Annotated in this window: 53 protein-coding genes and 10 pseudogenes (2 of these 63 running past the window's edge); 27 read left to right on the plus strand and 36 right to left on the minus strand. The window is 48.8% G+C overall.

The window, feature by feature from the left end; all coding sequences use genetic code 11:
• Positions 1 to 222, minus strand: partial view of a hypothetical protein gene (locus KB892_RS28425; RefSeq protein WP_004213078.1) — the 5' portion only. It extends 69 nt beyond the left edge of the window; the window shows 222 of its 291 coding nt (coding positions 1–222); it begins with the start codon at positions 220 to 222; the stop codon falls past the left edge of the window.
• A 351-nt stretch (positions 223 to 573) separates the two neighbouring features.
• Between KB892_RS28425 and KB892_RS28430 the strand changes: the two genes are divergently transcribed.
• A complete protein-coding gene (locus KB892_RS28430; protein ID WP_004213077.1) occupies positions 574 to 780 on the plus strand; it encodes a hypothetical protein in 207 nt (68 codons plus the stop codon).
• On the opposite strand, the gene KB892_RS28435 is transcribed toward KB892_RS28430, so the two are convergent.
• Together KB892_RS28435 and KB892_RS28440 are read right to left on the minus strand one after the other, a co-directional pair.
• A complete protein-coding gene (locus KB892_RS28435; RefSeq protein ID WP_004213076.1) occupies positions 770 to 1,063 on the minus strand; it encodes a hypothetical protein in 294 nt (97 codons plus the stop codon). The genes KB892_RS28430 and KB892_RS28435 overlap by 11 nt on opposite strands.
• A gap of 15 nt (positions 1,064 to 1,078) precedes the next feature.
• Positions 1,079 to 2,212 (minus strand): DUF3800 domain-containing protein, encoded by a 1,134-nt coding sequence (locus tag KB892_RS28440; RefSeq protein ID WP_004213075.1) that lies wholly within the window; start codon positions 2,210 to 2,212, stop codon positions 1,079 to 1,081.
• Positions 2,213 to 2,819: 607 nt separating this feature from the next.
• Here KB892_RS28440 and vapB point away from each other — a divergent pair.
• Positions 2,820 to 3,050: a type II toxin-antitoxin system VapB family antitoxin gene (vapB, locus tag KB892_RS28445; protein WP_004213073.1), complete on the plus strand. Its 231-nt coding sequence runs from the start codon at positions 2,820 to 2,822 to the stop codon at positions 3,048 to 3,050.
• The gene (locus KB892_RS28450; RefSeq protein WP_004213072.1) at positions 3,047 to 3,490 is read left to right on the plus strand and encodes a type II toxin-antitoxin system VapC family toxin; all 444 of its coding nucleotides are present in this window, start codon (positions 3,047 to 3,049) and stop codon (positions 3,488 to 3,490) included. Before vapB ends, KB892_RS28450 begins: the two co-directional genes overlap by 4 nt.
• Positions 3,491 to 3,503: 13 nt before the next feature.
• Here the strand turns inward: KB892_RS28450 and KB892_RS31580 are convergent.
• Both KB892_RS31580 and KB892_RS28460 read right to left on the minus strand, forming a co-directional pair.
• Positions 3,504 to 3,920, minus strand: a pseudogene (locus tag KB892_RS31580) (restriction endonuclease); the annotation flags it as partial.
• Positions 3,910 to 4,217: pseudogene (locus KB892_RS28460) on the minus strand (transposase); the annotation flags it as partial. The pseudogenes KB892_RS31580 and KB892_RS28460, both read right to left, overlap by 11 nt.
• Positions 4,218 to 4,639: 422 nt before the next feature.
• On the opposite strand from KB892_RS28460, the pseudogene rmpA2 reads away from it, so the two are divergent.
• Positions 4,640 to 5,274, plus strand: a pseudogene (gene rmpA2 / locus KB892_RS28465) (mucoid phenotype regulator RmpA2).
• A 436-nt stretch (positions 5,275 to 5,710) separates the two neighbouring features.
• Here rmpA2 and KB892_RS28470 read toward each other — a convergent pair.
• The 12 genes and pseudogenes from KB892_RS28470 to iucA form a co-directional block, all read right to left on the minus strand.
• Positions 5,711 to 6,195: pseudogene (locus tag KB892_RS28470) on the minus strand (GAF domain-containing protein); the annotation flags it as partial.
• Positions 6,196 to 6,285: 90 nt separating this feature from the next.
• Positions 6,286 to 7,206, minus strand: a complete 921-nt coding sequence (locus KB892_RS28475) for a YdgH/BhsA/McbA family protein (RefSeq protein WP_004213934.1) — start codon at positions 7,204 to 7,206, stop codon at positions 6,286 to 6,288.
• A 48-nt stretch (positions 7,207 to 7,254) separates the two neighbouring features.
• Positions 7,255 to 7,746 (minus strand): DM13 domain-containing protein, encoded by a 492-nt coding sequence (locus KB892_RS28480; protein WP_011251327.1) that lies wholly within the window; start codon positions 7,744 to 7,746, stop codon positions 7,255 to 7,257.
• A 62-nt stretch (positions 7,747 to 7,808) separates the two neighbouring features.
• On the minus strand, positions 7,809 to 8,084 hold the full coding sequence (locus tag KB892_RS28485) for a carboxymuconolactone decarboxylase family protein (RefSeq protein WP_004213932.1): 276 nt from the start codon (positions 8,082 to 8,084) through the stop codon (positions 7,809 to 7,811).
• A gap of 83 nt (positions 8,085 to 8,167) precedes the next feature.
• Positions 8,168 to 8,596 carry a DUF417 family protein gene (locus KB892_RS28490; protein ID WP_004902152.1) on the minus strand — a complete coding sequence of 143 codons (429 nt, stop codon included), beginning with the start codon at positions 8,594 to 8,596 and terminating at the stop codon, positions 8,168 to 8,170.
• Positions 8,597 to 8,633: 37 nt separating this feature from the next.
• A complete protein-coding gene (locus KB892_RS28495; protein WP_004213927.1) occupies positions 8,634 to 9,194 on the minus strand; it encodes a TetR/AcrR family transcriptional regulator in 561 nt (186 codons plus the stop codon).
• A 41-nt stretch (positions 9,195 to 9,235) separates the two neighbouring features.
• On the minus strand, positions 9,236 to 9,496 hold the full coding sequence (locus tag KB892_RS28500; protein ID WP_004213925.1) for a YdgH/BhsA/McbA-like domain containing protein: 261 nt from the start codon (positions 9,494 to 9,496) through the stop codon (positions 9,236 to 9,238).
• A gap of 666 nt (positions 9,497 to 10,162) precedes the next feature.
• Positions 10,163 to 12,364: a ferric aerobactin receptor IutA gene (gene iutA, locus KB892_RS28505; RefSeq protein WP_004213924.1), complete on the minus strand. Its 2,202-nt coding sequence runs from the start codon at positions 12,362 to 12,364 to the stop codon at positions 10,163 to 10,165.
• A 25-nt stretch (positions 12,365 to 12,389) separates the two neighbouring features.
• Positions 12,390 to 13,723, minus strand: a pseudogene (gene iucD / locus KB892_RS28510) (NADPH-dependent L-lysine N(6)-monooxygenase).
• Positions 13,724 to 13,726: 3 nt separating this feature from the next.
• Positions 13,727 to 15,460 carry an NIS family aerobactin synthetase IucC gene (iucC, locus tag KB892_RS28515; RefSeq protein WP_004213922.1) on the minus strand — a complete coding sequence of 578 codons (1,734 nt, stop codon included), beginning with the start codon at positions 15,458 to 15,460 and terminating at the stop codon, positions 13,727 to 13,729.
• Positions 15,460 to 16,407, minus strand: coding sequence for a N(6)-hydroxylysine O-acetyltransferase IucB (gene iucB, locus KB892_RS28520; RefSeq protein ID WP_004213921.1), 948 nt, complete (start codon positions 16,405 to 16,407; stop codon positions 15,460 to 15,462). Before iucB ends, iucC begins: the two co-directional genes overlap by 1 nt.
• Positions 16,408 to 18,132, minus strand: a complete 1,725-nt coding sequence (iucA, locus tag KB892_RS28525; RefSeq protein ID WP_004213920.1) for an aerobactin synthase IucA — start codon at positions 18,130 to 18,132, stop codon at positions 16,408 to 16,410.
• Between the two features lie 156 nt (positions 18,133 to 18,288).
• Here iucA and KB892_RS28530 point away from each other — a divergent pair, with 156 nt between their 5' ends.
• From KB892_RS28530 to KB892_RS28555, 6 genes and pseudogenes are all read left to right on the plus strand, one after another.
• Positions 18,289 to 19,488, plus strand: a complete 1,200-nt coding sequence (locus tag KB892_RS28530) for an MFS transporter (protein ID WP_088476450.1) — start codon at positions 18,289 to 18,291, stop codon at positions 19,486 to 19,488.
• 52 nt (positions 19,489 to 19,540) lie between these two features.
• Positions 19,541 to 19,780, plus strand: coding sequence for a hypothetical protein (locus tag KB892_RS28535; protein WP_004145299.1), 240 nt, complete (start codon positions 19,541 to 19,543; stop codon positions 19,778 to 19,780).
• A gap of 435 nt (positions 19,781 to 20,215) precedes the next feature.
• On the plus strand, positions 20,216 to 20,380 hold the full coding sequence (locus tag KB892_RS28540) for a hypothetical protein (protein ID WP_223174999.1): 165 nt from the start codon (positions 20,216 to 20,218) through the stop codon (positions 20,378 to 20,380).
• Positions 20,381 to 20,515: 135 nt separating this feature from the next.
• Positions 20,516 to 21,009, plus strand: a pseudogene (locus KB892_RS28545) (IS630 family transposase); the annotation flags it as partial.
• A 231-nt stretch (positions 21,010 to 21,240) separates the two neighbouring features.
• A complete protein-coding gene (gene def, locus KB892_RS28550; RefSeq protein ID WP_004145290.1) occupies positions 21,241 to 21,750 on the plus strand; it encodes a peptide deformylase in 510 nt (169 codons plus the stop codon).
• A gap of 49 nt (positions 21,751 to 21,799) precedes the next feature.
• Positions 21,800 to 21,949 (plus strand): annotated as a pseudogene (locus KB892_RS28555) (iron dicitrate transport regulator FecR); the annotation flags it as partial.
• Between the two features lie 350 nt (positions 21,950 to 22,299).
• Here KB892_RS28555 and KB892_RS28560 read toward each other — a convergent pair.
• Positions 22,300 to 22,617, minus strand: a complete 318-nt coding sequence (locus KB892_RS28560; RefSeq protein WP_004213915.1) for a c-type lysozyme inhibitor — start codon at positions 22,615 to 22,617, stop codon at positions 22,300 to 22,302.
• 236 nt (positions 22,618 to 22,853) lie between these two features.
• Complete coding sequence (locus KB892_RS28565) at positions 22,854 to 23,240, minus strand: helix-turn-helix domain-containing protein (protein WP_004902159.1); 387 nt, start codon at positions 23,238 to 23,240, stop codon at positions 22,854 to 22,856.
• Between the two features lie 97 nt (positions 23,241 to 23,337).
• Between KB892_RS28565 and KB892_RS28570 the strand changes: the two genes are divergently transcribed.
• The 5 genes from KB892_RS28570 (at position 23,338) to KB892_RS28590 (ending at position 27,575) form a co-directional block, all read left to right on the plus strand.
• Positions 23,338 to 24,537: a CobW family GTP-binding protein gene (locus tag KB892_RS28570; RefSeq protein WP_101992397.1), complete on the plus strand. Its 1,200-nt coding sequence runs from the start codon at positions 23,338 to 23,340 to the stop codon at positions 24,535 to 24,537.
• A 70-nt stretch (positions 24,538 to 24,607) separates the two neighbouring features.
• Positions 24,608 to 25,030: an RNA polymerase-binding protein DksA gene (gene dksA, locus KB892_RS28575; RefSeq protein WP_004214547.1), complete on the plus strand. Its 423-nt coding sequence runs from the start codon at positions 24,608 to 24,610 to the stop codon at positions 25,028 to 25,030.
• Between the two features lie 63 nt (positions 25,031 to 25,093).
• Positions 25,094 to 26,029, plus strand: coding sequence for a GTP cyclohydrolase FolE2 (gene folE2, locus KB892_RS28580; RefSeq protein WP_011251270.1), 936 nt, complete (start codon positions 25,094 to 25,096; stop codon positions 26,027 to 26,029).
• Positions 26,019 to 26,579: an LbetaH domain-containing protein gene (locus KB892_RS28585; protein ID WP_004214543.1), complete on the plus strand. Its 561-nt coding sequence runs from the start codon at positions 26,019 to 26,021 to the stop codon at positions 26,577 to 26,579. The genes folE2 and KB892_RS28585 overlap by 11 nt, the downstream gene beginning before the upstream one ends.
• A gap of 129 nt (positions 26,580 to 26,708) precedes the next feature.
• The gene (locus KB892_RS28590; protein ID WP_011251271.1) at positions 26,709 to 27,575 is read left to right on the plus strand and encodes a tunnelling fold family protein; all 867 of its coding nucleotides are present in this window, start codon (positions 26,709 to 26,711) and stop codon (positions 27,573 to 27,575) included.
• Between the two features lie 16 nt (positions 27,576 to 27,591).
• Here the strand turns inward: KB892_RS28590 and KB892_RS28595 are convergent, their stop codons facing one another.
• Positions 27,592 to 28,416: a DUF1460 domain-containing protein gene (locus KB892_RS28595; RefSeq protein ID WP_004214540.1), complete on the minus strand. Its 825-nt coding sequence runs from the start codon at positions 28,414 to 28,416 to the stop codon at positions 27,592 to 27,594.
• 429 nt (positions 28,417 to 28,845) lie between these two features.
• Between KB892_RS28595 and KB892_RS28600 the strand changes: the two genes are divergently transcribed.
• The 5 genes and pseudogenes from KB892_RS28600 to KB892_RS28620 form a co-directional block, all read left to right on the plus strand.
• Complete coding sequence (locus KB892_RS28600) at positions 28,846 to 29,847, plus strand: threonine--tRNA ligase (protein ID WP_011251272.1); 1,002 nt, start codon at positions 28,846 to 28,848, stop codon at positions 29,845 to 29,847.
• Positions 29,840 to 30,691 carry a M14 family metallopeptidase gene (locus KB892_RS28605; protein WP_004214538.1) on the plus strand — a complete coding sequence of 284 codons (852 nt, stop codon included), beginning with the start codon at positions 29,840 to 29,842 and terminating at the stop codon, positions 30,689 to 30,691. Before KB892_RS28600 ends, KB892_RS28605 begins: the two co-directional genes overlap by 8 nt.
• Positions 30,688 to 32,034, plus strand: a complete 1,347-nt coding sequence (locus KB892_RS28610; protein WP_011154555.1) for a dihydroorotase — start codon at positions 30,688 to 30,690, stop codon at positions 32,032 to 32,034. Before KB892_RS28605 ends, KB892_RS28610 begins: the two co-directional genes overlap by 4 nt.
• 63 nt (positions 32,035 to 32,097) lie before the next feature.
• Positions 32,098 to 33,120: a porphobilinogen synthase gene (hemB, locus tag KB892_RS28615; RefSeq protein ID WP_101992398.1), complete on the plus strand. Its 1,023-nt coding sequence runs from the start codon at positions 32,098 to 32,100 to the stop codon at positions 33,118 to 33,120.
• A gap of 174 nt (positions 33,121 to 33,294) precedes the next feature.
• Positions 33,295 to 33,690 (plus strand): annotated as a pseudogene (locus KB892_RS28620) (transposase); the annotation flags it as partial.
• On the opposite strand, the pseudogene KB892_RS28625 reads toward KB892_RS28620, so the two are convergent.
• Positions 33,686 to 34,913, minus strand: a pseudogene (locus KB892_RS28625) (IS3 family transposase). The pseudogenes KB892_RS28620 and KB892_RS28625 sit on opposite strands and share 5 nt — an antisense overlap.
• 438 nt (positions 34,914 to 35,351) lie before the next feature.
• On the opposite strand from KB892_RS28625, the gene KB892_RS28630 reads away from it, so the two are divergent.
• Positions 35,352 to 35,984 (plus strand): DUF6904 family protein, encoded by a 633-nt coding sequence (locus KB892_RS28630; RefSeq protein WP_001567369.1) that lies wholly within the window; start codon positions 35,352 to 35,354, stop codon positions 35,982 to 35,984.
• A gap of 28 nt (positions 35,985 to 36,012) precedes the next feature.
• Here the strand turns inward: KB892_RS28630 and KB892_RS28635 are convergent.
• Both KB892_RS28635 and ltrA read right to left on the minus strand, forming a co-directional pair.
• Positions 36,013 to 36,633 (minus strand): annotated as a pseudogene (locus KB892_RS28635) (ISNCY-like element ISKpn21 family transposase); the annotation flags it as partial.
• A 116-nt stretch (positions 36,634 to 36,749) separates the two neighbouring features.
• Positions 36,750 to 38,237: a group II intron reverse transcriptase/maturase gene (gene ltrA / locus KB892_RS28640; RefSeq protein ID WP_023332914.1), complete on the minus strand. Its 1,488-nt coding sequence runs from the start codon at positions 38,235 to 38,237 to the stop codon at positions 36,750 to 36,752.
• 435 nt (positions 38,238 to 38,672) lie between these two features.
• Between ltrA and KB892_RS28645 the strand changes: the two genes are divergently transcribed.
• Genes KB892_RS28645 through KB892_RS28660 form a run of 4 tightly spaced genes read left to right on the plus strand, consistent with a single transcriptional unit; the run spans position 38,673 to position 40,621 of the window.
• Positions 38,673 to 38,987 (plus strand): hypothetical protein, encoded by a 315-nt coding sequence (locus tag KB892_RS28645; RefSeq protein ID WP_004196316.1) that lies wholly within the window; start codon positions 38,673 to 38,675, stop codon positions 38,985 to 38,987.
• Between the two features lie 8 nt (positions 38,988 to 38,995).
• Entirely contained in the window at positions 38,996 to 39,505 is a 510-nt protein-coding gene (locus tag KB892_RS28650) for a hypothetical protein (RefSeq protein ID WP_004181938.1), read from the plus strand.
• Positions 39,495 to 39,935 (plus strand): hypothetical protein, encoded by a 441-nt coding sequence (locus KB892_RS28655; RefSeq protein ID WP_074404002.1) that lies wholly within the window; start codon positions 39,495 to 39,497, stop codon positions 39,933 to 39,935. The genes KB892_RS28650 and KB892_RS28655 overlap by 11 nt, the downstream gene beginning before the upstream one ends.
• Positions 39,936 to 39,964: 29 nt before the next feature.
• The gene (locus tag KB892_RS28660; protein WP_101992399.1) at positions 39,965 to 40,621 is read left to right on the plus strand and encodes a hypothetical protein; all 657 of its coding nucleotides are present in this window, start codon (positions 39,965 to 39,967) and stop codon (positions 40,619 to 40,621) included.
• Positions 40,622 to 40,894: 273 nt separating this feature from the next.
• Here KB892_RS28660 and KB892_RS28665 read toward each other — a convergent pair whose 3' ends face one another.
• From KB892_RS28665 to KB892_RS28695, 7 genes are all read right to left on the minus strand, one after another.
• Positions 40,895 to 41,497, minus strand: coding sequence for an HAD domain-containing protein (locus KB892_RS28665; protein WP_004181934.1), 603 nt, complete (start codon positions 41,495 to 41,497; stop codon positions 40,895 to 40,897).
• A 2-nt stretch (positions 41,498 to 41,499) separates the two neighbouring features.
• Positions 41,500 to 42,015 carry a hypothetical protein gene (locus KB892_RS28670; protein WP_004196349.1) on the minus strand — a complete coding sequence of 172 codons (516 nt, stop codon included), beginning with the start codon at positions 42,013 to 42,015 and terminating at the stop codon, positions 41,500 to 41,502.
• Between the two features lie 604 nt (positions 42,016 to 42,619).
• Positions 42,620 to 43,090 (minus strand): hypothetical protein, encoded by a 471-nt coding sequence (locus KB892_RS31270; RefSeq protein WP_224146629.1) that lies wholly within the window; start codon positions 43,088 to 43,090, stop codon positions 42,620 to 42,622.
• Between the two features lie 229 nt (positions 43,091 to 43,319).
• Positions 43,320 to 44,276 carry a DsbA family protein gene (locus KB892_RS28680; protein WP_004196319.1) on the minus strand — a complete coding sequence of 319 codons (957 nt, stop codon included), beginning with the start codon at positions 44,274 to 44,276 and terminating at the stop codon, positions 43,320 to 43,322.
• A 59-nt stretch (positions 44,277 to 44,335) separates the two neighbouring features.
• Positions 44,336 to 44,677 (minus strand): hypothetical protein, encoded by a 342-nt coding sequence (locus KB892_RS28685; RefSeq protein WP_004181929.1) that lies wholly within the window; start codon positions 44,675 to 44,677, stop codon positions 44,336 to 44,338.
• Positions 44,678 to 44,690: 13 nt separating this feature from the next.
• Entirely contained in the window at positions 44,691 to 45,002 is a 312-nt protein-coding gene (locus tag KB892_RS28690) for a hypothetical protein (RefSeq protein WP_004181928.1), read from the minus strand.
• A 16-nt stretch (positions 45,003 to 45,018) separates the two neighbouring features.
• Positions 45,019 to 45,747 (minus strand): thioredoxin fold domain-containing protein, encoded by a 729-nt coding sequence (locus tag KB892_RS28695; RefSeq protein ID WP_004181926.1) that lies wholly within the window; start codon positions 45,745 to 45,747, stop codon positions 45,019 to 45,021.
• A gap of 133 nt (positions 45,748 to 45,880) precedes the next feature.
• Here KB892_RS28695 and KB892_RS28700 point away from each other — a divergent pair, with 133 nt between their 5' ends.
• Positions 45,881 to 46,495 (plus strand): lytic transglycosylase domain-containing protein, encoded by a 615-nt coding sequence (locus KB892_RS28700; RefSeq protein WP_004026303.1) that lies wholly within the window; start codon positions 45,881 to 45,883, stop codon positions 46,493 to 46,495.
• 267 nt (positions 46,496 to 46,762) lie between these two features.
• Here KB892_RS28700 and KB892_RS28705 read toward each other — a convergent pair whose 3' ends face one another.
• The 4 genes from KB892_RS28705 to KB892_RS28720 all read right to left on the minus strand — a co-directional run bounded on the left by KB892_RS28705 (position 46,763) and on the right by KB892_RS28720 (position 51,288).
• Positions 46,763 to 48,046, minus strand: coding sequence for a DEAD/DEAH box helicase (locus KB892_RS28705; RefSeq protein ID WP_223819051.1), 1,284 nt, complete (start codon positions 48,044 to 48,046; stop codon positions 46,763 to 46,765).
• A gap of 60 nt (positions 48,047 to 48,106) precedes the next feature.
• A protein-coding gene (locus tag KB892_RS28710; RefSeq protein ID WP_085929673.1) for an IS3-like element ISEc52 family transposase occupies positions 48,107 to 49,275 on the minus strand; the annotation gives its coding sequence in 2 pieces (ribosomal slippage) (positions 48,107 to 49,026 and positions 49,026 to 49,275; 1,170 coding nt in all).
• A 56-nt stretch (positions 49,276 to 49,331) separates the two neighbouring features.
• Entirely contained in the window at positions 49,332 to 50,909 is a 1,578-nt protein-coding gene (locus KB892_RS28715; RefSeq protein WP_224146627.1) for an AAA domain-containing protein, read from the minus strand.
• A 22-nt stretch (positions 50,910 to 50,931) separates the two neighbouring features.
• The gene (locus tag KB892_RS28720) at positions 50,932 to 51,288 is read right to left on the minus strand and encodes a hypothetical protein (protein WP_004196338.1); all 357 of its coding nucleotides are present in this window, start codon (positions 51,286 to 51,288) and stop codon (positions 50,932 to 50,934) included.
• 888 nt (positions 51,289 to 52,176) lie between these two features.
• Between KB892_RS28720 and KB892_RS28725 the strand changes: the two genes are divergently transcribed.
• Positions 52,177 to 52,482, plus strand: coding sequence for a hypothetical protein (locus KB892_RS28725; RefSeq protein ID WP_004181922.1), 306 nt, complete (start codon positions 52,177 to 52,179; stop codon positions 52,480 to 52,482).
• 50 nt (positions 52,483 to 52,532) lie between these two features.
• Here KB892_RS28725 and KB892_RS28730 read toward each other — a convergent pair whose 3' ends face one another.
• Together KB892_RS28730 and KB892_RS28735 are read right to left on the minus strand one after the other, a co-directional pair.
• Complete coding sequence (locus tag KB892_RS28730) at positions 52,533 to 56,501, minus strand: conjugal transfer protein TraG N-terminal domain-containing protein (RefSeq protein WP_004196345.1); 3,969 nt, start codon at positions 56,499 to 56,501, stop codon at positions 52,533 to 52,535.
• Position 56,502: 1 nt separating this feature from the next.
• Positions 56,503 to 57,671 carry the 3' portion of a conjugal transfer protein TraH gene (locus KB892_RS28735; protein ID WP_004026310.1) on the minus strand. It continues 241 nt past the right edge of the window, so only the last 1,169 of its 1,410 coding nucleotides appear in the window; the start codon falls outside the window, past its right edge; its stop codon occupies positions 56,503 to 56,505.

The raw sequence follows: 57,671 nt of genomic DNA on the forward strand, positions 1-57,671 counted from the left end.
CTCTTTCATGGCCTCGATCATGGGACTAATCATCGGATTAGCGGCATACCGTGAGGCTCGCTCCTCCAACATGCTGTACGCTTCCTGAATCGCAGTTTCAATGCTGACAGGATCGTTTGCATCAAAACTTACCGGATAACTACCGTTAAGGGTTTCAGCCGCTTCCTCAACTTCTTTCAATTGTTTCTGCAATTTATCTATACCTGTAATTTTTACGCCCAAATTAGCCTCCGCAGCAGTGAAGTTCCTCAGCCAGTTATAGATAACATTTTGAAAAAGGGAAGGAGTGGAGACAACTCAAAATTCATACGATTTTACTGAGATCCGGAACTACCTTTTTTCGGATCTGAGGAACGAAACAGAGACATTGCGAACAAAATAAGAAATAAAGTGAAAAATTATTGCAAAAACGGCATTAATGCGTAATCAACAAAGGTTCTGTCTTATTCAATACATAACGGCAATAAAAGGCGAAAAACGAATTTATTTTCACTTTTTGCGGAAAAGCGGCCTTTAAGTCCACTCGTCAACAGTAAATACCTGCACATCAACCCGGACATAAAGGAGAACACTATGTCTACATTTATCGCAGCAGTATTTACTGTCATCCTCACCCTCATCGCCATCGGTAAGTTCATCTGGGCCGTTGTCGTAGCGTACCGGAGCCTCACCTGGTTCTTAACCCACTTTGACGAGCTTCCCTATATCTGGACATGCAGCTGGCGATATTACCGCCGGTATATTTTCCGCCGTATCTACCGTCGCGTCTTCAGTCGCTGATTTCGTTATCCAGCGGCATGCCCAGCCCGGCCAGCCAGCACAGACAGCACCAGGTGGTGAACACCATCTGTGTCTGACCGGATTTCCATTTGCGGATAGTTCGTGGGTCCACCGCCAGCCGGTGGGCCAGCTCCAGGTCAGTCAGGGGGATCAGCCCCCGGACCACGGAAATGTCACTGACCGAGGGCGTCTGCCAGTACTTCGTGCTGACTAGGGTATAACCGTTGAAGGCGTGGGTTTTGATCAGCGAGTGGATCAGCGTCAGGTGCTCCTGATTTTCCATCGTGCTACCCGCCGGTCAGATGCTAGTGAAACCGGGAACCCGGTGCTGCAGACGGCGGGCTTCTTCCCGGGCCTGAAGTTCACGCCCTTTTTGCAACATGTCCGCCGTTGGCTCCGGCAGGGTCTCCATGAACGCTTTAAACTGTTTGCCGATCGCGTCCAGTGACACGCTGGAGGTGATAGAGGTATGCCGGTTGGTATAAACCAGGCGTGTCAGCGGCCGGGTTAGTTCTTTACCTTCCATAAAGCGTTTGAAGATCCACAGATAGAGATCAACCAGTTCCAGTCCGGCGCTCTGCGTACCAGACTGGAAGACCAGCGGTTGCTCTGGCATGTTTTTCATGTCCATCACCGGCAGACCTGGCCCCAGCTCCCATGGCTGAGCGCGAATCTGACGATAAAATACGCTCAACTCCCGCTGGGTGGTGTTGAACTGCGATTGCTGATCAACAATGATGCGGGCCTTGCGGTTGGGAGCGCCTAGCCGGTGGCAGATCCCATGAAGCACGGACTGAAAGCCAATCATGTTTGGCATGATCTGCAGTTTTTCTTTATTGGTTTTGCAGTTGTAGCTGAGTTCATCAAAGTGGGCCATTGCCCACGACAGCGCATCAGTCACAATTTCAATGAAACGGGGATCGCCCAGCATCCCGACACGTGAAAGCAGTACGCTGCAGACTTCCCCCAACAACGCCGCCGACCGGCCATCGTGGGCTTCCAGACGGGCGCGCCAGGCTTTTTCCGCTAGCTCATCATCAAACAGCCGGGCCAGATTTATCAGCAGGGGATAGCGAAGCGGGGTCCAGTAGGCCGTCCAGGGCACCACCGGATTCATCCCCTGGTCAAACACCTGATCGAAGAAGGAAATGATGGCGTGATCGCGTTTGACCACCTGCCAGATATCAAAGCGGATACGGTGCTTTTTCTGCAGAACCAGTAACGTATCGATGACGTTATCCAGGCGGTGCATACCCAGTTCGGCGGCGTGCAGTCGCACCACCCCCATTTTTTTACGCAGCGCAGCGAGGGCAGGCTCCGCGACAGTATCGAGATCATCGGGTGAGGACAGCACGCCGTAGGACAGTATCGGCTGAGTGCTGTCAAAAAGGTTCGGTCCGGTATGGCCGGTTTCATCAACATAAAAGTGCATCAGGACATCCTGTATCAGTGGCTCCGGTATGACGCCGGACGAGGGATAAAACTATATAGAGGCCTGCAGGTCGCTCAATTAAAGACTGTCAGCCCGGTGCCAGGTTTAATAGATCGCGCAAATCAGGTACTGTCCGGCATTATTGTAAATCACCATATCACCGGTCGGCAGCTGCCTGATGCCATTATCAGGCAACCTCTCACTTCCGAAAACATTAAATTTCGCCCGATTCAAGGCACGAAAACCCACTATTTATCTGATTTTAATTGGTTATTTAATTCCTTCATGCCATTTTCCCCACTTCCATTTTCTCGCCCAGGGTGACTTTTTCTGAAGGCGTTTACCCGCTGACCGGCCGTCAGTTCCTGTTATCTCACTGAATCGCAGGTTCAAACAGCCACCTCCAGCTGTGGTATTTTTCGGATCTGCGGTGGAGAAATGAGAAAACAGGATATGCACAGCATATCCATATTCCGCGCATCTGCATAGGGCAGACATACGCATATGCCAGTCATCTGCATATGCGACACCTATACAAACCAATCTGGCAGGCATATACTGCACATATGCACTCACACATCATGCATGATCAGTTGGAGGAACATCCATGCGCACAGTTTCGATATTTAAAAACGGCAATAACCGCGCCATCCGTCTGCCCCGGGACCTGGATTTTGACGGCGTCAGCGAGCTGGAGATCGTCCGGGAAGGGGACAGCATCATTCTGCGTCCCGTCCGGCCGACCTGGGGCTCGTTCGCGCAGCTGGACAGGGCCGCTCCGGACTTTATGGCGGAGCGTGAGGATGTGGTCAGCGATGAAGGACGCTTTGAGCCATGAAGAAAACCTGGATGCTCGACACTAACATCTGCTCGTTCATCATGCGCGAGCAGCCGGCAGCGGTGCTGAAGCGCCTGGAACAGGCGGTGCTGCGCGGTGATCGCATCGTGGTCTCGGCCGTGACGTATGCCGAGATGCGCTTCGGCGCCACCGGCCCGAAGGCCTCGCCGCGCCATATTCAGCTGGTCGACGCGTTCTGCGCGCGCCTCGATGCCATCCTGCCCTGGGACCGGGCCGCGGTGGACGCCACGACGGACATCCGGGTGGCGCTGCGCCTCGCCGGGACGCCGATCGGCCCGAACGACACGGCCATTGCTGGGCACGCTATCGCGGCCGGCGCCGTCCTAGTGACGAACAATGTGAGAGAGTTTGAGCGGGTGCCGGGTCTGGTGCTGGAAGACTGGGTGAAGAAAGCCGCTCTCTGCAGGGTAATTTCTTGAATTACCATGCAGGTTATTTCGGCGTGCCGCTTATTATGCCCTTAAGAGTGTAAAGCCTGTCGAACTGGGCATAAGGTTCCCCTGTTTCCGCTGCGTGTCGGAGTTTTGCGTCCAGAAGGTCGGGCAGAGCGATACCATGACTGAGTGAATGGTAAAGATCATAACCGCTGACACAGATCACCCGTTTTCCTTTCCCGAAGGCCGTCAGACCTTCATCAGTAAACCCCATCCATCTGATGAACACGCCCCGGGCCCACTTTGCCTTGGTGCTGAGTTTTCCTTCGAATACGTGCAAATCTGCCGCTGGCGTTCTGTTCTGATGCCACTTAGCTTCCAACAGGTAAAAGTCATCATTCAGCCGGAAGCTGCCGTCAATCTGCTCGCCCGGGTTACGGAATGACGAGCGGGGGGAAAGCTTAAAGATACTGAAATTCAGGCGCTTCGCGAAGTATGTCGCGGCCTTTTGGAGGATGGCCAGTTCCTCAGCCTGCTCCGCCAGTTGTCGTTTAAGGCGGACATTTTCAGCGGCCAGTTCGCTTTCGCGCTCTGACGAACTCATTTGTTGCTGCTGTTTACTGCGCCAGGCATAAAGCTGAGATTCGTACAGGTTGAGTTCACGGGCTGCGGCGGCCACACCGATGCGTTCAGCGAGTTTCAGGGCTTCGTTACGAAATTCAGGCGTATGTTGTTTACGGGGCTTCTTGCTGATTGATACTGGTTTTGTCATGAGTCACCTCTGGTTGAGAGTTTACTCACTTAGTCCTGTGTCCACTATTGGTGGGTAAGATTAATCTAATCCCCAAGGGTATTGTTGTTTTTAATAAAATTATCGTGATAATTATTTCAAAAGAGGGTATTATTAAAATAATTCCTAAATAAACAAATACCCAATTCTTTTTTATGAATTCTTAATCACACAGGGAAATGCTTTATTTATTTTTTCAAAGTAAAATCAATTTGTTACTACCATGCAAACACAAACACAAACACAAACCTTATTAAGCACATAAAATGAATAATAATTCATCATGAAACTGTAAACATTATGTTTCATGTAAAATGGTATTATGTTGCTTTAAAAAGAAATACATTTATAATTGAATAGATAAATTACTGGAGGCATCATTAGATAATGAAACTGGTGTTTCAATGGAAAAATATATTTACTTTATGTGCAATAAGGATGTTACATTAGTGTTAACTGATGATTATTATTTTTATTTCGGCCTAAAGCAGTTAACTGGACTACCTCTGGTTTATATTACGTATGAAGGCTCGATGGATAAACCAATAGTTATTAAGCAGAAAAGAAATATAAGAGTATTGGTTGATAGCCGGATTTTTTATTCAGGGAAATGGGATGGTTATAAAATGTTAAGGAAAACATTAAATATGATAAGTCAATGGATGTGGCTTGACATTTCGGGGGGGGAGAAGTTTTATCCTAAAGGGTGTGATTATGACATCTATGTCAACATGCAAGGAAATTTAAAAAAAACATTGAAGAGCTATATTATGCATACTTAAAGAAAAATGTTAGCCGGATTGGAAATCATTACCCACAACTAACAAAAAAAGAACAAATCATTCTACAATGCTTACTCTCCAGGAGGGAGGGCATCCATGAATTAAAAAGCCGTCTAAAAATTGAAGAGAAAACACTATCGTGTCACAGATGTAAAATAACAAGAAAATTTGGTTGTAAAAGATTCATAAGATTTATGTATCTTTACAACTTAAATAAAGAAATAACTGATGAAAAATGGTGCACATCAAATACCTAGATAAAAAGGGAGGAGGAGGTGAACTATCCATCCATTATATTTATAATTCTTTTTCTATTTTATTTGTCAATTTATAATTTTTATTCTTACATAGCTCAAAGAAGGAGGTTGAGAAACATATTCCTATCAAGAAGAAGGAGGCGCAAAAAAAATAATCACCATAAAACGTCTCACACTCAATAAATAATATAATAATCATATATAATTAATGACAGTTTTAGTTGATATATAAGGATGCATTAAAGGTAAGAACACTATGAGATTGTATATCGTTACCGAAAACACTTACTTCTTTGCAGGAATGAAATGTATTTTCCGGACATCCAATATTATCTTTGTCTAATATCAAACAGTGATATACATGCATACCTACCAGACTCAAACACAATATTTTTATTAGATGGTGTGAATCATAAATTTTCGATAAAAGAGTATAGCCATCTAAAAAAGAGACAATTTTAAGATAATCGGTTAATTCAGCCATTTTACCGAATTGTACTGCCAGTTTATTTAATCACAGTTCGTCCTCTGATGAAAAACGGGAAAATGCGGGGCTGTCTATGTCCAGAGCACCAACGACGGTATTATTAATCCGGACAGGTAAAACGATTTCCGAGTTACTGGCTGTATCACAGACAATATGACCATTAAAACTATGGACATTATTTATGCACAGGATCCGTTCCTCTGCAACTGCCGTCCCGCAAACGCCGGAGCCTACCGGAATTCGGGCGCAGGCAATGTTCCCCCTGGAATGGTCCAAGAACAAGGATATCCTTCTCCAGCACATAAAATTATATTCTCCATACGGTTATACAGCAGCGAGCTGGTGTTAGCCATCATGGTAACAAAGCTGGTTTCTCCCGCCATTAGCGAACTTAAGTCACGAAATAAATCTCTGTAAGAAAAATCGGTGTTCATCTGTTATTCCCGGTGGCGATAATCCTGAACGTTATCCCCTTGCCCCTCAAGGATGGGGGATAACGTTCACTGCATAATAAAGCGTTTTAGTTATTCGTAGATATCAGCGTTACCAAAGGCATAGTTGTTATTACTGAGGCCGGTGATAACGTAATATCTGGCCCCCATTTGCGCCGCAGCCATGGCAAATTTCTTCTCCAGTTCTCCCTGAGTTGGCGCAGTTCCGCTGATGCTACCTATTTTTTTATGACCTGCCATCTGTTCTTCGGCCATTTTAATGGCACCTCTGGTCAGCTCCATTGAAAGTGCGTTATTTTGTTCTGGTATTTTTTTCTGAGCAAGTTTATACAATTCGCCTCTGTGCCCTGTGGTGGCCAGTTTTGATAAGGCTGAAGAAGGTTCATGGTCGAAACTTCGGACTGCGGTTCCTGTCACGCCCCACACACCGGAGGAAAATGGTGTTTCGTAGTCTCCTTCAGAAATATTTTTAATGCTGATGACAAACATACCATTATGACGGGTCAGTTTTGCCGTCATAAACTTCGCTGCAGCCCCGAGCCTGAGTTTTCCACTATCTGCTGTAACTTTCACAAGCTGGTCTGCAGCAGGAGCCCGGAAAAGAGCAATCTGTTCCGTTATGTCTACCGGTTTCCCGTCCTCAGTCATCAGACCTGTGAGATTAATCCCCTGTTCTGACGCCGGGGCAAAGAACCAGCCTTCTGACGCAGAGGCGGCATGCATGAAGGCAAAATGCAGATACTGTCCGTGATGTTTCTTCACCGGAATGCTGAATGAAACACTTTTGCCAGGCAAAGTGGCCCCCACGACCGCCCCGTCAGGGCTGTTGAATTGCCCAATAATTTCGCCGTAAGAATCTGACGACATGACGAGCCGGCTGGCTGCTGGCGTTTGCGCGCCGGATTTATCGCCGGCGACGGCGGCCGCAATACCGGAGGATGAGAGTAACAGGGCAGACACAACAGCGCTGGTTATAACGGTTTTCTTTAACATATTTAAGTTTCCTTGTAGTGATTACTCATAAAACAGAACCACAGATGATTATTGTCCGGCCTCATGCCGGTATTCAGCAGAGCCAATAAATTTGGAGAACCGTTCACACCATATCTGAACGGTGGTGAATTCATTGACGTTAACACTGTCAGGAATACTCTTTCTGAAATTACCAAAGTTTTTGAGTTCTCCAATCAGCACGGCCTCTTTTTTCATTTCCAGAAAAGAACTCTTATCTACCGCCTGTTTTTTCGTCAGATAGATTTTGTAATCCGGCCCGGGCGCTACTTCACCTTTGAAGGCGATTTCGTTATCGGTAACGTAAAGCTCGCCCTCTGCCCAGTGAAGAACATCGCTGCCTTTCTGATTACGTTTAAAATCACCCTTATATTTTGCCAGCTTCCGCACATCGTTGATTTCGTTCAGCGAAGCATTTTCCTGGGCAGTCAGTATCGGCAGCAGATAAATCCCCAGGCCGGTACCCGCTCCCAGAACAGCCAGGTGTGAAATTAGCAGGATAACTTTAAGTCTGGTCTTCATTTTTTCCTCCATGAGTTGATAACAGCTTACCTGCCATCGTTATATACTTCATTATATATGCTTTACTGATTTATGGCTTCCATCACATGTGATGAATAAACTACTGCGGCGCCCGCGTTCAGGGAAACAGCCACGGCCAGCGCAGCGGCGATTTCTTCTCTGGATGCACCGGCTTTCAGGGCCGCCTGTGAGTGAATACTGATGCAGCCGTCGCACCGGGTCGTTACGGCGACCGCCAGGGAAATCAGCTCCTGTGTTTTCTGGTCCAGCACGCCCTGACGATTGGCAAATTCAGCGATAGTCTGATAGACCTTCAGGGGTTCAGGGATCTCAGTCACGAGTGAGCCGACATTTTTAGGTTTTTTCTTTATTCATTCCAGTTCATGTTCATAATTTTTCCTTTGGGTTACAGGGAGGGCTTTCAGGCCCTGATAGTTAAATATCTTTTCAGGTCATGTTTCAGCAGGACAGCACCGGCACCGATTAACAGAACATCTTTTATGATGAAGCTGTCAATTTTCCCCAGTTGTGGCAGCAAACTCAGTGTGGTGATACCTGTGACGATAACGATGATATCCCCCAGCACGCCGGCAGCAGGTCTGAAGAAACCGATAATCAGTGCCAGAAAGGTAAGCGTTTCCATTACGCCGAGGAAGTAGCTCCCCCCGTGGACACCAAAGAGGATATACAGGATATTCAGCCATGTTGAGGAAATAATAGGTTCGAGGGCCATCACTTCAAAATCAAACCATTTATAGGTCCCGAACAACATAAATATCGTGATAACCGACAGGCGAAGAATAACCATGTCGTTGTCTGAGCGGATAAAACTTTTGAAAAAATTTTTCATTCTATTCTCCAGGCAAAAAACTATGCCCTGTCAGAAATCAGGTACGGGCATCAAGCATCATCATTAAAGCGTCAACGGCACCGGTATAGGCATCATGAGGAGGGATCCGGTTCAGCATCAGCGCGCCCTTCAGTGCGGAGCAGACAATGATGGCAAGCTCATCAGGAGGGACGACAGACCTGAGCTCGCCGCTTTTCTGCCCGGAAGCAAGGACGTTTTTCAGTATTAGCATCTCCGTCTGTGCCAGGCAGCTGACAGCTTTCTGCAGTTCAGAGGAGAACTGGTGACTGTCCGACAGCATGGCGTAAACGCCGCACATTTCCTCTCTCTCTGCACAGCCGGCAAACGCGTCGAGATACGCCCTGAGGCGTTGTACCCCCGGAGGAATATCATGGAGGGCGGCATCAAGCTGACTAAACACCCCTGTTTTGTATTCGCAGTAGGCCAAACCCAGATCGGTTTTCCCGGGAAAATGGTGGTGGATACTGGCTTTTCTGATACCAATCTCTTTTTCCAGGTCGGCATAGCTGAAACCCAGAAATCCGCGTTGCTGAATTAAGGTATCCGTCAGGCGAAGTATTTTGTCGTAAGTAGACACCGCATTTTCCTGTTATGTATGAAGGGCACTGTATACGTACCTTAGCGGTAGATAACGGCGGTTCCGTAAAATTTATTTTTACCGTCAAGCGAAGTGATACGGAAGTAAGAGGCCCCGGCCTGCTCTACTCTGGCTTTAAGCGCAGCGGTCACTTCGTCTAGCGTTGACAGATTGCCGGCAGAAATATGGCCTGACGGCATCAGACCCGCAGCGTCCTGACGGTTAATTTCATCTGCGGCGGCTGCGTAGCTGGCCAGGGTAAGAGCAAGTGCGGCAACGGTGGTATGGATAATGCGTTTCATGGACGATCTCTCCTGGTGATTAAGTATACCTGCATCCTACCTATCAATAGATAGGTAGGCAAGGAATATTTATAAAAAATAAGAGGGATGAGATATATTCATTTGTTTTTATTGCTTTTTTCCAAAACTAAAAAAAGCATGACTGGCTCAACTTACCAGTAACATCCTGAATATCACACGATGTCAGTCAGTGTTACAGGTAACGGATTCGTGGATGGAAAAGAGGTTTCACTGGCAGTGACGGAAATTTCGGCGGTTCCGGCGTAGAACCCCATTATGATTAGTGGATACGCCCCTACATTTCCAGACAGCTGTTATCACTTAATCTATTACTGGCCCGCAGCCGTAGATATTCTAGCCACGGTGGTAACGAGTATCCGGAAGAGATTCCACTCACACTCTTTCAATCCTATTGCAAAAGCTGATTTACTCAACAGGATTAAAAGAGGGAGTTTGATACAATTTATTTCACTTTTTGTTAGAATACTAATTCTTTTCTTGTATTTTTTTGAGGAAATGAGCACGGAATACGACATAATCTTAATCTGTAGTCAGTAAAGAGTCTATCCTCCCTGACTACAGATTATGTCGTGTATTATATGATATCAACTTGGCTGTCAGCGGCCATGTTGATATCAGCGTACCTTTGTTGTAAAGGAATACCGGTCAGAACAGCACAGAGTAGTTCAGACCAAAGGTTCGGCCCCTGCCTTTGTAGTCGTACAGTGACGCTGGGCCGTAACCCGGGCTGTAGTACAGTGGTGCACGCTGCCCCCAGACAGTGGTGTAGTCACGGTCGAAGAGGTTTTCAATGCTGAAGCTGAGTGTACCCACCGGAAGCTGATAACTGCCGAGCAGATCCACGGTGGTATAGCCATCGACCTTGTAGCCCTGCGCGTCGCTCACGTCAAAGGAGGTGGTGCTCTGCACGCGCAGACTCCACGGGTCCGGTGCCCAGCCAATGTAGGCTGTCGCTTTTGATGGGCTTGCTGTCTTCACATCGTATTTCTGCCAGGTACCGTTCACTTTCGACTCAGTTTTCAGCACGTTGAAGTTCACTCCGGTACTCCAGTCAGTATCAGGAATCAGGTAGTCCACCGCACCTTCCACGCCGTAAATACGGCGTTTGTCGTCCACCACGCTGATGGTCAGATCTTTATTCGCCACCACGCTCTTATCAGAAATCGAATAGTAGGCCGCGATTTGGGTGCGCAGATTATTGCCAGTAAAGCGCCAGCCCAGCTCATAAGAATCGACTTTCACGCCTTCCAGCTTGCTGTCGCTGACGTTCACACTCTTTGTTAGAGGAAGATGGCCGTTCACTGCAGCACCATAGATGCCGCGACCATAGTATTTACCCGGGTCCGGCAGCTCCACGCCCTGGGAGAAGTTGAGCCATGCCTGCTGGCGTTCGGTGATGTGCATCAGCAGACCGGCGTTGAACAGGAAGTTGTCGTAATCGACTGAGCCGCCAGGAATGGCGTCGGCGGATGTAGCCTTCCCGGCGGCAATCTGCCGTTGCTGCGCGTAGCCGATGAAATCATCAATCTTGTTTTCAGTGTACTGATAGCGTACGCCACCGTTGAGGGTAAAGAGATTATTGATGTCATAGCCTGATTGCAGGAAGGCCGCTAGGTTGGTGATGTCATACGACGGATAGCGCCCGGTGGTGTAAATCTTCTTGTTGTTCAGCCCTCCGGAAGCGCTTGCCTGAGCCAGGTCGAAGAACATCTGGTTGGAGGTAAAGCGCTCATGATCAGCATCCAGCCCCCAGGTGATTTGCCAGCCGTCCATCGGTTTGCTGTTCAGAGTCAGTTTCATGCCGTACTGGTCGGTGTCCTGCTGTGACGAAGAGAAAGCCGTCACCTGTTTGTTCGCATTTACCGTCGGGAACGGGTAGAATCGCAACGACTCATCGCGGTAGTAAACCTGACCGACCAGCTCCTGTCCCAGGAAAGCGCTGTCAGAGTACTGCAGGCTGATCAAATGCCGCTCAGTGCCGGGAATACGGTCGGAATTCAGCCCGTTACTGACGAATGGCGTGCTGGTCCCTCTGATGGCAGAGAAGCCTTTCCCGAGATTAAGCCCGTAATCGTCGTCGCCCTGGCTTTTATAGTACTGTGTGATCAACTGAAGCTGCCGGGATTCATCGATGTTCAGCGTACCAGTTCCCATGATGTCCAGCCGATCGGAGTACTGCAGGCCGGTCTGGGTGTTATCAAGCAGGGTGGCATCGCCGTTACCGTCAAACCAGCCGCCAAATTTCTGATATGCCACGGAAAGACGTCCGGAAATATGCTCATTTCCGCCGGAGACAGCTCCGGCAATGCGTTCATCGTGATCTTTACTGCTGCTAAAGCCACTTTTGGTGCCAGCCTCAAACTCCATTATGGTTTCCGGCTGGCCTTTTTTGGTCACGATGTTGATCAGGCCACCGGTACTGCCGCCGCCGTACAGGGACGTCGCACCGGAGATCACTTCAATACGGTCGATATTAAAAGGATCTATAGAGTCCAGTTGTCGGCTGTCGGTACGTGAAGAGTTGAGACGTACGCCGTCAACCAGCACGACCAGAGGGCGGCCACGCACATTCATACCGTAGTTGGTGCGGCTTCGGCTGCTGACGTCAAGGCCAGGGATCAGCTGAGCCAGTGCGTCTTTAAGCTCTTTGCCGCCCTGAATCTGCTGTTCCAGTTCGGCGTTTTCGATAACCCAGGTGGTTTGCGCCATCTCCGCTACGGTGCGATTGCTGCGGTTGGCAGACACCACGAACGTTTCATCATCGGTTTGTTGAGCGACTGCTGGCGCCATCATGGTAAGAAGCAGTGGGTTGAGAGCCCAAAGCGTATACTTTTTGCTTATCATCATTATTCCTCCACACGGGCGGAAAAAATCAGCCCAAAGATGCTGTGTAGCGAGTTAAAGAAGCAGCCTCCGGCTGCGTTTTCCCTAGGTGCCGCTGCGCCACTGAATCAGGGCGGGCGGCATACTGAGATCGAATAAATCACGTCCCATTACACGATTAAGAATACGTGCAGATCTCCATGCCATCAGGCTGAGCTGGGGTTCGGCGATGCCATGGGTTTGCATACTGGCGTTGACCGCGAAGATGTTGTTCTCTTTCGGGCCGTTCCACTCCAGGGTGAAGTCGTCGCGTACTTTGAAATTGCACTCATCGCGCATGGCGATTCGCGACATCAGCGGTGAAAGAATCTGCGGCAGCGCGGGACGGTATCCGGTGGCGAAAATCACCACGTCGCTTTCCAGTGTGTCATAGCCGTTATCCAGATGATGCTCCAGCAGCAGTTGCCAGCTCTGGCCGCGACTTTCCAGCCCGGTGACCGAGCGGCTTGGCAGCAGACGGGCGTTACGCGGTTGCCTCAGTACCTCGAAGCGATGATACAACTCGCGATAAATGGTCAGTAGCGAGTCGGCCGTGATGCCGTCGGAGGTCATTTTCTGCTCGTCGAGCATCTTCTGGCGCGCGCGTTCATTCAGACCGACGAAGCCTGAAACGTACTCAGGCGTGAAGTATTCGTTGGCGAACGCCGCCTCATCCAGCGCGTTAAAGTTATTGCGGCGCGAGACCCAACTGATCTCTGCAACGTCGCCCCATTCTCCGCGTAGCGCATTGAGAAACAGGTCGGCGCCGCTTTGCCCGCCGCCAACCACGCTGACTCGCTTGCCGCCGAGGTCTGGCCGGCGCAGGCTCATTTCACTGGCGTGGAAGCAGGTTTGCGTCGCCGTTTTTACGCAAGGCGGCAGGTGCGGTTGCTTGCCAATGCCAAGGCAGATATTGCGGGCAACGCTTTCGCCCTGGCTGGTCTGCACCACAAACCGCTGGTGTCTCTCGTCGAAATCAATACTCTCAACGGTATGATTGAAATGCAGATTGTTCATCCCTTCGGCGGCCCAGCGCAGGTAGTCGGAAAACTCATCGCGGGATACGGTACGCAGTTCGGTGGTCAGGAAGCGGTAGAATTTTTTGCGCTTCACCAGATAATTAACAAAGCTGTACGGGCTTGTGGGAGCCACAGCGCTAACCAGATCTTTCAGGAACATGGTCTGCATATGGCAGTCCGGCACCAGCATGCCGGGATGCCAGGCAAAATGCGGGCGGCCGTCAAAGAAGCGGCTGCTTAATCCTTCTGCCTGATGAGACAGCGCCGCGATGCTCAGGTTGAACGGGCCGATGCCTATGCCAATAAAATCTACAGTGTTTGTCATGATTCAGTCCCTGGTTGCCAGCCACAGCGGGTTTTGCAGATCCTCAAGGTAATTCGGCAACATGCGGCTGCCGCCGTCCTGGTCGTGCCAGGTCAGTTTTACCGGGTTCAGTACTACGCGAATAATTTGTGGCTTGAAGAGTGAGAAAAGCGCAAAGCGCGCTGACATTTGTGGGTGTTCCTGCATGTAATCACTCAACACTGCTGCCAGCAGTTGATAAAAACGCCTCTCCGGTACGCCAAGGCGAGCCATCAGTGGCGAAACAAAGCGCAGAACCGTCACGAAGTGGCCGGTCTGTAAATCATGAATTAAGTAGTCGGCGCTCAGGCGAGCGGTGACGTCACGCACCTCCTGAGGCAGGGAGTCCATTTCCGGGAACGCATCTTTCACCAGCCGCATATCGCCCTGGAAATCTTTCAACAGCACGCGCTGCGGTACGCCCTTTTTCATGGCGAGCGTTATATTTTGTCCGTGGGCGATAAGCGCGACGCCGTAGCGGCAAAGCAGGTGATACAGCGGAACCACTACCACTCGGAACAGCTGCGTGAGCCAGGTTTCAGCGTCCAGCCCGGAGCGGTCGATATATGCGCCTATCAGCGGCTGATTGTTTTCATCGCACTCCATCAGTGTTGCCATCAGAATCGGACTTTCGTCCGGCTTCAGCCAGCGACACGGATTCTCACGCCAGATAACGCCGAGCATCTCCTGGTAGCGGTAGGGGGCCTGGGCAAGCGCGGCATAGCCTTCATGGGACACATAGCCCGCCGCCGGTTCACCGAGGATCACCGCGCCGCTTTGCTTAAGCGTGGCGTCGGTCGCAAAAACCTGTTGCAGCCAGCGTGAGGCCAGCGGCCCGGCGGCGATGTATTTGCCCGGAATCCCCCGGTAGCAGGAGGTGTTGTAGATGGTCAGCGGCAGCTTGATATCCAGCCCGCCCTGGCGACTGGCGTTGGTCAGGGTGCGCAGCGACTGCTGCGCGAGCCACAAGTCGCCAAACTCGCCGAGCGAAACCATCCTGCCTTCGGCAAGATCGGCGATGAAGTCGAGGGAGATTTTTTGCTGCCACTGCCACGGATGTACCGGCAGTGGCAGCCAGTCGTTATCCAGCCCGTTGTCCTGCCAGACCTGATTGAAGCGGGCAAACTCCTGCGGGTCCATCGCGGCCGCCAACAACTGCTGAATATCCAGCTCGCTGTCGCAGCGCCAGACCATATGCTCACGTTTTACCGCCAGCCAGTGCAGTCTGAAGGTGTTGGCGTACTCTGGCGCATATCGCTCCAGCGCCTCTTTGCCCCAGCCCCGACGACCTTTATTAAAAGCGAATTTAGGATGGCCGCTTAGCAGGCATTGCAGGCGGTCGGCATCAAGATCAATCAGGTCACTGGCGCTCAGCCCGCGCCGTGCCTTCAGCAGTTGCAGGTCACCCAGCAGCGTGGCATACAAATCCTGCATATGCTCAGCAACGGTGGCATCGCTCATCGACAGCACCGGCTTTAGCTGCATCAGTAGCGTTTGCGCCAGAACGGGCTCGTCCGCGCAGCGCAGCGTTTGAGCATCAATCCACAGCCAGCCCCAGATGCCGCGTTCAGCGCTGAAGCGCCATTGTGCGCCCGGCAGGTTAATGCAGTAGCGGCCATCGCCCTGAGATTCCGCGTGGAAAACCTGCTCATACTCCAGCTCGGCCAGCATTTTTGCCACCAGCTGGCGGTTAACAAAATCCCAATCCTTGTGATTCATTACAGACCGACCTCCGTGAAGAAGTGATGGCGATCCGCCATCACCATGCGCGAGCGCTTGTGTGGGAAGTCGAACTCTTTAATTGTCCGGTATCCCGCAGGCTCAAGGTGGCGGAACAGGCGCTGGTTATCGGCGCGTGGCTCCAGTACGGTGCGCTGCGTGCGGGGCTCATCCAGCAACAGGTAATGTGTCAGCCCTCGCAGCCAGCTTTGTACGTAGTGGGCTCCGCGCCATTGCTGTTCACCAACCAGCAGATGCAGGCCACGGTCAAAGGGTTGCCATGAATAGTGGCGGCCAATGCGGTCTTCCGCCGCCCAGTAGATTTCGAAATAGCTAAACGGCCTATCGTCGAAGCAGCCGATCAGCGGGAACGCATGTTTACCGGTGAGCTGGCGTTCCAGATAGGCGGTCTGTACCTCCAGCGAGCCGCTTTGCTCCCAGAAATACTCAACGCGCGGATCGTTCATCCAGCGGGTGAAACGTTCTGCATCAAGAACGGGATCGGCAACGCGGAAACTCAGCGTCTTGCGAACGCGTGGATCGTAACGGCGATAAACCTCGCCCTGCGGACGGGGTGGGCGCAGCGGGAAATAAATCTCACGCTCTGCATCAAAAACCATTTCGCCGGAGGCCCGGTTTGCCGGAGAACTCAGCCATAGCGGTAACTGCCAGAAGGCGGTGCGATGGATGATGTCGCTTTTTACCTGCCCGAAAAGCGTCAGCGCCTGTGGCTCCTCACGCCATTCGGCCCAAGGGAGAACCACCGCTGAAAGTTGCGGTGCGGCGATAAATATCTGCTCCAGCGCGTCGCGCAGCCACCCTGTCGGCAACGGCCCCGGCCAGTGCAGCACCGCGCTATTGTCCAGCCCCCAGCTAAGATTCAGAGGCTTGTCGAGTTTTTCACAGCGCAGTCCATATCCGCTGTGAACGATGTTTGCCTTAGACATTTAACCCTCCTGAGCCAGCAGCGGGTTGGCGAAATCGAAGTAGATCACCGAGGGATCGACGATGGTGTTCTCGTTGTGGTCGTTCAGATAACAGAAAAAGTTACCTTTTACGTTCCAGTACGGATTTTCCAGCACGTAGTTGAGACAGGTTTTATGAGTCACCTGATCACGCATTTCAGCCAGCAACGTTCGTACGCGAGCCATCAGATTCGCTTCACTGTCCAGCCCGGCAGCGCCCAGCGCGGCGGTCACGGCAAAAGTGGAGTTAACCAGCAGGTAATAAGGGAAGTAGCGCAGCAACTGCTCACGGGTGAAGACGTTTTCCGCCTGCGCCTCGCCAATGGTGTCGAGCCAGCCTGCCGCGTGAGGCATAAACGCGCTGCCCTGGCAGTCACGGTAGATAAGCCCGACCGGCAGATCCCCAAGCATCTGAACCAGAATATTTTGCTGATGCGCCAGCAGCACCAGGCCGTAATCCGCTTCAGCCGTAAACAGCGGCTTCAGCACCTGATGGCAGTAAGCATCGACCCATGCGTGGGCGGCCTGTTGCGCAGTGATGCCGAGGCGATCGCTCAGGCGTTTTACCGCCGCAACCAGCAGCGAATCACCGCCATCCGGCGCGGCCTGGGTCAGGGAGACCAGTACGTTAGTCTGGCTTTGCGGCTGATCCACCAGCAGGTTTTCACGCAGGGCAAACAGGCTTTCCTGCATGATGTTGCCGTGGAGATCGCGCAGCCCGGCCCAACCGTCTTCCTGCATCACCCGGAAAGTCGGGAAGCGGGCCTGTAGCGTCTGCCAGTCGTCGGTTTGCGCCAGGCGCGCCAGGCGCATTCCACGCTTCACTTCTTTCACTGACAGGGTACGGACGGAGTTGGTCAGGCGCACGCTCAGGGAGAATTTGATCATGTCGCGGCTGGTGGCGCAGTATAGCGAGCGGGAAGAGGTGGTCGGTAGCCACGGCGCGCCGGCCTCGCCTAAATCTTTAATCAGCCCTTTAGCGACAAGCTCCTGGCACCATTCCTGCTGCAACAGATACTCCCCCTGCCACGGGTGCAGCGGGAATAGCCATTGATTGTCGCTTAATTCATTGAGTAACTGCGGCGCATTCTCTGCGGCAAATCGCGTCAACCGTTGTTGCAGGTTGAGATGCAGGCTTTCACCGGCGATCTGCGTTTTGTTCACCGCAAACCACCGCAGCGGGAAGTGGGGCGCGAAGTCCGGCAGGTAGCGTTCGGCCTCCTGCTGGTTAAACGGTTCATGAGACTTAGGCGCCGGGTGGAAGGCGTGCCCGACCAGCAGAGCCTGCTCCGCCTCGCCAAAGTTCAACGCTTTTTCACGCAGGGCTGCCCAGTCATGGCGGGCATCAATTGCCTGCTGCGTATGGGCGTGGCTTTCCATCACGCGCTGGTGGAAGGTTTCGCAACTGGTCGCGGGTAGCAAGAGTTGGTGCTGGAGCTTATCAACAATAAGCCGGGAGAGGGTGGCGAAATCGACGGGGTGACTGCCGGAGGCCGTGACCAGACGCGCCGGAAATTCAAAGCGGTGATGCTGGGTTGGGGAGAAATAAGCCACTCTGAAATGGAGCGCCTGCTGTTCGCCCAGCGGGATGATCAATTGGGTTGGCTGGTATTCCGTCAGCCGCCAGTCTTTGGTTTCACGAACCAAGGAATTAAGGAAGCACTGCGCAGCCACATCCAAGGTTGAGGTTTTAGTTGGCAAAGTCATAGTCAAACAGATCTCACTCGTCATGATAATGAGAATTTTGTCGATAAAGATTCCCATTATCAACAAAAATTATTAGGATTGATAAAATTTATTTTATAAATAAGCACAATCAATATATGGAATTACAACATCGTGACGTCTCTTGAGAGCGCGGAAATGCCGCAAAAAACATTGTCCTGCTGGCCGCTTGCGTTCAGCGCGGGGTTACTCGGTGTCGGGCAAAACGGCCTGCTGGTCGCGATCCCTGTACTGGTGATTCAGACAAACCTGAGTTTGTCGATTTGGGCGGCTTTGCTGATGCTTGGCTCAATGCTGTTCCTGCCGTCTTCCCCGTGGTGGGGAAAGCAAATTGCCCGTATTGGCAGTAAGCCTGTGGTGCTGTGGGCTCTGGGGGGATACGGTGCAAGCTTTACTCTGCTTGGGCTGGGAAGCATGCTGATGGCGACCGGCGCTGTAACAACAGCGGTGGGGCTGGGAATATTAATCATCGCGCGGATCGCCTACGGGCTTACCGTGTCAGCGATGGTACCAGCCTGTCAGGTCTGGGCATTGCAGAGAGCGGGGGAAGGGAATAGCATGGTCGCTCTGGCAACCATTAGCTCCGGCTTGAGCTGCGGCAGACTATTCGGGCCGTTGTGCGCGGCGGCGATGCTGGCAATTCACCCTCTGGCGCCGATGGGGCTGCTGATGGCAGCGCCACTGCTGGCGCTGGTGATGCTGCAGCGGTTGCCTGGCACGTCACCGCGGCCTACAGCGGAGCGCAAGAGCGCCAGCCTGAGGCTGGATTGCCTGCCTTATCTGCTTTGCGCGCTGTTATTAGCTGCGGCGGTGAGCATGATGCAGCTTGGTCTTTCTCCCGCCCTTACTCGCCAGTTCGCTACAGATACCGCCGCTATTAGCCATCATGTGGCGTGGCTGTTAGGGCTGGCCGCAGTTGCCGCGCTTATCGCACAGTTCGGGGTGCTCCGCCCGCAGCGCCTGACGCCGATGGCGCTGCTTTTGAGTGCCGGAGCGCTGATGATTTGTGGCCTGGCGATAATGTTCGCTGAACAGCTATGGTTGTTTTACCTCGGCTGTGCGGTGCTGTCGTTTGGGGCGGCTCTGGCAACACCTGCTTATCAGCTTCTACTGAATGATAAACTGACAGACGGCACGGGTGCGGGCTGGATTGCTACCAGTCATACGCTTGGCTATGGGCTTTGTGCATTGCTGGTGCCGCTGGTGTCGAAAAGTGGTGCCGCCGCTGCGGCGCTGATTATAGCGGCTTTTTTCGTTGCTGTTTTATTTACCATAATATCTATTTTCATCTGGTTCAATCTAAAGTTTTCAACAGCTGATAGGGCTGTTAATGGCTAAATCGGTTGATGCTTAGAAGAGGACAATGACGAATCTCTGGAGATAGGCCACTGTGGGAGAGCGTTACGATAAAACGCAGACCGTAGCAGCATTAATTAACGAGGACGTGGAGGTCATCAATGCTTACAGCTTTCAGTTGGCTTTACTAACCAAGGACTGCGCGTTGCTCACGTACCGCAGCGAGGTTGTCGATTCAAAAAGACGCTTCGTTCGTCAATTTGGCAGAGGAGCCATATTTGTACAAATCATCAGAAATGTTGGCAGCTCAGATTTCACCAAGGGACGCCAGTGAAAGATGTTCAGGAAGAAGGGCAGGCACGCAAGATGGCGAATTAAGACAGGTGTGTTCGTGTTGTACCCCAGCCCGAACCGCTGTTCGGATTACCACCATCACCGGAATGACTTCCCAGACCAGAACTACCGGACAAAATGTTCTGAAAGTGGTATCTGGAAAGTAGCAGGAACTCCTTCCACAACAGCACCAATTACCAAAGGCAATGTAATGCCTCCGTACAGAGGAAAGGGCGTAACCTGGAAATTACCCCAATACGCTTAACCGTTAAACTTACACCGAAGGCCAGTCAGGATATGGATAATATCTGGTACTACAGTTGTCGCCAATACCGGCAACCGAGAAAAGTCATCTAGGCCTTGGTCGGTTATAAGGCTCCACGCTCAATGGAAGTGTATACGCGGGTTGCATGGGCAGATCGATCTCGGAACCTGCGTGGCGTTTGCCAGCCTCCTCTCGATGCAGGCTGGGTCAACCCGCGTACCGGAAAATGCAGTACAGCAGGTGCTGGCCGGTAAAGGCTGCAAAGTCACGTCGCTGCTGAAGCCTGTGGTGTGGACCATGCGAACAAACATTGAAAATGATATTCATTATTATTAATATTCTCACTTTTGTAGCTATTTCGCAACCATGCGTAGAACAAGGCAATACTGTTCGGTTTGTGTCAGGGTTAATGCCGAAGCGTCCAGCTCCGGCCTGAACCGGAAAGCCCCGAGCGGGGGCAAAAGGACTTAATTACGTGAGCTTGTAAAACATGCTCCCGGCGATTTTGGCTACCAGCGCTCACGCTGGAGTACAAAATTCTGGCAATCAAAATCAATGAGATAACCGGCAGCCAGTTACATGCAGGAACCGTTCGCCGCTGGTTGCCTTCTGCGGAGCTTGTGTGGCGCAGGGCCGCGCCAACTCTGCGAATCCGTGACCCGCATAAGGATGAAAAGATGGTGACAATCCACAAAGCACTGGACGAATGCAGCGCAAAATATCCGGTTTTTTATGAAGATGAGGTGGATATCCATCTTAATCCCAAAATCGGTTCGGACTGGCAGTTGCGCGGACAGCAAAAACGAGTGGTGACGCTTGGTCAGAATGAAAAATATTATCTGGCTGGCGCACTGCACAGCGGAACAGGTAAAGTCAGCTATGTAGGCGGCAACAGCAAAAGTTCGGCGCTGTTCATCAGCCTGCTGAAGCGGCTTAAAGCGACGTATCGGCGGGCGCAAGCCATCAGGCGGACGTGGACAAAGCCGGGAAACGCAGCGCTGGTTAAAGTGTAGCGGTATTCGGCGCAGCTATTTAGATAATCTTTGTTTTCATTGATGCACCTGAACAGAGACGACCACATCACCTCTGTTCAGTGGTCAAATTCAGTAAACTACTACAATGCTGTTAATTAGAGTGGGATTTGTCTAGAATAGAAAAATAATCGTTCTAACCCCTTAACATATCTCTGGAGATTTATGTCAGTTTTGCAAGTGTTACATATTCCGGACGAGCGGCTTCGCAAAGTTGCTAAACCGGTAGAAGAAGTGAATGCAGAAATTCAGCGTATCGTCGATGATATGTTTGAGACGATGTATGCAGAAGAAGGTATTGGCTTGGCGGCAACCCAAGTTGATATCCATCAACGTATCATTGTTATTGATGTTTCGGAAAACCGTGACGAACGGCTGGTGTTAATCAATCCGGAGCTTTTAGAAAAAAGCGGCGAAACAGGCATTGAAGAAGGTTGCCTGTCGATCCCTGAACAACGTGCTTTAGTGCCACGCGCAGAGAAAGTGAAAATTCGCGCCCTGAACCGCTACGGTAAACCATTTGAACTGGAAGCAGACGGCTTGTTAGCCATCTGTATTCAGCATGAGATGGATCACTTGGTTGGTAAACTGTTTATGGATTATCTGTCACCGTTGAAACAACAACGTATTCGTCAGAAAGTTGAAAAACTGGATCGTCTGAAAGACCGGGCTTAAGGATAAGATGTATTAGTCGCGATTTGATCTGGTACATGGCCTTGAAAGCGAGAGTCTGCAGTTTAGCGCGCCTGAATTTGGTGCAATAGCCTCAGTGGATGATGAAAGCGCCGCTTGGTCGCAGGGCATTCTGAGCTTCAGCGATAAACCTTTGAGTGAAGTGATTGCCACGCTGAGCCGTTATCGCAACGGCGCGCTGTGATGCGATCCAACGGTGGCTTTGTTACGCCTGAACTGTAGCATCTGCTGGGTTGCATCGGCATCTTGGCTGCGGGTAAAGACATGGCGCAGTTGGTGTTTCTTCCAAGCTTCGCCCTAATAAAACGCGAAGCTATTCGGCGTTGTCGTGTTTGTGCAACAACGAGACACGGAAATCCACTTCCGCACACTGACTACTTCAGGAAAGCCAATGAGTCCATCCACTCAGGCTATCAGGACATCTTTCAGCCCCCCCCTGTTTTGCAGGTCAGTCCCACAGACAATCAGAGCTGGGCCGAGGGCGTGATCGGAACCGCAGTCGTGGCTATGACGGGCTGTCTCGTTGAATGCTTACGGCTTGCAGTTGCTCAGGATGTCTTCGTTCTTTTTACCATCATAGGTGGAAAGATTCATGTTGCTGCCTTTGCCCCACAGCTCGTAGATGTAATCCTTGTTGAGCGGCACATAGCGCATGCCTGAACCACTAACAGCCCGCTTCATCGGGATCAACTCATCCATCTGCTGGATGACAGCATAGTCCCCGATGTAGACCACATCCAGCGTTTTGCTGTCATCGCAGGCGTATTGGGTGTGGGTGACTTCATCTGCCATAGCCCCCCCGGGGACGCTCAAAGCAAGCAGAACGATAGAGGAAAATAGAGATTTCATGAAAGTTTTCTCCTTGTTTCGTTATTCTGAGGGCGGGCATGAACGACGTTCACGACTTCAATGTGTGCAGCTGTGACCCTGTATATCACTATGTGATGAGTGTTTGTCAAAATCGACCTCCTCGTCGCGCACAACCCGCTTACAGCGAGATCACCATCGCGCTTTGGTGTTCTATCTGCGCCCACACAGCCAAGTGGGGAGCCGATGCTCTCCGGAGGAGAGAAAATGCGGGCCATCTATCGGAACTCCTTGCGGTAGATGACCACAGGTATGTCATAAATACCTTTATTTTCCCCACAAGTTTGCAGAAAAGTCAAGCAGATCCACAGCTCGGTCATACCATGCCCAGTGAGATGTGACTTTACCAATCCAATGGCCGCTTCCAGGGTTGGCTCCCGCTCAATAGGAATAACATGATGGCAGTTATCGCATTCAAAAAGTCCTACGGTAGCCCGTAGAGTCAGAGCGAAACGCTGAGTTCTTGCCGAGTCGGTATAACGCTGGACAATACTGGCCTGCATTAGCCGCTCCAGTATTCGGTAAAGGGTCACACGATCGGGAGCCTGCTCATGTGTGCGCAACGCTTGCTTCCAGTCATACGTTTTGGCTACTGGTGTTGCCATATTTCCCCCTCCGAGTCATGTCATTTGAATTCTGGCAGGAAGCCGGTATTATTGCAACTTGATTGCATTAACGTTTAGCGGCATAAGGCTGGATGCTATGAAAAGAACACCGCTCATTATCCTTAATGGTTTTCTGGGAGCAGGAAAAACTACTCTGCTAAAAAACCTTCTTACACAGGCACACAAACGGCGAATGGCTGTATCCGTCATCGTTAATGACATGAGTGAACTTGATGTGGATGGCGTCCTGATAGCCAACACAGAAATCGTTGATGCAGCCAGTAACAATTTTGTGAGTATTTCAGCAGACAGTATCAGCAGCAGAAGTGGGATCCAGAAGCTGGATTCCGCGCTGAAAAACCTGCTCGAAAAACGGTCTCCGGATTTTATTTTACTGGAAACGTCAGGCAGCAGCCATCCTCTTCCCCTGGTCCGCTATCTGCGGGAACACCCCCAGGTAAGTCTTAAAGCATTTTTGTCGCTTGTAGATACGGTCATGCTTAATGATGACTACGACGGTGGAAAGAAGCTTATTCCGGTTTTCCAGGAGCACCTCAATAAAGGGACCCGGGGAGTGGAAAGCCTGCTGGCAGAACAGATTATGTTCTGTAATAAGCTCTTGTTAACCAAAAACGACAGATTACCCTTCTATGTTGTTACTGAGGTAGCCAGAGCCATACATCCACTTAATCCGCAGGTTGCAATTATGGCTGTGCCCTGGGGAAATTTACAGCTGGATGAATTGCTTTCCATGCCGGATTACGATTTTCATCGGGTGGCGTTACTTATTGATGAGCTTCAGGATGCAATTGATGCAGTTTTGTCGGATGAACCCGACAAAAAATATGATATTTCGTGGCGGGTCATTGAGGATGACCGTCCATTTCATCCGCAGCGGCTGTGGGATACCTGCCACCGATTTATGGGTTCCAGGGTTTACCGCAGCAAGGGTTTTTTCTGGCTACCGGGAAGGGATGACCTGGCATTACTGTGGAACCAGGCCGCAGGAAGCATCAATCTCGAATTCATAAGCTACTGGAAAGCCGGGGTCCTGACCCACACTGATAATTCACTGACAAAGGAAGAACGCGCAGCTATCCATGAGCAACTGGCAAAAATGCCGGGCAGATTTGGTGACCGGCGCTGCCGCCTGACTGTTATTGGCGAGAGCGGCGAAATTGACGATTTTGTCCTCGCGTTGCGCCAGTGTTTACTCACTGAAGAGGAAATTCGCTGGTGGCAGCAGGGGGGAATTTTCCACGATCCCTGGCCCACGAAAGTGGCCCGGCTGGCTTAACAGGTTATTTTGTAGCGACAGATGATGTTATGTTATAACGTTTTAGTGTGTAATTTTATCGGTACAGAACATGACTAAACCTACCCGCGCTGAACAAGAAAAAATCCTGGCAATGCCGTCAGAAGACTACATGAACCCTGCGCAACAGGACTACTTCCGGCGGCTTATCCGCCACGAAAGGCAGGAGGTGCTTGATCATATAGACCAGATGAAGCAACAGTTGCAGGAGGATCCAGAAACGGGTGACGAAGGTGACATCGCCATTCGTGAAGAACAGTTACGTCTGTTGTTCAGACAGATAGACAGAGAAAGCCGCCTGTTGCCGAAATATGATGCAGCGCTGATACGGCTTGAAAATGGAGAATATGGCTTCTGCCGGGATACAGGCGAACCTATCGGTCTGCAACGCCTGCTACTCAGGCCCACCGCAGAATTAAGTATTGAAGCCAAAACAAAGGAGGAAAAAGTTGAGATTCAGTATCAAAAGAAATAAAGCGGTGGCCCAAGCGGGGGGCAGGGTAGGGATGAGAGTAAATATCAGATCAGGCAGGTATATATGAGTATTGCAGCCAAACAAACCTTATGCCCCGGCATGCTACCGGATATTCAGTCCACTAAGGGTGACGGTGAGGGAGAGTCATTATCCTGGGTTGGCATGGAGCAAATTGACCTGCCGATAGACATCGCAGGTAGGCCGGTATCAGCAAAGGTCAATGCCGGCATAAACCTTCTCAGTTCACCTGAAGCTGAAAAGGGGATCCATATGTCTCGCCTTTATCTTCTTCTGGACGAACTGACACAAGGGGAAATCACACCGGCATTATTGCAACATGTGCTGAAAGCATTTCTGGTATCTCATCAGGGACGTAGTGATGAAGCCAGTATTGAGATTTCAGGGGATTTGTTACTGTCGCGTAAGTCGTTAAATTCTAATCACTCCGGCTGGAAAGCTTATCCTCTGACTCTGAGCGCCGAACTCAGGCAATCTTTTACGGTTACCCTCAAAGTGGGTATCCCTTATTCGTCAACCTGCCCGGCTTCCGCTGCACTTAGCCGCCACGTCGCGGGTTTGCAGTTTAGCAAAGACTTTGGTAACCGGATCGACAGGCTCCCGGCAGCAGAAATAGCCGACTGGCTTGTTGAGAAAGGAATGCCGGCAACCCCGCACAGCCAGCGAAGCTGGGCATGGATGGATATCCGTCTTAATCCTGAAGCAAAATCACTGCCTGTGCTTGAGCTGATTGATTATGCTGAAGTTGCTCTCGGGACAGCCGTGCAAACGGTCGTCAAGCGGAGCGACGAACAGGCTTTTGCAGTGGCTAACGGTCAAAATCTGATGTTTTGCGAAGATGCTGCCCGTCGGCTCAATAATGTTTTTCGTTGTGCATCCTTTTGTGAAGCATTTGATATCAGGGTTGAACATCAGGAAAGCCTGCATCCCCATAATGCCGTTGCCCGTATTCACTGGAAAGGAAGTAAAAATGTTACGTAAAAACCCATCAGGTCATACCCCAGTGGTGTCAACAAAGGCCTATATCGATCCCACCGCGGTAATTTGTGGACGTGTCATTATTCATGATTATGTTTACGTCGGACCCTATGCGGTTATCCGTGCTGACGAGCTAAATGCAGACGGGGATATGGATCCTATCATTATCCATTCCCACTCTAATATTCAGGACGGAGTGGTTATTCACTCAAAAAGCGGCGCGCCAGTGACGATAGGAAGCGGAACATCTATTGCCCACCGTGCAATAGTGCATGGCCCCTGTCAGGTTGACGAGCGGGTATTTATTGGATTCAACAGTGTGTTGTTTAACTGTCATATTCAGACGGGTTGTGTTATTCGCTATAATGCAGTTGTGGATGGCGTTACCTTGCCTGAGAACACCTATATTCCATCAACGGAACGCGTGGGGCCAGATTCCGATCTTAAAAGTTATTCGAAAGTGGATCCCGCTTCTTTACAATTTTCAGAAGAAGTCGCCAGCACTAATGTCAAACTGGTGGAAGGTTATCAGCTGTTGCGAAATGAATTCTGAGTATGGCTCGGCTGGTGTCGTTAACATAACACCGTATTATTAACGATTTGTTATTAATGTAGCAAAATGATACTTGCCTCATCAATCCTTTTGCGGAGGAGGCTTTTCTGTTTTACTAAAGAGGTAGCGGTGAAACTTTTTATTAATGATCTGACGGTCATGGATTTTAGTTTCCTTGATGCGGAGGCCGGACTGATTGGCGATAGCCTTATCGTTGATATTATTCTTGAAGGGGATCTGAATGCTGAATCAATGGTAATGGATTTCTCACATGCAAAAAAAAGTATCAAACATGAAATTGATAAACTGGCCGATCATGTCCTGATTGTGCCGGAACAAAATAGTCATATTATTGTTAGTCATGCGGGGACTACGACGGAAGTCGCCATGCTGCGTAAGAATGGGGAGACCCAGTGTTTTATTTCCGGGCCGCAGGAGAGTTTCTGGCTGGTCCAGGCAGATAATATTACTTCCCGTTGCCTTGAATCCCAAATAGAAAAACATTTACTGGCGTGTTTGCCGCAGGGAGTAAAAGACATAACGATAACGTTACGGCCGGAAAGTATTAGTGGTGACAGTTATCATTACTCGCATGGACTGAAAAAACACCGCGGAAATTGCCAGAGAATAGCGCATGGGCATCGCTCTGCGATCAGAATTTTTGTGGATGGTGAGCGAAGCCATATGTGGGAACAGGAGTGGGCAACGCGATGGAATAACGCTTATCTGTTAAGCCGGGAAGATGTCGTTACAGTGACAACACTTTCACCGCGTGCCGTTACATACTGGCATAAGGGGCTGACATGTTCTTCCTGGCGAAGTTCTCAGGGATACTTTGAAATCATGCTTTGTTCTGAGGTAGTAGATATTCTGCCGTGTGATACCACGGTTGAGTCACTGGCTTTATTTATCAGGCAATCAATTGAGCACGGTTTACCCGCAGCGAAAATAGAAGTCCATGCCTTTGAGGGAGTGGGTAAAGGCGCTATTGCCTGACACACTATTCTACTGTTCAGGGGTATTGATCTGTTTTCTCTCGTAAAACTACAATACCCGGTTTTGTAGCCATGTATCTAATAAAAGGTGAGTCAACTACCTTTCTGTTTTTCGCTAATGACGATGCATTTCTGAACCAGATGTTATTGTGGTCTTTGATAATGATCCCAACATGTGAAACATCCAGTCCTCTTTTTGTTGAATAAATACCCACATAATCACCTGTTTTCAGTTTATTTATTACCTCTTTATCTATTGCAGAAGCCGGTATATAGCTTATCCGGCGTGAGATAATGCCGAGACCCTTAACATATTCTTGTCTTTTATTCTTTTGGTTTAGCCGTTTGTTGACAGTAATAGTATACGGGCTGATGTCCTGAGTAACATCTTGTGCATTTCGCGGAGATGTGACCGCCCAGTCCGTGAAAAAATGTTTTCTGCCAGTAAAATCAATCATCCCGTTTGTATAACGGGTCTTAACAAGTTCAGATACATAAGTTTGCCAGCTACTGGCGTGCGCCATGGAGCGAACATAATCAATAAAAGTAAAACAATCCACGGTACTGGGGTTAGTGACCAGCCTCTCTTGCATCAAAGATGATCCAATAAGTGTATGCGCCTGATAAGGCGTTCCGAGGAAACGGGAAGATATCTCAGCGATACGTTCGCCATAGCTAAGTTCATTCCCGTGAAAAGAGACGGCGGACAGGATTTCGTTAACTTTGCTCTGGCTTTCTTGCGTATCGTATACATTGTGCATTAGTTGTTGATGCCTGGCGAGTGCTGTACAGGTATACAATGAAAGCAGGAATGAAAGCAGGCAGGCAATGCGCTTTTTCATTTTATATTACCTCTTCCGTCTGTATTCGCTATCCCACCATGTTCTTTGTCATTCCGCTGGCAGGAGGGGGGTGTGTAACCTTTTGTTTTTCATTTGATAATGTCTATCCAGATATGTTCAGTCTTTTGCGATGGCGCTTAACACCGTTCTCAAGGCGAGCAAAAGTTGAAACATTTTCTCCATCTGACAGAATCGTAGTTAGTTATTAGTTATCAGTTATACGTTATATCATACTGTAAATTGTATGCCTTAGCGTGAGACGTATTTAAATGGCAAAGATTATCTTTACCATTTAATAACATTTCCATGCTTTCCCTTAACATATTCAGGCACTCCCTAGTGACGCTTTTAATGCAACAAGGTTGCGTTAATTTGTGGGTTAATGCAACATAGTTGCTGTTAATCACTGAGCTATGTCGGGATACGAAAATGTCAGAAGCGCTTATAACAGAGTCAGAACCTCTCACCTTTACTCTTCCTGATGGCTCTCTGAAGCTCGTCAGAAAAGGGACCACGTTGCAGAACGTCGCGGAAAGTATCGATTCTTCCGTCGCGAAAAACGCCGTGTATGCTGAAATCGATGGCCAATATATCGATCTGATCGAGGCAGTGCAGAAAAGTGGCACGCTCAATATCATCACGCTTTTTGACGAAGAAGCGTTGGACCCGTGCACGCTGGAACAGCTTGAGGGGGAGTGTAAAAGTATCCTTCATCTGGTGCTTGATATTTATAAGCAGTTTGGATTTGAAGAGGTCGAAATCAAGTTATCCACCCGTCCTGAAAAACGCATGGGAAGTGACACCGACTGGGATCGGCTGGAAAACGCGCTTTCAGCCTCTCTGGAAGCTCAGGGATTACAATGGTCGGTAAATCCCGGTGAAGGGGCTTTCTATGGCCCTAAACTGGAGTTTGTGTTGCGCGACGCGATCGGTCGTGACTGGCAGTGCGGGACGCTACAGGTAGATATGAATCTGCCTGATCGATTCGATATTGGCTACATTGCCGAGGATGGTTCGACAAAACGCCCGGTGATGTTACACAGGGCGCTCTTCGGCTCTCTTGAGCGTTTTACCGGTATTCTTCTTGAACACTACGCTGGTAAACTGCCCGCCTGGCTGTCGCCGGTTCAGGCCGTGGTCATGACGATTACTGATAAACAACATCGATACGCGGAGCAGGTTCTGAAGGCACTTCGCCGGAAAGGACTTCGCTGTGAGACCGATCTTCGTAATGAAAAAATTGGATACAAAATCCGGGAGCAGACGCTGGCCCGCATTCCTTTCCTCCTGATTATTGGCGATGCGGAGGAAAATGCGGCGCGTGTCACCGTACGCGATCGTACGGGGAAATGTATGGGAACACTATTACTCAACGAAGCAGCTGACTGCATTGAGATGTGTTGCCGACCGCCGGAGGTGCGCCTTGATTAATCAACATGGAGGCAGTTCGTCCCTGCGCGAGAACCGTTGTCATATCTGGCCAGTGAAGAAGGATGATACCCAAAGTAACGATATTGCTTTTTTTGAAAAGGCATTCAGGGAACAGTCCAGTCGATGGGGGCTGTATGAAATTGTTCTGGGGTGTCCTGGAGAGGGCAACATATCGCTGTATCAGTCCGTCAATCAGGGGGCTGACGTTCCGCATATTCTGATTGCGGCAGGGTTTCATGGAGAAGAACCCGCGGGATGCTGGGGGATGCTGGATTTTCTGCGCGAAGGCTCCCCTGAATTGTTTGATAACGTAGCTGTGAGTTTTTTACCGCTTGTGAACCTGTCTGGCCTGAGTGCTGGCTGTCGGCTCAACAGTACTGGACAGAACCCAAATCGCGGCTTTACCAATGGGGCAGAGGTCGAACCTTCAGTTGAAGGAAAAGTACTGCTTAATTATGAAGCGCTTCTGAAAAACGCAGCCAGACACGGTGTGCTCTGTTGTCACGAGGATATTCTTCGCCAGCAGGCGTATCTCTACACCTTTGAACATACTGCCCGTCCAGGCCATTTTAGCGTAGCATTACGTGATGAGCTTGAACGCTTTTTCCCTGTCATGGAAAAAGAGCGGGTTGATGGCTGTGAATGTGAGGATGGCATCATCTTTAACCATTTTGATTCGTCATTTGAATCCTGGTTGTATTCTTCAGGTTCCGACGTCGCAGCGTGCACTGAAACGCCGGGATTGCAACCCTTTGCAAAGCGAGCAGAGGCAAACCGTTATTTAATCGGCGCGTTTATCTCATCCATACTGGAGCGCAACAGTATCGGGGGCGGGATGTCATGAAGCCTTTATTACTGACCAATGCATTAATAATCAGTGAGGACATGCGCTATCAGGCCGACATCCTCATTGATAAGGGACGGATCCAGAAAATTGCCTCGTTTATTCCCTCCCGACCGGAATGGCTGGTTATTGATGTGCGAGGGAAATGGGTGATCCCCGGTATGATTGATGATCAGGTTCATTTCCGCGAACCCGGTCTGACGCATAAGGGAACCATTGCCACTGAATCCGCTGCCGCAGTAATGGGAGGCATTACCAGTTTTATGGAAATGCCGAACGTTACGCCACCCACGACAACCCGTCAGGCGCTGCGTGAGAAATTTCAGCGTGCCTCGCGTTCTTCGCTGGCGAACCACAGTTTTTACTTCGGCGCGACGAACGATAACCTTGACGAACTGAAAGCGCTTACGGCTTCGCAAGCCTGTGGGGTGAAGGTCTTTATGGGGGCTTCTACCGGGAATATGCTGGTGGACGATGAACAGGTGCTGGAAAGTATTTTCGCTAATGCCCCTTGTCTTGTGGCAACACATTGCGAGCATACCCCGACAATAAAGCAAAATGAGGCGATATGGCGGGCTCGTTTTGGGGATGCTATTCCTCCTGGCGAGCATGCCGCTATTCGTTCTGTGGACGCCTGCCTGACATCCTCCCGCCAGGCCGTCTCTCTGGCGAAAAAACATCGTACCCGATTACATGTTCTGCACATTACCACCGCAGACGAACTTGTTCTCTTTGATGCAGCCCCCACGCTGGAGGCGCTGCGCCAGAAAACCATCACGGCTGAAGCCTGCGTTCATCACCTGTTTTTTAATTATGACGATTATGAAACGCTGGGGCATAAGCTCAAATGTAACCCATCCGTAAAAACCTCGTTTCATCAGGAAGCCCTCTGGAAAGGCGTTAATGAAGGCATTATCGACGTTATCGCAACTGACCATGCGCCGCATTTACTGGAGGAAAAGCAGAGTGACTATTTTGCTGCGCCTTCCGGCTTACCGCTGGTGCAGCATGCTCTTCCTGCACTGCTGGATATGTGCAGCAGGGGGATTTTTACCCCGGAAATGGTGGTGAGAAAGACCAGCCATGCTGTAGCCGAGCGCTTCCAGCTCAAAGATCGCGGCTATATCAGGGAAGGCTATTGGGCGGACCTGGTGGTTATCGATCCGTTCAGTCATCAACAGATAATCCGGGAGGATGTGGCATACAAATGCGGATGGTCTCCCTTTGAAGGCCGGATTTTGTCAGGCGGTGCGGTTGATATGACGCTGGTAAATGGCCACGTTATCTGGAATGGGCACACCATACAGCAGAAGTACGGCCTGCCACTGGAATTCTGTCGCTAGCCACGTATTTATTTTGCTCAGGCTTAACTTCTCCCTGAGAACGCAGAAGAAAAGGTACATTTTGTGAGTATTATTATTCCTGGTTCTTTCCCGGCGCGACGACTGCGTCGCTCTCGTACCCATTCTTTCAGTCGCCGTCTGGTCGCTGAAAATCAGCTGACCGTAGATGACCTGATTTTACCTGTATTCATTATTGAGGGGCAAAACCTGCGGCAGGAAGTGCCGTCGATGCCGGGTGTGTTTCGCCTGTCGGTTGATATGTTGCTTCATGATGCCGCGCAATTTGTTCAGGCAGGTATACCTGCTATTGCACTGTTTCCGTGTATAGAAAGTTCTGCTAAATCGCTGATGGCAGACGCTTCGTGGGATCCATCCGGTTTAGTACCGCGAACTGTAAGGGCGCTGAAAAAGGCTTTTCCTGAACTCGGGGTGATAACTGACGTTGCGCTTGACGCCTATACGTCACATGGTCAGGACGGCATCATTGACGAACATGGATATGTGCTTAATGAGCCGACAAAAGAAATTCTCACCAGACAGGCGCTTACGCACGCTGAAGCGGGTGCAGATATTGTCGCGCCAAGCGACATGATGGATGGCCGCATCGGACATATCAGACAGGCATTTGAAACGAATGGCCTGCTGACTATTCAGATCATGGCATATTCAGCGAAATACGCGTCAAACTATTACGGTCCTTTTCGCGAAGCCACTCAATCTGCCATGGCGCTGGGCAAACGGGACAAAAAAAACTATCAGATGGACCCGGCAAATGCGATGGAAGCGTTGCATGAAATTGCCCAGGATTTGCAGGAGGGGGCAGACATGGTGATGGTTAAGCCGGGCATGCCATATCTGGATATTATCAGGGAAGCTAGGAAAACTTTTGCAGTACCCGTTTTTGCCTACCAGGTTTCCGGTGAGTATGCGATGCATATGGCCGCGTTCCGGCATGGCTGGCTCGACGAAGAGCAAACGGTGCTTGAGTCACTTATATGCTTCAAACGCGCCGGGGCAGACGGCATATTGACTTACTTTGCCAGCTCGGTAGCTCAGTGGCTTAATCAACATCAACGGGAATATTGATTCCCTGTTTACAAAATGAGCGACCTCTTCCTGTTCCTAGGCTTTCACCAGTCCAGTATGTGTTTCCCGATCTGTCACCACTGATTCGGCATATCAACGGGCAAATAGCTCACGCATTTCAGGCTCACAGTCAGGGGCAACTGGATAAGCAACTTGCAGAAGAATACGAGCTGATTGTCGCCGGTTATCGACTGCTTTGATGGCTAGGTTGTAAGCTGGTCGATAGGAACACGCCCGGACGCGACGCTGGTGAATACGATGCTCTATGAAGCACTCGATACGCTCAACGAACATGATAAACCGGTAATACACAGCGATCGTGGTGGCCATTACCGGTGGCCGGGCTGGCTCGATCGTATCAACACATCCGGACTTATAAGGTCCATGTCGCGCAAAGGATGCTCGTCGGATAATGCTGCGTGTGAAGGCTTCTTCGGGCGTATCAAAAACGAAATGTTCTATGGCAGAAACTGGGCTGGTATCACGCTGGAAAAATTTATCTGCTTCCTGGACAGGTACATACGCTGGTATAACGAGAAACGTATCAAGCTATCTGGATTGGCCCCTATATTTCCATACACTTTTTATCACTTAACCCATTACTGGTACGCCGCCGCAGATATTCCCGTGGCGAACGATATCCCAGCGCACTATGCGGATGCCATTCGTTATAATGTTCGAAGGCCTCCGCAAGGTTCTTTACCGCTGTTAACCCGTCGGGCTTCGACATGATGCTGATGTAATCGCGCTTCATCGTTTTGACGAAGCTCTCTGCCATCCCGTTGCTTTCCGGGCTGCGTACCGCCGTATGTTTAGGCTCCAGTCCTACCATTCTGGCGAACTGACGCGTCTGATGAGAACGATAAGCTGAACGTTGTCTGTCAGCCATTCTACTGGGGATGCTGGCAGGCTGCTGCCGAAGCGTCGTTCCACCGCACCCAGCATGACGTCCTGCACGGTTTCGCTGTCATATCCACCGGTACTGGCCGCCCAGTGCAGGGCTTCACGATCGCAGCAGTCCAGTGCGAACGTTACACGCAGTTTTTCGCCATTATCACACCTGAACTCGAAGCCGTCAGAGCACCACCGCTGGTTACTTTCCCCTACAGCCACTTTCCCTGTATGCGCCCGTTTCGAGGGCGGTATTGCAGGTTTACGCTCAAGCAGCAGCGCATTCTGACGCATGATGCGGTATACGCGTTTGGCATTGATAATGGCCATGTCGTCAGTTTCTGATTGTCTGCGCAGCAGTGCCCACACCCGACGATAACCATACGTTGGCAGCTCGCCAATAACGGTTTGGATACGGTCCAGCGCTTCAGTATCATCAGGCTTGCGCTTGCGTCGACGATCCTGCCAGCTCTTCGACCGACGAGCCATGGCATGCAGTTGCGCACGTGAGACCCGGAGGCAACGGCTGACAAGGCTTATTCGCCATCCTCCGGCAACAAGGGCACGTGCGCTATCCACTTTTTTTGGCGGCCATATTCAACGGCTTCTTTCAGCAGCTCGTTTTCCATAGTTTTCTTGCCCAGCAGGCGCTGCAGTTCTTTAATTTGCTTCATTGCCGATGCCAGTTCCGACGCGGGCACAACCTGTTCACCCGCGGCAACGGCGGTAAGACTGCCTTCCTGATACTGCTTGCGCCACAGGAACAGCTGACTGGCGGCAACACCATGCTGCCGGGCGACCAGCGAGACGGTCATACCGGGTTCAAAGCTCTGCTGAACAATGGCGATTTTTTCCTGAACACTGCGCCGTCTGCGCTTCTCTGGACCTAAAACATCAATCATCCGGACTCCAACGACTAGTCTAAAAACTAGTATTAAGACTATCACTAACTTAAGTTATACCAACTGTCTGGAGATTCATGGGGCCAGTCTACTATCATTAGGTGCAATGAGTCCGGTGAAGTACCGGCAGCATCTTGGGATCACAACATAACAGTCCAGGAAAACATCCGCAGCCCCAAAAGTGACATTAGAATATTGGAGTTACAGACTTTGTCTAGCCAATATAAGATCGCGGTCCTGTGCTGAGCAAAATGAAGGCTTAGCGTACACGACGCGTGTGAATTGTGCTGAGACGACAATAACGCTTTGTGCTGACAGCATTTGTCAAGGCTCAATTGAAATGTCCGTTATCCAGCTCAATTAAAATGACCACTTTGATCTCTCATTCTCTTTACTGATAGACTTTCCTCCGACTGAAACAACAGGATGATTGAGCCCATGCTTCGATACGAGTTAACGCCGAACAATGCAGGTTTTATACTGTGGGGAGATTCAGAAGCCCTGAATGAATTACATGAACTCATTCATTACATCGTGGATGAAAGCCCACTGATTAAAGTTAAAGACGGATTTATGTTATCCCTTGCCTATGATATTCGTAAAGCACGGGAAGGTAATCGTCGTGTTGAGCAACATCAGTATGATCAACATGATACATATAAGCTTTATGGTGTTGAGCTTTTATGGCCTCTGGTCCTGGTACAGTCCTCAATACTCAGAAACTCAATGGGTTATATTCAGACAGACAAAAACCAGCTGTCTGTCATGTATGCCTTTGAATACCTGATAGAATCAGCATTAACAGAGTCTGAGAGAACAACGTCGAATGATATTATGCTAACAGTAAAATATGCATCAGACTCTGATTTTAATTTCATTGAGGATAATATTGACAGCAGGTGCTGCTATTTTATCAGCCTATCTCCGGAGCAAAGAAAAAAGCAGTTAATCAGTATTGTTCGTTCTTTTCATTCATTATGGGGTAAGTATGCCCGTGAAAAGCAGGACATAAAGATGCTGAACGAAATGAATAATACATCATGGGTCTGGCCGGACAATATCAACTGGTGAGCAACCACTGTCCGGCCAGTGAGTACCATCAGCGGGCTCTTTTACCAAAAATGTCCTCTGAACGTGACTGAAGCTGTTTGAGTGCTTCGAGCATGTCATCATTATCCAGTGAGCGCTGGGATTTCTTCCCTTCCTGCTTTGGCCGTCGTCGGGAAGGGCCATCTCCAGCGGGAATTGACTGAGAGCGCGTGTTATCCCGCTTGCTCTGCACCAGACTGATAAACTCCAGGGTTCGGCCAAGACGCTTGTTATCGACAATCGCGCCCTGGTCGATTTCTGACAGTCGGTCGTAGGTAGAGTAGGGAAGTAGCGTACCGTTCAGGCGCAGCTCTTTTCTGCCATCAGGATAGTGATACACATCGATATATTTACCTATTGCACGGCGACTCAGTTCGCTGTCTTCAATCAGGTACAACATTTTATCATATTGTATCGTCAACGATTTTGAGACTTTACGTTTTTCACGAACAGTGAAAATAAGCCCCAGGTCCTCATCATGTTCTACAGCACGGTGTACGTCAAAATCATGTCGCGGTACTTTGCCAAAACGGCGGTTATAGTCAGCCATATAGGCCTCAGCGAAGTCATTTGCAGCCTCCATTGAACAAATGCCCTGTAACCGCAGCTCTTTGACCAGACGATCCTGTAAAATTACTATTGAGCCATTACAGCATTAGTGCGCTTAATGTACGTTATGTTAAATCCAGGTCGCGGTAGGGATACCCGTTACCGGGTACCCCCCGCACAGATCCCGGCGTGCGCTATTCACGCACCGGGCTCCTGCCTTGGGTGTCTGGCGGTGAACCGCTCCACAGGCCATGGATGCAGAACCCGAACCTTCGGCAGCCATACGGCTGCCAGTCTGTTTGCTTTCGTCCATGTCGTATCATCCTGCTGGCTCCTGCGCCTCAGCGCCCGTCGCCAGAGGTCTGTTACGTATATCCTGAACTTCCGCATCATGGGATAGTTGCCCGGGACTGAGTGGTAGTTCAGGTATCCCTGAACCACTCTCCTGAGCCATTTTCCCTGTTCGGGGATTGAGTAATGCCAGCGCTTTCGTAGTCCGTCCTTGATCGCTTTCAGTGTCGCCGTCATCCTGTCCCGGCGTGTCTTTCGTATCAGCATGAACCTGCCACTACGGTCTTTCCCACTGATATGCGTGAACCCGAGGAAGTTGAACGTTTCTGGTTTACCTTTTCCCCTGCTGGCGCGGTTTTCGGCTGCGAAGCGGCCGAACTCCATCAGTCGGGTTTTCTTCGGATGTACCGTGAGTCCGAACTCCTTCAGTCTGCGCTGCATGGCTATACGAAAGCATTGAGCGTCGATTCGCTTGTCGAACCCGATGACTATGTCATCTGCGTATCTGACCATGACCACATTGCCTGTGGCATGGCGGCGTCGCCACTGATGCGCCCACAGATCGAAGACATAGTGGAGGTAGATGTTTGCCAGCAGCGGCGAGATAACCGCACCCTGTGGGGTGCCTTCCTCCGATGCCCGCCATTCTCCTTCCTCTGAGGTCCCGGCTGTGAGCCACTTTCGTATGAGCCTGATTACCCTCTGGTCGCCGATTCTGTGTTCTATGAACCTGATTAGCCATTCATGGCTTACCTTGTCGAAGAACTGACTAATATCGGCATCCAGTACCCAGTTTACATTGGTCCGAACCAGCCCTGTGGCCAGTGCGTCCAGCGCATTGTGCTGGCTTCGCCCGGGTCTGAACCCGTATGAAAACCCCATAAAGTCATTTTCGTAGACTGCATTCAGGATCTTAACCAGCGCATACTGGACGATTTTGTCCTCCAGTGAGGCGATGCCGAGCGGGCGCTGTTTTCCATCCGCTTTCGGGATGTAGTGCCGCCTGCCGGGCTGAGCCCTGTAACTACCCTGATGAAGCCTCCGGTGCAGATCTGCTATGTTGACCTTCAGGTTTTCGGCGTAGTCCTTCCACCTGACACCATCAACTCCGGCAGCCGCTTTCCTGCTCAGGGAGAGGAATGCGTTCTCCAGTGCCTCTGCTGTCAGGAGGTGGAACAATGCGGTAAACCGTTCTTTCTTCCGCTGCTTCGCAGCTTCCCGCACGCGTGACAGCCTCTGTGACATACTTTCCCGGCTCTGCGTCCGGCGCATGTGTGGCTGTTCCGCGTTTCCCTTGGCCCCGCTCCTTCGCTCCACTGACTCCGCTCCTTGCGGATTGTTCGCCAGATTCGCAGCTACTATGAGCGAGTCCGACTTCTCCTCTCCGTACATCACCGGCTTCGGCTCCTCGCCTTCCCGGTGCGGGCCATCTCCGGCACTGGCAGATGGTCAGAGGGGAGATCTCCCGGTTCCCGCGTAAAGATCGTATTGACATACCAGGGTCTCAGACCCCGCCGGGTCCATATGGCACTCGCAGTAACGCACCCTATGATGTTGCCTTCCGTAAACAGTACAACGTCGGCACCCGGGAATTTAATATACATTTCGTGGCTCAATGGCTGGCCTGTCAACACCCCTGTCAACGCTTCGCCCCATACCTCACGGTATACAACGCATGACTCGGGGACCCTGTGGATTGCTGGTCCTTCAATGGTCGGGGACTTTCACCCCTTGATCTTTACCGGTCTCCCGGCGCACACTGTATATATATACAGTGCTTTATCAGACACTAACCTCTCACGTTGTAAGTCTTGCATTAGGGTTAATGCTATGAATGTCCATAAGAGTTATCAAACTATCACCCACTACCATTTTGATTGGTTGACCCCAGCTGGCGACTACCCCAAGTCTGCTATTATGGTAGTTGAATGCAAGGATGGCCGTTGGATGATAGTTCAGGAGTTTGGGGAAGATTACGGCTGCTTCGAAGGTGTGCTGAAGAATGAATGCGATCTTATCACTAAGCCTACTTTTTATCCCGACTTGCGAAGTGCAGCTATGTCCGGTTTTGGTATGATGAAGCAATTATACCCACTGTACGATGATAATCTCTTTAATGAATTCCTCTCAGAAATTCCGGAATAGGTATTTATATGGCCAATATCCTTATGCCCGATTGTCTTGTGAAGTTAAACAATCTCTTACAGGCTATTGAGAATGCACCCGTTGAGTGCGATGGTCATACATTAATGATAAGCAGTGCTCTAAATCATGCAGGCATTTCTCATCAACGAATGTGCGGGGTAGTTAAAAACCCCAAAACGTATTTTGAGTTATATCCACATTTCTGGATTGAGATAGGTGAATTCACTCTGGATTACCGACTCAGGATATGGGTTGAGTTATATTCAGGTGGAAAACTATCAGAGGGTGCCCCTCACGGCATATTTGATGCGCGTGGGCTTGAGTATCTTTACACTTCTGGAAGCATTTGCCCACCACCTGCCCTGGACTTTAATTTATTAAACTTAATCAGTGATGGTTATTACGAAAAAATTAACTTTACCGAGCTAACAACACTGGCACATTCTGTAGATATTAGTTTAATCAGTGATGTTAAGAATGTTACAAACACCGGGGTTGCAGAGTACAATGATAATTAATCAAAAAATATTAGAAGCTGATATTACAAATATAATCAATACATTTGAAAGGCTAATGGATGAAAGTAATAAAAGTATTATACCAGTAAAATCCAGACATGTTGATGGCTTGGCCTTGTTCGAAAACATGTATATACGTGCACGTAGCAAACATGCATCTTTGCTGGGTAAACCTGTTCTGGTTGTTTCATCAGTTTCTGTATTTATCACTAATCAAGGCTGCTTCAGTACACTTCTTTCTCACTTAAAAGCCCATTGTAAGAACAAGAGTTACCTGTTAAAAATTGAGAGCGTAATCTCTCAGGAACTCAGGAGATATCTTGCCAGGCAAATGTTCGCATTCATTGGAGAAGAATGGGAGTGCGGGTCTGGTTATTGGGTGCCTGAAGATGATCCAGTATACCCATCTTTAAATACACTACCTTATTGATAATAAATACTCTTTATAGGCTCTGAATAATGTCGACTATTCATCTCATTACAACATGCGCGAAAAAGAAAGCAGGACCTGTACATGACACTGTGTTTCCCTACCATACGACAGATACTGAGATTGCCTATCAGCAATGGAAAAGTCTTGTGCAGTCCCGATTCACTACATGTAATGATGATATTAAGGAAACGGAAAACATATACTGTAGTGCTCACTGGAGTACAGCTAAGTCTATTGCAAACTCTAATTCTCATATCTGTTTATGGGTTATTTCTGCAGGTCTGGGCCTACGACACAGTTCTGACCCCGCGATCCCTTATGATGCTACGTTTACAAAGATAGGAAGAAAGAGCGCCAGCATATGGGGTATGCTGACTTCTGACCCCATACTGCTTGGAAAAGTCCCTTCCCTTGCGGAACTGTTTAGTATGTACCGGCATGATATCTTTATCATTGCGGCCTCTCCCGTTTACCTGAACGCTGTTGAGGACGATCTCGTTAAAGGAGTGGCTTATCTTCCCTGTCCGATAAAGCAGCTTAAAATCGCTTCCAGCGCTGCCTACAATGGAAGATTAAGAGAATATGTGCGATGCGGCGGAACCAGAATGATGAAAGACCTTAATGCAAACATGACGACTCTAAACATTAAACATGCTGGCATGCTGATTCATGAGCTGGAGTAATGGCAGGTACACTTAGCCTTTGATGCAGCTGCAGAACGCTGGCTCTGACTGCCGGTGCCCACCCAGCAACGCATTATTTCATTTGTACTGTTGAGATATTGCCTCGATTACCCCGCCTTACTGTCATGCGCTAGTTCTACGATTTCTTTGCCCGGACATGTCCGGGAGCCGATTATCCATGGTGGTTGTTCCTGCCCTGCCTGAATAACCGGCTTTAATTCTCTGTTCATCGCCCACAAAAAAAACTTATATTTAACATTTTAATTCATTCCTTCATGTTAAGTACTGACAATATTTCATAATGACAGATGCTACTGTTTGGTCAGTCATCCCCTCACTGTAATTCGTTGACACCAGATTTTCGCACCCAGGTGGAAAACGGTGTGATTCATCATCAATGATAATAAACTTGTTGACCCCCATATGTCTGGCATGTAAAAGGCACTCTCTGTACCGAACATATTCGGTATCCTTTACTTCCTGAAGTGAAGGTGTAACACCTATTATTCTGTGTCTGAATGCTACCGGAAAAAGGTATTTAAGCCCTTCTAAAGTCATTGTTTCCCTCCAACTGCTGGACACGACTATATGTAATTCTGGACATTGTTTTAAAATTTTTTCCAGTAGAGGCATTCTTTCAAATGTCTCATTCATCCTTCGATGGAGGACTCCATCAAAATCAAGATAAAGCAGGACAGTACCACCTGAACAATTGCAAGATGCTAGTTGAGGTGATCCTGTAAACTCTGGTGGGTTAATATTTTTAGAACGTCTTTTAACTATACTGTCATATAGCATAGCACTAAAGATGATAATAACAACAGCTGTTGCAAACATCACCCCACCAGCAGAAAGTGAAAACAATGCCCCTGCCATTTTCACCCCCTTTTTACATCATACTTAACTTTAAGTTTAGCAAACCCATCAAACTCTTTATTTTTCAGTTTAAACTCATCATCTATAACATTCAGCTCACCCAACGAAGCGAACGGTGATAGAGATAATTTAATATCTTTTATTACGTCCGTATTATTTACCACTTCATTTATTCCTTTCATGGATTTGTCCAACCAAAAATGGCTGTCTGATATAAGTGAAAGAATATACTGAACATCATCCTCTTTTTCGCACACAATATTTCTGCCATCAAACTGGACAGTGTCTTGATTTAAGTAAACAGCAAGGAACTGCAACTGAGCATTGCTTAAAGATAAGTTTTTGTAAACTTCTTTTAGGCCGCCGGTGTACTCTGAATTCGCAATATGAAAAGCCTTAAACACCTCATCATACTTATGCTGAAGCCTTTTCTTTGACTTAAGACTTTTAAATAGCAGATAAGATAAGATAACAATCACAATCATCATGCCGTTAAAAGCAATGTTATGTTCGAACATAGAAACCGCCATAAATATTTAATGTTTAGTGAAATTTACATCGTTCAAATGTAAAATTCATTTATTATTAACCTCATTATCTCCATGCCCACTGGGTCACGTTTTACGAGGCATTTACTATATATCCCTGTTTTTGAAGTGCTGCTGATACCGACACGATATGATATATAGAAAAACAATTCGTATGTTAGGAAATTCTTTAATTATTATATCTTCATTCAACCACTTACGAGGTTCTCGTGTATTCGGTTTCTGTCGATGGTCAAAGCGCCCCTTTCTGTATATAACTAACTCAGCACCCCCTGTTTTCGGGTTAACCAGTATGCTTCTATAATAGCTATCACATGATAAGTATCCTTCATCATTAATAATCACTTTGCCGCTTTCAGTTTTGCACATGTATGGCATAAGTATTTCCAGACCTATACACAAGTCTTCATAAGTGTTTTTGCTCACTGAATTGCGAATACCTATCTCCAATGGTTTCCCAGGCTCTCCTTTTTTGAGATGCAGCGAAAATGACCTGACATAAAAGTAAAGTAAATTCTTACAAAAATCAGGATAAGGAGGATTTGTCAGAAGTTCAAGATCTGGACGAAATTTGTCATTCCTCATATAGATGAATTTTTTTTCCCTGCGGGCAGTAATAACTATTGTCATACTTGATACCCCTTGATAATTCGGGTCTGTTATAAAGCACTTCCCTGCTATATTCATCGTTCTTTGCACATGATACATAAGCAGATAAATGTTCCAAACTAGGGAGGAATATACCATAATCCTTTGTCTTATCGTCATCAATAACGCCACCCCATTTAGCTATCAGGTTTCTTTCATACTGTTCTTTGAGCGCATTTGTTTTTTGTATATTTAGAAATAACGTTTCAAGAATCATGCTTTTTTCGGTAATTATCTTTATAGACAGTGCTCTACGTCTTGCGCTTTCTTCCTTCGCCCTCTCAGCTTCACGTCGCCAGTACTCAATGCATGTTTTTTTTGTTTTCTCTTCTTTATTTATACAATCCTGCAATGATATAAAAAAATTTTCTTGGACATGATGTACATTGGTGTTCATTTTCAGGTAACCTTTTATAAAGTTAAGTAAGTATACAAAAGATACTATAGCTAGTGTTTCTTTGACGCATTTCCATTTACGTACTCGTATGACGCTAAACACTAACAACGTCAGCAAAAACGACGCCACCAACGAAAACTGTCAAGAAAGCCTCCGACATACATACTCCTAGAATTTTGCCAATGAATTAAACACTCCGCTTATATTTCTATGTAAGGGAGGGCTATGTTTAGTTCCCTTTTGCCTTATCAATTGCCTGTTGCAAGCGATAAAAATCAGGCGCACCGGGCATAATGGTTGTGGTTTTGTTTTGCGGGTTCTTCATGTTCATAACAATAAACACTGGCGTGCCGCTATAATTGAGTTTATCCGCCAGCATCATATTTGCATCAAGAACATTCTGAAGCTGATCGCGCATTTCGACAGTAAGCAAGAAGTTACCTTGCTGATCCAGTATTTCTTTATATCCTAAACCATTGACCAGGGCCGCCAGATTAGAAGGTGTATAGTCCTTCCTGTCCTTCATTGCCCTACCCGCTTCACTCATGAGCTTATTATGGAACTCGTAGTATTTTTCCTGCCCGTACTTATTAAAGATGTAGAGACCAATTTTTGCCCCCATCCCGGAGATAGGTGTGCGGTCAGCAAAAATGGTGAAGTCTTTAAAGAAAGTCCGAACATTTTTATTTTCTGCAATCGCCTTTTCAAGCACGGGACTGGACTGCTGACAGAAATGACACATGTAATCGAAAAATTCAATAACAGCTACATCTGCGTTATCTGGGCCGTAGTTTGGCGTGAATTTTGTTTCAAGCAATACGTCTTTTGTATTCACAACGTCTGAGGTTTTTTCACCATCTCGGTTGGCTTCAAGGCGCTTACCAGCTTCCACCAGGTTCTCTGGATGTTCGATCAAATACTGTGCCGCAGTTTTTCCAATAAGTTCCTTGTCCTGCTCAGTCAGGACTAAACCGGCTGGCTTATTTACCTGGTTCGCTGTTTGAGCTAATGCATTGAATCTATTTGCCAGTTCGATTTGCTGTTTTTTGACAGACTCATTAGCCGAGTCATTTGAGTTCATAATATTACTGCCATTCCCCCAAATTACCGAACCAGCAACAAAACCACCTACTACCAAGGCGATGTGAATCAGAGTTTGTTTTTTAGTGCTTTGTTTATTTTCCATGATTTATCTCTGAGTTATTTTATTTTAAACAGGCGTATCTGATGGTTCTGAGAGCCATTTTACTTACTGGATTTACGGCTATTGCTGTCTAGTTCATCCACTGCATCCTGAATAGCCTTCTGGATATCGACATTACCGGCCGTCATGACAACATTATTGACAGACCCCCTGATATCCTGAGCATCATCCAGAATACTGGATATACCGTCAGCAATCGGGCCATTCTTCAGTGAAGTGTAATGCTCGTTCACCCATGTCGATTGTATAAAGTTATTCCTGGAGATTGACGATGGAAACTCCGCATCCGGAACCGAAATATTTTCAAGGCTATCTTTTGTTTGTGTATAGGCAAAGATGCCTCCAATGATACCCACGTATACCACTGTTCTGATTAATCCCATGAGAGACTCCGTTTTATGCGCTGTAGATGACCACAGGACTTAATTCCCTGCTCATTTGCACGGGTGATGATTTATCAGGATGCCCGGCAGCTGGAGTGGTTGATTTCAGGTCAGTCTGGACCTTACGGCCGTGCGAGTACACATCATCAAATACACGGTTCATTGAGCTCTTCCGCGTTGAAACTTTGTCATCGAGAAGCATGATCGGCTTTTGCGAGCCGTCGACATCGACGAAAGTAACTTTGCACGCAACTGGCCCGCAAACGCTGGATTGGGCGGCAAATGAAACAACCACTACCGCTGCCACTGCAATTAATTTCTTCATTGTTGCTCCCGGAGAGTTATTTTTTCTGATTGGCCGTTTTCAGGCTGTTCAGCATCTGGTCAGGGTCACGTAACCCCGCAAATACCATCGGCTCACCTTTCAGGCTTAAACCGCTAGGCGTGCCTGAGAGTTTGAACATGTTCCCTGCATTAAATTGGCTCTGAATGGAGTCCATGCAGGCCTTTGTCGGTTGCTTTTCAGGTAAACCATCCCCTTTCATTGCTCTGGTTAAAGCTGCAGGTTTGTCATCTGCACACCAGACAGATGCCATGTTTCGGGCTATCATGGAGTTCATCCCGGCACGTGGGTATGCGATGAATTTAATAGTGATGCCTTTATCCAGATAGGATTGCAGGTCGCTATGTAGTTTCTGGCAAAAGCCACAGGTGATATCAGTAAAAACACCGATGACATATTTCTCATCTGGTGCTTTGTAGGTGATAGTATCGAGCTTCTCAATATAGGATCGCATCCCTTTACTGATAAACTCGTCCGTGGTGTTTTCCACTTCTGTCCCTTTCACTTTGAATAAATTTCCGGTGAAGATGTATTCACCGTCAGACGTGACGTAACTCGTCCCTTCTTTTGAAAAGACTGAGTAAATACCACTTACCGGAGATTTCTCTGCAGAGACGGGGTTGATACCAACGGCTTCAATTTTGTCCTTTAATTCTGCAGGTAAATCAACATCAGCATAGGCCGATGGAGTTAACAATATCAGAGCAACTGCAATGGGTTTAATCATGTCCTACCTCCTTAAATACTGTATCAAACAAAAAAAAATATTTTTCCGACCAGGAGGCATTTACCCCCGGTATAGGAAAAAAATTTTTTTGTTGTCGTGTAACCTGTAAAAGTTACTTTTGAGGAGCGGGTTAATGACTAGATTATTTTTTGGAGCGGTGCTGTTCGCCACTTTAACCGTCAATGCAAATGCAGCATTCAATCCCCCACCGGATCGACCTAAGCCCCAAAATGTACCCGAAACGGTTAAAAACGAATGTTTAACTGACGCCGCGCGTTTCTTCGGGATTGACCGTGACCTTGTCTTTACTCTTTTTGATAACGAAGGTGGAAAGATTGGCTCTTTCGTCCTTAACACCAATGGCACATGGGATATTGGCCCAATGCAGATTAACTCATCAAATCTGGCTGAGGTGAAATCCCACTTCCCCGCAATTACCTGGCGTGAGCTCGCTTATGACGCCTGTGCTTCTTTTTGGGTTGGGACATGGTGGCTGCACCGGAAAATTATTGACCGTAAAGGGAACGTGTTTGAAGGTATTGCTGACTACAACAGTAAAACGCCTCGCGTAAGAGCCAACTATATTTTCAAATTTATGGAACGTTATAACCGGCGTCTGCAGCGTAACGGCAAAATGATGCAGCTCAATGCATGGACCGGTCTTGATCGTGTAAAGCAGAATCCTCCCGAGGTAACAGGTAAGCTCGCTAACAACTCTCATCAGCAATCCTGGCAATCCTATAGATAAAAGTAACTTTTACTGCACCTTCGCTGGTTGCCCTGGTGAGGGTCCAACTTTTGGTGTCCAGTTCACAAGTCGGCGAGCGTTTATGAGTAACTTGCTAAACCAGAGGGAAGACCTCCCTGCCTCACCTGCATACGCTGATGGTCCGGCAGGGAATATCAGGAATAGATTAGAGGCAGATATCCGACTGATTATCATCCCTCAGGCATGTCATAGTCACCCGGCATTGCGGTCGATACCGCATTAGACAGCTGGCAGACCTGGCGCTTATCAGCGCCATTCAGTGGTTAAGTACTCTTCCATATATGACATCGCACGCGGGTTGCTGTTGCTCACCGGCACATCCAGCCTTCCCAGTGCCCGGGACAGCGTGGAAAAGTAAGGTTGCTTCTCCCATAATGCACGCTCGCCGATGACATAAATGCGTTGTTTCGCCCTGCTTACCGCGACGTTCAGAAGATTGGGTTTTTCCGCCGCCCAGGCTTTCGCCCCCTGACTTTTTATGTTGCCTCCCAGCACGAGGATAACCACAGTAGCTTCCTTGCCCTGTGTTTTATGTACGGTCCCCGTTCTGTCCATCCTGAATCCCAGCCTCTTTGCGATCCGGTTAAGCTGCTTAGCGCAGTCCTTGAATGGCGAGATCAGAAACACGTCGTCAGGTGTCAGTGAATACTGGTGACGCAACGCCAAAAGTAACTTTTCCACTGCCGCCCCTTCCTCCACTACCCAGTTTCCCTCGCATGTCCTCCCTTTCACATCCAGCCATCCGCTTTCAGGGAAATCCACCAGGCCCGGCTTTTTCCCGTGGACCATGAGCCCGTCATAGGCAATATGGTTACTGATACTGAACATTGGGTCATCACAGCGCCGGTGAACCCGTAACGGACAGCCCACCCAAATCTGTTCTGACTCCGGGTCGGGTAGATAGGTGCCAACGTCCATCGTCTGGTCTGCCAGTATCTGTGCTGAGACTTTTCCGGGCCACCAGCAGGACGGGATCTTATAATGTTTTCCCAGCGCCCCCTCTACAGTGGACGGAATACCGCTGACCGGCTCCAGTTGTTTTGGGTCACCTACCAGAACCGTGCGTTTTGCTCTCCAGATAGCCCCAATCGCATGCTGAGGTTGTGCCTGTCCGGCTTCATCAATCAGCAACCAGCCTATCGCTTCCTGACCTGTATCCCTGAACATCCGGGGCATGGACGCAAAGGTGCTTGATATAACCGGGACGACCAGAGATAAGGAGTCGAGAGCCAGACCCGCCTGTTTTTCGGTCAGTTTTCGCCCTTTTAACCAGTCCATTGCAAGCCCTATATTAGCGGCCATTTTTACAGGATTATTTTCAATAAACGCCCGGTGAACGTCTAATGCTGCGATAAACACATCTTCCCTCGCCTTTCTCCAGCGCTCATGAAGCCATGGTGCTGACAACTCCCTTCGTTCATCTGTTGCAGTCCGCTCCGGCCAGGAGGCTCCCAGATCGGATATAGCCTGCTTCAGCAAGGTATTATTCTGTTCCTGCTCTTTACAGACCGCCTGACCGTTGCTGATCACCTGAGTGAGCTCACGCTCAAGGCTCCTGAGTTCATTGTCTGCATTATGTTTTTGAAGTGGTCAACAAAAACTGGCCACCGCGTTAGAGTTTTTCCAGTATCGGTTTTCTGATTCGTTTGGCGGTAACCCACCATTATATTCGTGCGGTCTTAGTGCGCTGTAATATCCAACGATATAGTCCGTTATTGCGTGAGCTGCATCGCTGAAGCTTACATAGCCCGTCGCCGGCACCCATTCGTTCTTCAGACTCCTGAAGAAGCGCTCCATTGGGCTGTTATCCCAGCAGTTTCCACGCCGACTCATACTCTGCCTGATCCGGTATCGCCACAGTAACTGCCGGAACTGCCTGCTCGTATAATGGCTGCCTTGATCGCTGTGGAACATCACCCCGACGGGCTTACCACGGGTTTCCCATGCCATTTCCAGTGCTTTCATGGTGAGCCTGCTGTCCGGCGAGAACGACATGGCCCAGCCCACTGGTTTTCTTGCGAACAGGTCGAGAACAACGGCGAGGTACGCCCAGCGCTTACCCGTCCAGATATAGGTCACATCACCGCACCACACCTGATTTGGTTCCGTTACGGCGAACTGTCGCTCAAGATGATTCGGGATAGCAACGTGCTCATGACCGCCACGCTTATACCGGTGAGTCGGCTGCTGGCAACTGACCAGCCCCAGCTCTTTCATGAGTCTGCCAGCAAGCCAGCGCCCCATCTGGTAACCTCTCTGGGTTGCCATTGTGGCGATGCTTCTTGCTCCGGCAGAGCCGTGGCTGATGCCATGCAGTTCAAGTACCTGACTGCGTAATACAGCCCGTCTGCCGTCTGGCTTTTCAGGACGGTTTTTCCAGTATTTGTAGCTGCTGCGATGAACCCCGAACACATGGCAGAGAGTGGCCACAGGATAACGCGCCCTGAGTTTCCCGATTATCGAGAACTGTTCAGGGAGTCTGACATCAAGAGCGCGGTAGCCTTTTTTAATATTTCATTTTCCATTTCAATACGTTGTAGCTTTTTCCTGAGCTCACGGATTTCAATTTGTTCCGGGGTAATGGGGGAGGCTTTTGGTGTTTTGCCCTGCCGTTCATCACGTAATTGTTTCACCCATCGCGTCATTGTGGAAAGGCCGACATCCATAGCGCTGGCTGCATCTGCCACGGTGTAGTTCTGGTCAACGACCAGTTGAGCGGATTCGCGTTTAAACTCTGCGCTGAAATTTCTTTTTTTCATTATGACACCTGTGTTGTTCTGAGGTGAGCATATCACCTCTGTTCAGGTGGCCAAATTCAGTAAACCACTTCATTTTCTGATTGCGCCAGCTGCAGTTCCTGCCGTTGCTGAGTCAACGTCGCCCGCAAAGAATCTGATTCGTCTGTCAGCCGTTGATAACGATCCCACCATGCCTTCGATATCCTCCCCAGCGAAAAGAGATTAGCCAGAAGGCCGGGTTTATTTTTTTCATGCTGGTGGATGCGCTGATCGAGTTCGTCCCGATCTCCACTGGACAGGGTCAGGGTCATTTCCATAGCGGCGAGTCTGTCAGAGAGCGTCTGTAGCGCGTTCCGGCATTCCTCAATCTGAAGCGTTGCGGTTTGCTTCCTTTCTTCCCACACTCTTCGTTGTTCTTCGAGCCACTCAATTTTATGCGTTAGCCCTGAACTGGTGACCAGTTGCTGACGCTCGGCTTCCTCCACCGCCTGTGCCTGTTCAAAACGTGTGACAGCCTCAGTCCAGGTCAGTGCAGGCTCTCTGACTTTCCGGGGCGGTCGCAGTAAATTCAGATGGTATTTCAGCCCCTCCCCACGTTCGGGTGAAAACTTCTCCGGAGGTGCTTCATCGCCTTTTTCACTTTTCTGCAGATTTCCCCACCACAGTGTGTTAACGAACTGCTCTCTGTTACTTTTATTGCCCAGTCTTGCCGCCAGAAGTCCCCAGGCAGGCCTGTTAAGTATTACGGTAGCCAGCCCGCCAAAGTAATCGCTGCGATCTGACACATCCTCCGGTACCGCTTCCATCCCGGGGAGCTCAAGTGAGATATTCTCCACGGCTCCGTTATTGGACGATGCAATCACGATGGCACTCCCCGCCAGGGACGGGTGAAGCGAATAATAGGGTATCAGCCTGTCATCGTATTTGAGGCTGTCTTTGGCTTTAAATGCAGAGTCTCCGAATTTAACCAGTTTACTCGCCCGATCGGTGACGACTGCGGCCACCACATCACGCAGGAGTGTTGTCTTCCCCGTTCCCGGAGGACCATTTACAGCAAAAATACCCGGTTCAGTGTGATTTCTGGTCCAGATTTCATTGACGGCCAGCTGCTGGCTGAATGCCAGCGGGTACTTTGAAGGCCAGGAGCCAGCTGGTGGCTGTGTGGGCAACAGTTTCTCAAAAGCAAAATCCAGGCCTTCTTCAGTGCGTATATCGAGGCGCTGTTGGTTATCCCGGGTTATCGCCATGATAAATTCTTTAAAACCGGCCCCACCCCCTCCTTGCCTCCACTCCGCGTCGAGCTTTCGCAGTTCCTGAATGAAAAAACTGTTAATGAGGTCATCGGGCACCGCTTCTTTCTTTTTATTGTCTTTCTTTGCACTGTCTTCCTGGATGACTTTCGCCTTCCTGGTCAGGGAACACTTAACCACACTGACGATCGTCGTATCCATGGCTTCTTCCGGGAAATACAGTTTTGCGATGACCAATTTCTCAAGCGTCTTCAACCATCCTGTATCGGCCTTCTGTCCCTCCTCCTGTAATCGATAAGCCTCATTGTCCACCCACTGCATGAGATGAAGGGTCAGATTATCAAAATCGTAAAAACCGCTATCCACCAGCGGGAGGCTGTCGTTTGGTGCGGGCAGGTCGTTCACATCGCGGTCTGCGAGGTACGCTTTACCTAAAGTAGTCAGATGCAGGAGGATTAAGGTACGGTACGGACTGCCAGGCGCGGATCATGTTAACCATTTGCTCAGCGATCCCCATTGACGGTTTTAGCCGGTATGCCGTCCGGGTTACCATTCCTTTCTGACGTTCATTAGATTTCACATCCACCAGCCTGAAGCGCCACCACTCCTTGCCGCAGCTGATGATACAGATATCAAACTCGGCTTTAACCACCGGCAGATAAGTGTTTTGATTCAGTTCCAGCAAAAGCGAATATGCCTGTGGCATATACCGTCCATCGAATGATCCCGCCCAACGATATGTTGCGATGAAGGGCGGCGAGTCCAGAGATTTGAGAAATGTCATGTCAGATCCACCAGCAGCTTTACCAGTCTCTCATTATAAATATTCGAAAGCCTCCTCAAAGCCCCCATTTTCAAACATGCAACAAAGTGACTTTTCACCGCGTACAAAAAAAGTGACTTATATCGGCATCGTACCCGGGTCTTGAACCATGTTTAGTGCGAGTTTTTAATAGGTTATTCTCCGCGTCCGGTATAAAAAGTCGTTCCCGTGTGCAAGTGCTTAAGCTGGATAGCCCGGAGCCGGTGTCTATCCACGATTCCCAGAATTTATTGGGTAGAACCGCCGGGGTGCTGTGTCGATGGCCGAGGAAAAAAAGTAACTTTCCGGACCTGTGCAGCACATAAACAACGACTGTTTTGCATATCGGCCAGCGGAAACATCTGTGTATCACACGGATACACTATGAACTATGCCCTGTAAAGCCCCCTTTTTGAGTTGAGGCTCTATTCGGGTGTGATGAAAATAGGGGGTTGGAGGTGGGGTTAAATAGTTTATAATGTAACCAATTGCGAAAGAATAGAGGGCGCCCCAACGATGTACGAACTGTTTGGTTTTGAACTTGCCGACTTCAAAGAGCTCTTCTATGTCTTTTGCCTGGCAGTGCTTGTTTACCGCTACATCACTGTCGGGCGAAAATACCCGCTCTTTGGAACCCGAAACAAAACAAGCCACTAGCGTGATAAGTGCGGTATGGAAGAAACAAGTCAGTCCTCCAGTAATCCTTGCGAGTATAGTGAGTTTGATGTCACAGACCCTCGATCTCTTGAATACTGGTATTCTCAAAGAAGTAAATTTTGAGATAGTAAAAAAATCCCGCCTTATGGAGGGCTTGTGGGTGAGCTCCGATAGGCTAGAATGTGTTCAACAACTAGAAATAAGAGGTACACAATGGCTAATTTTCTGTATTGGGATTACCTAGTATGGTTCTCTTATGCCGCTATGCCGGTTGTGATTTTTTTTATTATTTTGTTTAAGCATAAAGGAAAATCTGCAAATTCAAATCCGGAAGAACTGAAAAGTTCGAGTCTACGGTCAAAAAATCACATAAAAAATGAAAAATCAGAAGGACTTGACTCTACAACTATTTTCCAAAACGAGCGTATTATTGACGATTTTGACCCAACAGACCCTTTTTCACTAGCAAGTAGAATGAATCAGCATCTTCACGAATATCCTGAGTCAAAATTTGATTAAGATTGCAAATATAAAGGGGCCAGTATTACCGGCCCCTTTTACATTCATCACTAATTCTTTCTATGCTTATCTAAAAAATCTTTAGTCATTTTAGTCCCTTCATTTACACCGATGTTACTAGGTAAACTTGCTATAAACTTAGGATATTCTGCCGCTACATCGGGCCCATATCGCGAATCATTAGCTAATGCTTTTTGTACTGATTCGGTAAGCATCTGATTTTGATCAGACATCCTGGTAAATTTCTCATCATTTATACCAGCGTTAACAGAAGCACTATCAACAGCCTGACTTAACTGTATGTTATTACTGATATTACTGATAAGTGAGCCCGGAGCTCTATTGTTCGATATACCCATTGCATTCGGCACGTTTCTTTGCGAACCAATGTCTGGAACCAGTGCATTCCCACCAGGGATAATACCCGCAACACGTTGTGCTAAATCTGAAGCTACTTCATGGCCAGGAATAGCGTCTCCTGTCTTTTGAAACGCAGCGGACGCCTTATCCATGGGATGTTCGCTTGCCCCGTTATTTTCACGCAACTCCTTACCAAGCGATGAGTCAGCAGATCCGGTAACTGGTCGGCCTGTTGTTCCAGTACCATTAACTTCAGCACTAATTACATCCTTAAGACCACCACTAAAGCCATTATTTTTTCCGTCAGCGGCTTGTCGAACTATGCGTTCAACTCCAGCCTCGGAGAGATTACTTCCGGTTATTTGATTGTATTTTTCTCTATAGGCATTGCTCTCAGCTAAACTCTGCTCTCTTGCGGTTCCTATTTGATTATTGGCGTTGGCAGCATGCAGTGCAGCCTGGGCCAGCGCGCTTTCAGCATCGCTGGTTCTGTCACCTGATGATCTAAAGGTATCAATGCTTTTAGGGGGTTCTTCTGTCTGCAAACTTTGCATAGTCTGTTGTGTACTAGCTTTGTAATCGCTTGATTTAGGATCTCCCAGAACGAGAGACTGCGCTTTGCCTGTTGTGGCATCAGCAGCGTCTCCAGCTTGTTTCGCACTTTCGTATGTTTCTTTTGGAGAGCCTACCGGCATATTTTCTCTAATATAATTGAGCTTGTCTCTATCACCAGAGGAAAGAACACGCGATGCCCCCTTTCCAGCTTCATCTTCAACATACTGGCGCCCATTGTTACCTGAAAGTGTTTGAGCAGATATGCCACCAATTGATGTGCTAGGTTGAACTCTAGCGGCTTCCTGGTGTTGTCCTAGATTAGAAGATGTCAGACCTCGCTGACTATCCATGCCACCGGTAATAGCTCCGGCTGAAGAGACACCTGATGTATCGGGCGCAGTTTGTGCCTGCTCTTGGTAGTTGGCATACTGTCCACCACTTCCCAAAGCCACAAATTGATCTAATTTTTCTGCTGCTGGTGAAAGAATTTGTTCATTGGCTCCCATCATGCTGACTGCATTTTTGAACATCGCAGATGTCTGTTTAATATCAGCCAGATTTTTGGCGACGGTTTCCCCGGATTCCATTTGAGTTTTAGCTTGCGCCTGGTCAAGTAATACCTTTGCAAAGGCATCATTACCATTTTTATCAGAACCGAGCGTGTTACTCCTGTTCATCATATCGCGTGTTGACTTCCACTGACCAGCTATCGCATCTGCATTAAGACCTGAAGCTGACGCCCAAGCTCTTACTGAATCCTCGGTTGCCGGTGTTCTCATGGTATCTGAGATCATATTGCCATCAATATTCAGACTGTTACTCATAGCCAGTTGAGATGCTTGTCCACCAGTTTTGTTGAATGCATTTGTTTCGGTATTACTAATAGACTGGCTATATTGGTCCATTTTCTGAGCGGCTTTCTGATATGTGTCAGAGCTACTAAAACCATCTTGTGTTACATTTGAAGCATACTTAGAAAGGTCACTTGAAAACGCACTACCTGATTTAAACATATTCTCAATATTGTCAGTCATCCCTTTTTTAGCAGCATCTGACAATTTTGAATCGCTGCTTATTTGCCCAAGAAGCGCACCTTTCAAGGCAGCCATGATTTTTCCAGGCATAACACCTGCTACACCTGCTGATTTTCCTGTACCTAAACCAAGCTGCGCTGCAATATCCCCACCGGCCTGAAGGGTTGCTGCCATTGCCTTCCCTTTAATTGCATCACTTGACATTCCAACATTAGAACCGATCCCATTACTTATACCTGTTGCTATATCTTCCACAAGTTTCTGCCCGCCTTGCGTCGTTATGGAAGCGTTTTGAGAATGCTGCCCCTGAAAAGCTGACGACCATGCCTCACTTAGACCTTGACTCGTCATTCGCGTTGACTGACGCGTCGTGCCAATATCATTCCTACCTGCTGCAGAAACAGTATCCTGCAAGTTATTGCCAAGTGACAGAGAGGGCATAGAACTACGAACGGCTGCATTCAGAAGCCCGCCTGATGACATACCGGCACCGGTTGAAGTGGCTGCGGTGTGTGTCTGGTCACCAAAGGACTGTTTACCCGCATTACCCGCCGACCACACTTCTGGTGTGACATGGCCAGTATTGGCAGGAGCATCCGGCGTGACATTTTTCAACGCTCCCATCATCGGGTGGATGCTGGTGGTCAACAGGAACAGTGTCAGCATCGGCACCATGCAATACAGCGCTGAAGCTACGGACAGGTAGCTCCCGTACGTCTCCTGAATACTTCCCATATTCGCCCAGTTCATAGTGGTCTGTACACCCAGCGATGACCATGTGTCAAACTGCTGATTTAATACCATTTTTACGTATGCATTGACCATGACCGCTGTTATCGGCCACATGTTAACGAAGACTATCAGTTGAAGGTATTTTGCAGCTGAAGTTATGCCTTCACCTCCCAGGAAGAGGATCGCAATCAGAGCAAAGGGCGCAACCATATAACTGAACATCTCGAGAAAACTGATTGCAGCGCCTGAGATGTTCAGCCAGAGTTGCCCCTGACTGACCATGGCGTTGGTACGTTTCATGCTCGCTTCGAAGAGTTGGTAATCTGCGGCGATACCCAACGACTTGCGATACTGCAGCACACCTTTATCTATTTGGTTGAGGACAAAAGCCCCTGTGGTGATATCGTGAGCCTGACCAGCGCTTCCAAAAAGCGAAGACGCCACACCTTGCAGAAAGTCACTTTTTTGTCCGGTTTCTTCTTTAGCCGGTTCAATAAACTGATTCATCTGCCCTATATGTTTCATGATAGATACGCCCTGTGGCGAGGCGAACGAAGCTTTTACCGCCGCCCAGGCATCCGTACACGACGCATACTGCAAACCTGTAGATGTCACCATGGGGACGCTGGCCGTCTTCAGGCTGTTGGCCGTCATTGAATCCATCACGTTCATTACTGACGCAAGATCTGTGGCATAGATTTCATTCAACGCCACGCCTCTGAGTGGCGTATTGACCTCTGAGTCCTGGGTCGTTTTAATACAATCGCGTGCAATGGACTGGATGATTCTGCATACATCAAAGGTGACAGGTTTTTCGCTCCCGCTCATCGTATTCGGGAAAGCCTGACAGAATCCACTGGATTCCCCACCCCACTCCATATATTTGACCATTTTGGTCATTGGACCCAGCGTCAGGCTGTCATCGAGCGTGTCAGTGACCTGGCCCACCGGCGTAAGCGGGTCAAACGCTGCTCGCCAGTCCGTAATGAGCCCGTGCAGTAATCCGGTAGTCAGTTCACCGGTTGACGCGATAAATAACGGAACATCGTCTATGTTCCTGACTTCCCCCGTTTTAACCGATTCCAGTGTGACATCAGCTTTAATGACCGCGATGGAATAGAACAATAGCCCCATGATCCAGGAGAAGATCGGGACATCGTTTTTTGTGGGGGCAAGAACCCATTTCATTGATTTATAGAAGAGTCCAATTGCTGCTGCATATGCAGCAAACCTGAGCCATTCATTGGAGCCATGAGAGGAAAAAATCAGCGCGATCCCGTTAAAAGCCGTATAAACAAAATCGATATCACCAATGGTATAAATAGTGTAATTACTCATATCAGCCACCATTCCCGCTATCGCCATAGGTCCGTTTTTTAACGTATGCCATATCCCAGTAAGCCAGGACCGTTTTTTCCTCAGTGTTCTGTATGGACTGAACCTCTGAAGCGCTGCGGATCTGGTTTCTGAAGGTTTGGTTTATTTTTTCTAGTTGGTCCTTAAACGATGCCATTGCCTCTGAAGGCAAAGTCATATTCGTCATTTTATTCTGCACACTACTCAGCAACTCTATTGTGAAGTTTTTGGCCGCGATCGTACTGATATCATTGATGTATTGAACCCCCTCAGCAGCTGACAAGGTCTGAAGAGTCGGAATGATGTTATTAACACCTAACATACTGATAAGTTTACGTTGGTCTTGCGTCAACTCAGTGTCATTCCTGACAGCCCGCTGAATTTCGAGTAATGTTTCAATAATGGTTTCAGAAAGACCTTTAAATTGTATAGAGTCCTGACGCATTTCAAGACACTGTGCTTTTCTGTTACTACGTAAATCAGGTGTTGGGTTACAAACATTTAATTTAACGTTGCCGGATCCTGTCCCCTTTATGAAATCAGCGGCTTTCATCGTAGGTGGGATCGGTGTTATCGCTGAATTTTCTCCATTACTATCCCAGCTGACGATAAGTGTTCCTGTAAGCGACATTATTTGTTCTGCAAGTTTGTAACCTGTTAATTCAGTCACGCCCCCCACATTCATATTGCCGTTATCAATGCTCATGAATCCTTGGTAAACAATATTCCCTGCATATTTCTCTTTAAAGGCATCAGGATCTTTTGCATAGTTCTTTTTGTTGACTTCACTGGCAGGCTGACTCATGGTGCTACCAAAATCCGGGAATATACCTGATACCATGGAGTCAACAGCGCCACCGCCGAGCCCTATTTTCTCAGTAAACTCCTGAGGTGTACCCAGCCCGTTTTGCAAAAACTCATAGGTTGCGTTACAGCTGTCTTTGGCAAATTTGTTCAGTGCTGCGAGCTTGTCCTGAATGTTGGCAATGATTGCTGCGCAGTCGGCACAGATTGCCGATACTGCCGTGTTAAAAGCATATACCGCTGACCCCTGCGCAATACCGCGTCCAATCTGCACAAGCTGATCACCATTGATCATGCTGAAACTGCCGAGGAAAATATCGATGCCGTTACACCCGACGCTGGCTTTCG

This window comes from Klebsiella sp. P1927 (genome assembly GCF_018204675.1).
GTDB lineage: Bacteria > Pseudomonadota > Gammaproteobacteria > Enterobacterales > Enterobacteriaceae > Klebsiella > Klebsiella pneumoniae.

Bases quoted from the DNA above. Each gene is read 5' to 3' on its own strand.
- vapB (WP_004213073.1), top strand. From the start codon at position 2,820: ATGCGCACAGTTTCGATATTTAAAAACGGCAATAACCGCGCCATCCGT.
- KB892_RS28435 (WP_004213076.1), bottom strand. From the start codon at position 1,063: ATGGAAAATCAGGAGCACCTGACGCTGATCCACTCGCTGATCAAAACC.
- KB892_RS28725 (WP_004181922.1), top strand. From the start codon at position 52,177: ATGGCTAATTTTCTGTATTGGGATTACCTAGTATGGTTCTCTTATGCC.
- KB892_RS28610 (WP_011154555.1), top strand. From the start codon at position 30,688: ATGAAGCCTTTATTACTGACCAATGCATTAATAATCAGTGAGGACATG.
- def (WP_004145290.1), top strand. From the start codon at position 21,241: ATGTCAGTTTTGCAAGTGTTACATATTCCGGACGAGCGGCTTCGCAAA.
- KB892_RS28690 (WP_004181928.1), bottom strand. From the start codon at position 45,002: ATGAAGAAATTAATTGCAGTGGCAGCGGTAGTGGTTGTTTCATTTGCC.
- iutA (WP_004213924.1), bottom strand. From the start codon at position 12,364: ATGATGATAAGCAAAAAGTATACGCTTTGGGCTCTCAACCCACTGCTT.
- KB892_RS28650 (WP_004181938.1), top strand. From the start codon at position 38,996: ATGGCCAATATCCTTATGCCCGATTGTCTTGTGAAGTTAAACAATCTC.
- KB892_RS28530 (WP_088476450.1), top strand. From the start codon at position 18,289: ATGCCGCAAAAAACATTGTCCTGCTGGCCGCTTGCGTTCAGCGCGGGG.
- folE2 (WP_011251270.1), top strand. From the start codon at position 25,094: ATGAGTATTGCAGCCAAACAAACCTTATGCCCCGGCATGCTACCGGAT.
- KB892_RS28655 (WP_074404002.1), top strand. From the start codon at position 39,495: ATGATAATTAATCAAAAAATATTAGAAGCTGATATTACAAATATAATC.
- iucB (WP_004213921.1), bottom strand. From the start codon at position 16,407: ATGTCTAAGGCAAACATCGTTCACAGCGGATATGGACTGCGCTGTGAA.
- KB892_RS28585 (WP_004214543.1), top strand. From the start codon at position 26,019: ATGTTACGTAAAAACCCATCAGGTCATACCCCAGTGGTGTCAACAAAG.
- KB892_RS28475 (WP_004213934.1), bottom strand. From the start codon at position 7,206: ATGTTAAAGAAAACCGTTATAACCAGCGCTGTTGTGTCTGCCCTGTTA.
- iucC (WP_004213922.1), bottom strand. From the start codon at position 15,460: ATGAATCACAAGGATTGGGATTTTGTTAACCGCCAGCTGGTGGCAAAA.
- KB892_RS28685 (WP_004181929.1), bottom strand. From the start codon at position 44,677: ATGGGATTAATCAGAACAGTGGTATACGTGGGTATCATTGGAGGCATC.
- KB892_RS28720 (WP_004196338.1), bottom strand. From the start codon at position 51,288: ATGACATTTCTCAAATCTCTGGACTCGCCGCCCTTCATCGCAACATAT.
- KB892_RS28670 (WP_004196349.1), bottom strand. From the start codon at position 42,015: ATGTTCGAACATAACATTGCTTTTAACGGCATGATGATTGTGATTGTT.
- KB892_RS31270 (WP_224146629.1), bottom strand. From the start codon at position 43,090: ATGAACACCAATGTACATCATGTCCAAGAAAATTTTTTTATATCATTG.
- KB892_RS28665 (WP_004181934.1), bottom strand. From the start codon at position 41,497: ATGGCAGGGGCATTGTTTTCACTTTCTGCTGGTGGGGTGATGTTTGCA.
- KB892_RS28730 (WP_004196345.1), bottom strand. From the start codon at position 56,501: ATGAGTAATTACACTATTTATACCATTGGTGATATCGATTTTGTTTAT.
- iucA (WP_004213920.1), bottom strand. From the start codon at position 18,132: ATGACTTTGCCAACTAAAACCTCAACCTTGGATGTGGCTGCGCAGTGC.
- KB892_RS28490 (WP_004902152.1), bottom strand. From the start codon at position 8,596: ATGAAAAATTTTTTCAAAAGTTTTATCCGCTCAGACAACGACATGGTT.
- KB892_RS28600 (WP_011251272.1), top strand. From the start codon at position 28,846: ATGTCAGAAGCGCTTATAACAGAGTCAGAACCTCTCACCTTTACTCTT.
- KB892_RS28660 (WP_101992399.1), top strand. From the start codon at position 39,965: ATGTCGACTATTCATCTCATTACAACATGCGCGAAAAAGAAAGCAGGA.
- KB892_RS28680 (WP_004196319.1), bottom strand. From the start codon at position 44,276: ATGGAAAATAAACAAAGCACTAAAAAACAAACTCTGATTCACATCGCC.
- KB892_RS28630 (WP_001567369.1), top strand. From the start codon at position 35,352: ATGCTTCGATACGAGTTAACGCCGAACAATGCAGGTTTTATACTGTGG.
- KB892_RS28570 (WP_101992397.1), top strand. From the start codon at position 23,338: ATGAAAAGAACACCGCTCATTATCCTTAATGGTTTTCTGGGAGCAGGA.
- KB892_RS28450 (WP_004213072.1), top strand. From the start codon at position 3,047: ATGAAGAAAACCTGGATGCTCGACACTAACATCTGCTCGTTCATCATG.
- KB892_RS28645 (WP_004196316.1), top strand. From the start codon at position 38,673: ATGAATGTCCATAAGAGTTATCAAACTATCACCCACTACCATTTTGAT.
- KB892_RS28430 (WP_004213077.1), top strand. From the start codon at position 574: ATGTCTACATTTATCGCAGCAGTATTTACTGTCATCCTCACCCTCATC.
- KB892_RS28595 (WP_004214540.1), bottom strand. From the start codon at position 28,416: ATGAAAAAGCGCATTGCCTGCCTGCTTTCATTCCTGCTTTCATTGTAT.
- KB892_RS28560 (WP_004213915.1), bottom strand. From the start codon at position 22,617: ATGAAATCTCTATTTTCCTCTATCGTTCTGCTTGCTTTGAGCGTCCCC.
- KB892_RS28440 (WP_004213075.1), bottom strand. From the start codon at position 2,212: ATGCACTTTTATGTTGATGAAACCGGCCATACCGGACCGAACCTTTTT.
- dksA (WP_004214547.1), top strand. From the start codon at position 24,608: ATGACTAAACCTACCCGCGCTGAACAAGAAAAAATCCTGGCAATGCCG.
- KB892_RS28500 (WP_004213925.1), bottom strand. From the start codon at position 9,496: ATGAAACGCATTATCCATACCACCGTTGCCGCACTTGCTCTTACCCTG.
- KB892_RS28565 (WP_004902159.1), bottom strand. From the start codon at position 23,240: ATGGCAACACCAGTAGCCAAAACGTATGACTGGAAGCAAGCGTTGCGC.
- KB892_RS28700 (WP_004026303.1), top strand. From the start codon at position 45,881: ATGACTAGATTATTTTTTGGAGCGGTGCTGTTCGCCACTTTAACCGTC.
- KB892_RS28695 (WP_004181926.1), bottom strand. From the start codon at position 45,747: ATGATTAAACCCATTGCAGTTGCTCTGATATTGTTAACTCCATCGGCC.
- KB892_RS28480 (WP_011251327.1), bottom strand. From the start codon at position 7,746: ATGAAGACCAGACTTAAAGTTATCCTGCTAATTTCACACCTGGCTGTT.